The organism is Serratia ficaria (assembly GCF_900187015.1).
Taxonomy (GTDB): Bacteria; Pseudomonadota; Gammaproteobacteria; order Enterobacterales; family Enterobacteriaceae; genus Serratia; species Serratia ficaria.
In genome coordinates this window covers 3688152-3744466 of record NZ_LT906479.1, presented here as the reverse complement: position 1 = coordinate 3744466, position 56315 = coordinate 3688152, and the positions used below count along the sequence as shown (strand labels likewise).

55 protein-coding genes and 1 tRNA gene (2 of these 56 cut by a window edge) are annotated in these 56315 nt (G+C 61.0%); 41 read left to right on the top strand and 15 right to left on the bottom strand.

Annotated elements, in window-relative coordinates:
- Positions 1 to 430 carry the 3' portion of a cytochrome b gene (locus tag CKW09_RS17660; protein WP_061795707.1) on the top strand. 95 nt of this gene lie to the left of the window's left edge, so only the last 430 of its 525 coding nucleotides appear in the window; its start codon lies off the left edge, out of view; its stop codon occupies positions 428 to 430.
- A 69-nt stretch (positions 431 to 499) separates the two neighbouring features.
- Here the strand turns inward: CKW09_RS17660 and ypdK are convergent, their stop codons facing one another.
- Positions 500 to 574, bottom strand: a complete 75-nt coding sequence (ypdK, locus tag CKW09_RS24600; protein ID WP_115939819.1) for a membrane protein YpdK — start codon at positions 572 to 574, stop codon at positions 500 to 502.
- A gap of 556 nt (positions 575 to 1130) precedes the next feature.
- Positions 1131 to 1571, bottom strand: a complete 441-nt coding sequence (locus CKW09_RS17655) for a type II toxin-antitoxin system HicB family antitoxin (protein ID WP_061795708.1) — start codon at positions 1569 to 1571, stop codon at positions 1131 to 1133.
- A gap of 569 nt (positions 1572 to 2140) precedes the next feature.
- Between CKW09_RS17655 and CKW09_RS24905 the strand changes: the two genes are divergently transcribed.
- The 5 genes from CKW09_RS24905 to pgaD are packed head-to-tail and all read left to right on the top strand — an operon-like array spanning position 2141 to position 8393.
- Positions 2141 to 3211 (top strand): hypothetical protein, encoded by a 1071-nt coding sequence (locus tag CKW09_RS24905; RefSeq protein WP_231922080.1) that lies wholly within the window; start codon positions 2141 to 2143, stop codon positions 3209 to 3211.
- A complete protein-coding gene (gene pgaA, locus CKW09_RS24900; protein ID WP_331712618.1) occupies positions 3169 to 4608 on the top strand; it encodes a poly-beta-1,6 N-acetyl-D-glucosamine export porin PgaA in 1440 nt (479 codons plus the stop codon). The genes CKW09_RS24905 and pgaA overlap by 43 nt, the downstream gene beginning before the upstream one ends.
- A 10-nt stretch (positions 4609 to 4618) precedes the next feature.
- Positions 4619 to 6625: a poly-beta-1,6-N-acetyl-D-glucosamine N-deacetylase PgaB gene (gene pgaB / locus CKW09_RS17645; protein WP_095098600.1), complete on the top strand. Its 2007-nt coding sequence runs from the start codon at positions 4619 to 4621 to the stop codon at positions 6623 to 6625.
- A complete protein-coding gene (gene pgaC / locus CKW09_RS17640; protein WP_061795711.1) occupies positions 6622 to 7956 on the top strand; it encodes a poly-beta-1,6-N-acetyl-D-glucosamine synthase in 1335 nt (444 codons plus the stop codon). The genes pgaB and pgaC overlap by 4 nt, the downstream gene beginning before the upstream one ends.
- A complete protein-coding gene (pgaD, locus tag CKW09_RS17635; protein ID WP_061795712.1) occupies positions 7953 to 8393 on the top strand; it encodes a poly-beta-1,6-N-acetyl-D-glucosamine biosynthesis protein PgaD in 441 nt (146 codons plus the stop codon). The genes pgaC and pgaD overlap by 4 nt, the downstream gene beginning before the upstream one ends.
- Here the strand turns inward: pgaD and CKW09_RS17630 are convergent.
- Complete coding sequence (locus tag CKW09_RS17630; RefSeq protein WP_309545508.1) at positions 8390 to 8848, bottom strand: hypothetical protein; 459 nt, start codon at positions 8846 to 8848, stop codon at positions 8390 to 8392. The genes pgaD and CKW09_RS17630 overlap by 4 nt on opposite strands.
- Positions 8849 to 9123: 275 nt before the next feature.
- On the opposite strand from CKW09_RS17630, the gene mltB reads away from it, so the two are divergent.
- The gene (gene mltB / locus CKW09_RS17625) at positions 9124 to 10215 is read left to right on the top strand and encodes a lytic murein transglycosylase B (RefSeq protein WP_061795713.1); all 1092 of its coding nucleotides are present in this window, start codon (positions 9124 to 9126) and stop codon (positions 10213 to 10215) included.
- Between the two features lie 57 nt (positions 10216 to 10272).
- Here mltB and CKW09_RS17620 read toward each other — a convergent pair whose 3' ends face one another.
- Positions 10273 to 11424 carry a porin gene (locus tag CKW09_RS17620; RefSeq protein ID WP_095098597.1) on the bottom strand — a complete coding sequence of 384 codons (1152 nt, stop codon included), beginning with the start codon at positions 11422 to 11424 and terminating at the stop codon, positions 10273 to 10275.
- Between the two features lie 469 nt (positions 11425 to 11893).
- On the opposite strand from CKW09_RS17620, the gene CKW09_RS17615 reads away from it, so the two are divergent.
- Positions 11894 to 12193: a hypothetical protein gene (locus tag CKW09_RS17615; RefSeq protein ID WP_061795715.1), complete on the top strand. Its 300-nt coding sequence runs from the start codon at positions 11894 to 11896 to the stop codon at positions 12191 to 12193.
- Positions 12194 to 12226: 33 nt separating this feature from the next.
- Here the strand turns inward: CKW09_RS17615 and dsdC are convergent, their stop codons facing one another.
- The 3 genes from dsdC to CKW09_RS17600 all read right to left on the bottom strand — a co-directional run bounded on the left by dsdC (position 12227) and on the right by CKW09_RS17600 (position 15222).
- Positions 12227 to 13156 carry a DNA-binding transcriptional regulator DsdC gene (dsdC, locus tag CKW09_RS17610; RefSeq protein ID WP_061795716.1) on the bottom strand — a complete coding sequence of 310 codons (930 nt, stop codon included), beginning with the start codon at positions 13154 to 13156 and terminating at the stop codon, positions 12227 to 12229.
- Positions 13157 to 13342: 186 nt separating this feature from the next.
- A complete protein-coding gene (locus tag CKW09_RS17605; protein WP_231922079.1) occupies positions 13343 to 13597 on the bottom strand; it encodes a CsbD family protein in 255 nt (84 codons plus the stop codon).
- 128 nt (positions 13598 to 13725) lie between these two features.
- Positions 13726 to 15222, bottom strand: coding sequence for a helix-turn-helix transcriptional regulator (locus tag CKW09_RS17600; protein WP_061795718.1), 1497 nt, complete (start codon positions 15220 to 15222; stop codon positions 13726 to 13728).
- 228 nt (positions 15223 to 15450) lie between these two features.
- On the opposite strand from CKW09_RS17600, the gene CKW09_RS17595 reads away from it, so the two are divergent.
- The 4 genes from CKW09_RS17595 to CKW09_RS17580 all read left to right on the top strand — a co-directional run bounded on the left by CKW09_RS17595 (position 15451) and on the right by CKW09_RS17580 (position 19301).
- Positions 15451 to 16422, top strand: a complete 972-nt coding sequence (locus tag CKW09_RS17595; protein ID WP_095098594.1) for a hypothetical protein — start codon at positions 15451 to 15453, stop codon at positions 16420 to 16422.
- A 64-nt stretch (positions 16423 to 16486) separates the two neighbouring features.
- A complete protein-coding gene (locus CKW09_RS17590; RefSeq protein WP_231922077.1) occupies positions 16487 to 16657 on the top strand; it encodes a hypothetical protein in 171 nt (56 codons plus the stop codon).
- Positions 16658 to 17011: 354 nt separating this feature from the next.
- Positions 17012 to 18535 carry a phospholipase gene (locus tag CKW09_RS17585; protein ID WP_231922075.1) on the top strand — a complete coding sequence of 508 codons (1524 nt, stop codon included), beginning with the start codon at positions 17012 to 17014 and terminating at the stop codon, positions 18533 to 18535.
- Entirely contained in the window at positions 18501 to 19301 is an 801-nt protein-coding gene (locus CKW09_RS17580; RefSeq protein WP_231922074.1) for an ankyrin repeat domain-containing protein, read from the top strand. Before CKW09_RS17585 ends, CKW09_RS17580 begins: the two co-directional genes overlap by 35 nt.
- Before the next feature lie 97 nt (positions 19302 to 19398).
- On the opposite strand, the gene CKW09_RS17575 is transcribed toward CKW09_RS17580, so the two are convergent.
- Together CKW09_RS17575 and CKW09_RS17570 are read right to left on the bottom strand one after the other, a co-directional pair.
- Positions 19399 to 19473: transfer RNA gene (locus tag CKW09_RS17575), tRNA-Arg, on the bottom strand.
- A gap of 126 nt (positions 19474 to 19599) precedes the next feature.
- On the bottom strand, positions 19600 to 20529 hold the full coding sequence (locus tag CKW09_RS17570; RefSeq protein ID WP_061795722.1) for a formate/nitrite transporter family protein: 930 nt from the start codon (positions 20527 to 20529) through the stop codon (positions 19600 to 19602).
- A 238-nt stretch (positions 20530 to 20767) separates the two neighbouring features.
- On the opposite strand from CKW09_RS17570, the gene ccmA reads away from it, so the two are divergent.
- The 12 genes from ccmA to bglB all read left to right on the top strand — a co-directional run bounded on the left by ccmA (position 20768) and on the right by bglB (position 31674).
- Complete coding sequence (ccmA, locus tag CKW09_RS17565; protein WP_061795723.1) at positions 20768 to 21400, top strand: cytochrome c biogenesis heme-transporting ATPase CcmA; 633 nt, start codon at positions 20768 to 20770, stop codon at positions 21398 to 21400.
- Entirely contained in the window at positions 21400 to 22059 is a 660-nt protein-coding gene (ccmB, locus tag CKW09_RS17560; RefSeq protein WP_095098591.1) for a heme exporter protein CcmB, read from the top strand. The genes ccmA and ccmB overlap by 1 nt, the downstream gene beginning before the upstream one ends.
- A 104-nt stretch (positions 22060 to 22163) precedes the next feature.
- Positions 22164 to 22901 (top strand): heme ABC transporter permease, encoded by a 738-nt coding sequence (locus CKW09_RS17555; protein ID WP_061795725.1) that lies wholly within the window; start codon positions 22164 to 22166, stop codon positions 22899 to 22901.
- Entirely contained in the window at positions 22898 to 23134 is a 237-nt protein-coding gene (gene ccmD / locus CKW09_RS17550; RefSeq protein ID WP_061795726.1) for a heme exporter protein CcmD, read from the top strand. The genes CKW09_RS17555 and ccmD overlap by 4 nt, the downstream gene beginning before the upstream one ends.
- The gene (ccmE, locus tag CKW09_RS17545; protein WP_061795727.1) at positions 23131 to 23625 is read left to right on the top strand and encodes a cytochrome c maturation protein CcmE; all 495 of its coding nucleotides are present in this window, start codon (positions 23131 to 23133) and stop codon (positions 23623 to 23625) included. Before ccmD ends, ccmE begins: the two co-directional genes overlap by 4 nt.
- Positions 23622 to 25592, top strand: coding sequence for a heme lyase CcmF/NrfE family subunit (locus CKW09_RS17540; protein WP_061795728.1), 1971 nt, complete (start codon positions 23622 to 23624; stop codon positions 25590 to 25592). The genes ccmE and CKW09_RS17540 overlap by 4 nt, the downstream gene beginning before the upstream one ends.
- Complete coding sequence (locus CKW09_RS17535) at positions 25589 to 26140, top strand: DsbE family thiol:disulfide interchange protein (RefSeq protein WP_061795729.1); 552 nt, start codon at positions 25589 to 25591, stop codon at positions 26138 to 26140. The genes CKW09_RS17540 and CKW09_RS17535 overlap by 4 nt, the downstream gene beginning before the upstream one ends.
- The gene (locus tag CKW09_RS17530; RefSeq protein WP_061795730.1) at positions 26137 to 26601 is read left to right on the top strand and encodes a cytochrome c-type biogenesis protein; all 465 of its coding nucleotides are present in this window, start codon (positions 26137 to 26139) and stop codon (positions 26599 to 26601) included. Before CKW09_RS17535 ends, CKW09_RS17530 begins: the two co-directional genes overlap by 4 nt.
- A complete protein-coding gene (gene ccmI, locus CKW09_RS17525) occupies positions 26601 to 27812 on the top strand; it encodes a c-type cytochrome biogenesis protein CcmI (protein WP_061795731.1) in 1212 nt (403 codons plus the stop codon). Before CKW09_RS17530 ends, ccmI begins: the two co-directional genes overlap by 1 nt.
- A 33-nt stretch (positions 27813 to 27845) precedes the next feature.
- Complete coding sequence (mlaA, locus tag CKW09_RS17520) at positions 27846 to 28607, top strand: phospholipid-binding lipoprotein MlaA (RefSeq protein ID WP_061795732.1); 762 nt, start codon at positions 27846 to 27848, stop codon at positions 28605 to 28607.
- Positions 28608 to 28933: 326 nt separating this feature from the next.
- Positions 28934 to 30496 carry an MFS transporter gene (locus tag CKW09_RS17515; RefSeq protein WP_095098588.1) on the top strand — a complete coding sequence of 521 codons (1563 nt, stop codon included), beginning with the start codon at positions 28934 to 28936 and terminating at the stop codon, positions 30494 to 30496.
- A 38-nt stretch (positions 30497 to 30534) separates the two neighbouring features.
- Complete coding sequence (gene bglB / locus CKW09_RS17510) at positions 30535 to 31674, top strand: beta-galactosidase BglB (RefSeq protein ID WP_061795734.1); 1140 nt, start codon at positions 30535 to 30537, stop codon at positions 31672 to 31674.
- A gap of 55 nt (positions 31675 to 31729) precedes the next feature.
- Here the strand turns inward: bglB and fadL are convergent, their stop codons facing one another.
- Positions 31730 to 33007: a long-chain fatty acid transporter FadL gene (fadL, locus tag CKW09_RS17505; protein WP_095098585.1), complete on the bottom strand. Its 1278-nt coding sequence runs from the start codon at positions 33005 to 33007 to the stop codon at positions 31730 to 31732.
- Positions 33008 to 33413: 406 nt separating this feature from the next.
- Here fadL and CKW09_RS17500 point away from each other — a divergent pair, with 406 nt between their 5' ends.
- The 4 genes from CKW09_RS17500 (at position 33414) to sixA (ending at position 38254) form a co-directional block, all read left to right on the top strand.
- The gene (locus CKW09_RS17500; RefSeq protein ID WP_073970247.1) at positions 33414 to 33710 is read left to right on the top strand and encodes a YfcZ/YiiS family protein; all 297 of its coding nucleotides are present in this window, start codon (positions 33414 to 33416) and stop codon (positions 33708 to 33710) included.
- A gap of 181 nt (positions 33711 to 33891) precedes the next feature.
- Positions 33892 to 35202 carry an acetyl-CoA C-acyltransferase FadI gene (gene fadI / locus CKW09_RS17495; RefSeq protein WP_061795736.1) on the top strand — a complete coding sequence of 437 codons (1311 nt, stop codon included), beginning with the start codon at positions 33892 to 33894 and terminating at the stop codon, positions 35200 to 35202.
- Complete coding sequence (gene fadJ / locus CKW09_RS17490) at positions 35202 to 37367, top strand: fatty acid oxidation complex subunit alpha FadJ (RefSeq protein ID WP_061795737.1); 2166 nt, start codon at positions 35202 to 35204, stop codon at positions 37365 to 37367. The genes fadI and fadJ overlap by 1 nt, the downstream gene beginning before the upstream one ends.
- Positions 37368 to 37771: 404 nt before the next feature.
- Positions 37772 to 38254 (top strand): phosphohistidine phosphatase SixA, encoded by a 483-nt coding sequence (gene sixA, locus CKW09_RS17480; RefSeq protein ID WP_061795738.1) that lies wholly within the window; start codon positions 37772 to 37774, stop codon positions 38252 to 38254.
- 64 nt (positions 38255 to 38318) lie between these two features.
- Here sixA and smrB read toward each other — a convergent pair whose 3' ends face one another.
- Entirely contained in the window at positions 38319 to 38849 is a 531-nt protein-coding gene (smrB, locus tag CKW09_RS17475; protein ID WP_061795739.1) for an endonuclease SmrB, read from the bottom strand.
- Between the two features lie 170 nt (positions 38850 to 39019).
- Here smrB and prmB point away from each other — a divergent pair, with 170 nt between their 5' ends.
- From prmB to CKW09_RS17445, 6 genes are all read left to right on the top strand, one after another.
- On the top strand, positions 39020 to 39952 hold the full coding sequence (gene prmB, locus CKW09_RS17470) for a 50S ribosomal protein L3 N(5)-glutamine methyltransferase (protein ID WP_061795964.1): 933 nt from the start codon (positions 39020 to 39022) through the stop codon (positions 39950 to 39952).
- 63 nt (positions 39953 to 40015) lie between these two features.
- A complete protein-coding gene (gene aroC / locus CKW09_RS17465) occupies positions 40016 to 41101 on the top strand; it encodes a chorismate synthase (protein ID WP_061795740.1) in 1086 nt (361 codons plus the stop codon).
- 5 nt (positions 41102 to 41106) lie between these two features.
- A complete protein-coding gene (gene mepA, locus CKW09_RS17460; RefSeq protein ID WP_061795741.1) occupies positions 41107 to 41934 on the top strand; it encodes a penicillin-insensitive murein endopeptidase in 828 nt (275 codons plus the stop codon).
- A 3-nt stretch (positions 41935 to 41937) separates the two neighbouring features.
- Positions 41938 to 42738: a sulfite exporter TauE/SafE family protein gene (locus CKW09_RS17455; RefSeq protein ID WP_061795742.1), complete on the top strand. Its 801-nt coding sequence runs from the start codon at positions 41938 to 41940 to the stop codon at positions 42736 to 42738.
- Between the two features lie 67 nt (positions 42739 to 42805).
- Positions 42806 to 43363, top strand: coding sequence for an elongation factor P hydroxylase (locus CKW09_RS17450; protein ID WP_061795743.1), 558 nt, complete (start codon positions 42806 to 42808; stop codon positions 43361 to 43363).
- Between the two features lie 32 nt (positions 43364 to 43395).
- On the top strand, positions 43396 to 43677 hold the full coding sequence (locus CKW09_RS17445; protein ID WP_095098581.1) for a YfcL family protein: 282 nt from the start codon (positions 43396 to 43398) through the stop codon (positions 43675 to 43677).
- 41 nt (positions 43678 to 43718) lie between these two features.
- On the opposite strand, the gene mnmC is transcribed toward CKW09_RS17445, so the two are convergent.
- Positions 43719 to 45740, bottom strand: coding sequence for a bifunctional tRNA (5-methylaminomethyl-2-thiouridine)(34)-methyltransferase MnmD/FAD-dependent 5-carboxymethylaminomethyl-2-thiouridine(34) oxidoreductase MnmC (mnmC, locus tag CKW09_RS17440; protein ID WP_061795745.1), 2022 nt, complete (start codon positions 45738 to 45740; stop codon positions 43719 to 43721).
- Between the two features lie 170 nt (positions 45741 to 45910).
- Here mnmC and fabB point away from each other — a divergent pair, with 170 nt between their 5' ends.
- Both fabB and CKW09_RS17430 read left to right on the top strand, forming a co-directional pair.
- Positions 45911 to 47125 (top strand): beta-ketoacyl-ACP synthase I, encoded by a 1215-nt coding sequence (gene fabB / locus CKW09_RS17435; protein WP_061795746.1) that lies wholly within the window; start codon positions 45911 to 45913, stop codon positions 47123 to 47125.
- 198 nt (positions 47126 to 47323) lie between these two features.
- Complete coding sequence (locus CKW09_RS17430; RefSeq protein ID WP_004936201.1) at positions 47324 to 47545, top strand: putative periplasmic lipoprotein; 222 nt, start codon at positions 47324 to 47326, stop codon at positions 47543 to 47545.
- 65 nt (positions 47546 to 47610) lie between these two features.
- Here CKW09_RS17430 and apbE read toward each other — a convergent pair whose 3' ends face one another.
- A complete protein-coding gene (gene apbE / locus CKW09_RS17425) occupies positions 47611 to 48639 on the bottom strand; it encodes an FAD:protein FMN transferase ApbE (protein ID WP_061795747.1) in 1029 nt (342 codons plus the stop codon).
- A gap of 154 nt (positions 48640 to 48793) precedes the next feature.
- Between apbE and CKW09_RS17420 the strand changes: the two genes are divergently transcribed.
- On the top strand, positions 48794 to 49906 hold the full coding sequence (locus CKW09_RS17420) for an SLC13 family permease (RefSeq protein ID WP_061795748.1): 1113 nt from the start codon (positions 48794 to 48796) through the stop codon (positions 49904 to 49906).
- 15 nt (positions 49907 to 49921) lie between these two features.
- Here the strand turns inward: CKW09_RS17420 and pepT are convergent, their stop codons facing one another.
- Positions 49922 to 51154 (bottom strand): peptidase T, encoded by a 1233-nt coding sequence (pepT, locus tag CKW09_RS17415; RefSeq protein WP_061795749.1) that lies wholly within the window; start codon positions 51152 to 51154, stop codon positions 49922 to 49924.
- 216 nt (positions 51155 to 51370) lie between these two features.
- On the opposite strand from pepT, the gene CKW09_RS17410 reads away from it, so the two are divergent.
- Positions 51371 to 52267 (top strand): endonuclease/exonuclease/phosphatase family protein, encoded by an 897-nt coding sequence (locus tag CKW09_RS17410; protein ID WP_095098578.1) that lies wholly within the window; start codon positions 51371 to 51373, stop codon positions 52265 to 52267.
- A 70-nt stretch (positions 52268 to 52337) separates the two neighbouring features.
- Positions 52338 to 52793, top strand: coding sequence for a rhodanese-like domain-containing protein (locus tag CKW09_RS17405; protein ID WP_095098576.1), 456 nt, complete (start codon positions 52338 to 52340; stop codon positions 52791 to 52793).
- 4 nt (positions 52794 to 52797) lie between these two features.
- Here the strand turns inward: CKW09_RS17405 and flk are convergent, their stop codons facing one another.
- Positions 52798 to 53826, bottom strand: coding sequence for a flagella biosynthesis regulator Flk (gene flk, locus CKW09_RS17400; protein ID WP_095098574.1), 1029 nt, complete (start codon positions 53824 to 53826; stop codon positions 52798 to 52800).
- Positions 53827 to 54034: 208 nt separating this feature from the next.
- On the opposite strand from flk, the gene CKW09_RS17395 reads away from it, so the two are divergent.
- Together CKW09_RS17395 and CKW09_RS17390 are read left to right on the top strand one after the other, a co-directional pair.
- Positions 54035 to 54397: a hypothetical protein gene (locus tag CKW09_RS17395; RefSeq protein WP_061795754.1), complete on the top strand. Its 363-nt coding sequence runs from the start codon at positions 54035 to 54037 to the stop codon at positions 54395 to 54397.
- A gap of 49 nt (positions 54398 to 54446) precedes the next feature.
- Positions 54447 to 56315, top strand: partial view of a protein-disulfide reductase DsbD family protein gene (locus CKW09_RS17390; protein ID WP_061795755.1) — the 5' portion only. The gene runs 168 nt beyond the window's last position; only the first 1869 of its 2037 coding nucleotides appear in the window; the start codon lies at positions 54447 to 54449; its stop codon lies beyond the right edge, outside the window.

The following is a 56315-nucleotide window of genomic DNA, read 5'->3' as shown; positions in this document are numbered from 1 at the left end:
ATTTCCGGACGATGCGGTGCCGGCGGTGAAAAACCTGCACTTCAATTTCGGCGTTGCGGTCTTTGTGCTGATGCTCATTCGGCTGGGGCTGCGCCACGTCAAGGCTGCGCCGCCCGTCACGCCGGGTTTGGAAGAGTGGCAGGAGCTCGGCGCCAGGGTTTTTCACTGGCTGCTGTACGTGCTGTTCCTGACGCTGCCGGCGCTGGGGGCGCTGACGCTGGCCTATGGCGGGAAACATTGGGTATTGCTGGGCTGGCCGGTGCCGCAATGGGTGACGCCGGACCCGGTGATGCGCCGGCTGATCAAAACCGCGCACGAAACCCTGGCCAACGTCGGCTACTTTCTCATTGGCGGGCATGCGCTGGCGGCGCTGTATCATCACTTTTTGCGCAAGGACGACACCCTGCGGCGCATGATGCCGGGTAAATAGCCCCGGCGGCCAGAAACAACAAGGGGACGCGTTTGCGTCCCCTTGTCTGTGTTCCCGGTCAGGCTGAGGTCAGGCAACCATCAGCATGAAGGTGCCAATCCACGCAACCAGCATGAATGAAACGCCCATCAAAAAATATTTCACTGAACAACTCCCGTGTGGAGTCCTCGCCAGCAATGATCCCGATTGTTGTGCTGAGTATTTTATGGGCAACCTGGGTTAGCCGGCGGGTTCTTCAAGCAGAAAGAACAACGTCCTCGACCACAAGTTGTCCGCTTGTCGCGCTTCACAGTCCGTGAGGTAAAATCTGAACCGCGACAGGATCGGCGCTAATGTACTCTCAATGCCAGAGTGATTTCAATACTGTGTTTTTGATCACATTTTTTGGCGTTTTTTTAATCACCTGTCGCTGTTTTTAAACGATTTTTATTTACCCCGGCGCACGGCGCGCCGCCGGGGCAGCCCGCGGCGGCGGGCTTTATCGTTATGTTTGCTGTGATGTTGTGAAACGGGATCAGGCGACGGCGTTGAGGCCGGTCAGCAGGATGGCCCAGAAGACGAGGCAAGACAGCAGAATAACGGTCCAGATATTACGGCGACTCCACTTCATTTTTAGCCTTCATGGTTGCTTTTGGTGATTGGGTAATCCACACATCGGCGAAAAATGAAGAAAATTTAGCCCCCGCAGAGAATATTTTTCCTACCGCTGAGGAATTTCCGCCACTGCGGCCCGCACCTCGTAGCCCAACAGGTACAGCGCCTGCTCCAGCGCTTCGACCTTCGAGGCGTAGCCGACGTCCAGCAAGCGATCCATTTGGGCGCCGTTAAAGCCCAGCCTGCGCGCCAAATCCGCTTTGGCGACGGTTTTGGCCAGCATAATGTTATGCAGCTCGCGCTTTAGCGCCACCAACACCGGCAGGTGGATCGCCAGCTCTTCCGCCTGCAGCGGAGAGGGGGCGGGGATCGCCAGCCCTTCGTCCATGGCGGCGGCGATGGCGTTCAGCAGGCTTTCCTGCGCCTCCAGCTCGACGTCTTCGCGCTTATAGCAGGCCGCCCGCTGTTCAGGAAAATCGCGAAAGCCAATCTGCCAGGCGTCGCTGTCGTGGTCAAAGGCGTAGTGAGCGGGGTAATGGCAAGGCATGGTGATTCCTGAGGGGGGGTGAATGATGCGGTATTGTGACCGCTTGGCCTGCAGATAGCCAGCGCGGGCATATCGATTTTATTTTCAAAACGGAGGATTATAGATTCGCCCCATTTTTTTATCGTTGGCAATATTCTTAATCCCCGGCATGGAAATGACCGGTTGTTATTCTGTTTGTTGCGTTTTTTTATTTCCTCTGTGGGAATGATAATCAAAATCAAATATCACTCGATATTTTCATACGATTTCACTTTGCCGATATCGTTCGGAATATTATCAATAAAAAGTAATCAACTCATTGATATTGTTTATTTTGTTGTTTTAAATTTCACTTTTTAACTCATGTGAAATTCAGGGTTTCAGCAGATATCACTTTAATTCGGGTGTTATTGATCATGTTTATAAATAGTCTGTTTAAGAGATAGCGTTTTCTTTTGCTTGAGAATATTACTTAAGAATATTCATTACGCCATGGCTATTAACCGACGGATCGCACCGATTTGTCGGGCGCCCGCTTGCATCCTCGTTATTACGGCAGGGAAGCAGTATCAGGATTAAAGGAATACTTCGTGTCTAAAGTTAACCCCCGCTTGCGCCGACCGGGTGAGCGCCGCCCCATTAAACATGCCGCGTCCGCGTCATTGTTATTCGTTGGTTTGAGCCTGCCGCTCGGCGCCGTGGCGGATGAACACTACGACGCATTGATTCGTCAGGCGCGGGCGGGAAATACCGGACCGGTATTGGCGTATCTGGCGCAGCGGCGCGCCGCTGCCGGCCTGAACCCGCAGCAGCGGGCCGACTTCATTCAGGTGGCCGGCTGGGCCGGGCGCGATGACGAGGTGATCGGCCTGTGGCAGGCGGGGGGCGCCGGGCTGCCGCCGGATGCCGTCAGTCTGGCGGCGGTCGCCCGCGCTTATCGCAACCAGAAGCAGTGGCAGCCTTCGCTGCGCCTGTGGCGTGCGGCGTTGCGGCAGGCCCCGGCCGACGGCGGGCTGCGGCGCGGCTATGCGATGACGCTGGCCGACGCCGGCCAGGATGCGCAGGCGCAGACGGAAGTGGCCAAGCTGGCGTCCAGCCTCGATCCGGCCGCCTGGCACTTGACGCGCGCCTACGTGGACCAAGCGGGGGGCCGTACCTGGGCGGCGTTGGAGCATGCCAGCCGCGCCCGGTCGCTGGCGCCGTCGGACGCCGGCATCCGCGCATACTACGTTACCCTGCTGGCCGCCAACCGGGTGGCCGAGCCCGCCCTGCGTGAGGGCGTCAGGCTGTCGTTGCCGCCCGAGCAACTGCGGCGGCTGCAGGCGGACGAGGCCGCCGAGCTGGTGCGCCTGTCGTTTACCGACGCCCGCGGCGAACGGCAGCGCTTCGTCGTCGCCGACCGCGCGCTGGCGCGCTACGACCTGCTGCTGGCGCAGTGGCGCCCGCTGCCGGAAGCGCAGGCCAATTATCAGCAGGCGCGCATCGATCGGCTGGGCGCGCTGTTGGCGCGTTATCGCATGGCGGAGGTGGTCAGCGGCTATGAAGCCTTGCTGGCGGAAGGGCGGGCGGTGCCTGATTACGCGCAGCGCAGCGCTGGGCCGCGTCCGCCTATCTTTACCTGCAGCGGCCGGACAAGGCGCAGGCCATTTTCAGCCGCGTGAACGAGGCGGCCCCGCAGGCCGTTACCGCCGATGACGCCACCGACCTGTTCTACGCGCAGGCGGAAGATGAACGCATCGACAGCGCCGCGGCGCTGGCGCAGCGCGTCAGCCGGCAGTATCCCTACGCGACCCGTTTGTACCAACTGCCGACCCTGGCCTACAACGACGACTGGCTGGCCGGGCAGACGCTGCTGGCGCAGTCGCGGGTGTATCAGCGCGATCTGGCCGACGCCGAGCGGCAGCTGACCCATCTGGCGCGCACCGCGCCGGGCAATCAGGGGCTGCGCATTTCGCTGGCCGGCGTCTATCTGGCGCGCGGCTGGCCGCGCCGTGCGGAAGAGGAATTGAAACAGGCGGAGGGGCTGGAGCCGCGCAGTCTGCCGCTGGAGATCCAGCAGGGCTACGCGGCCCAGGAGCTGCAGGAGTGGCGGCAGCTGGATATGCTGGCCGACGACGCGATGCGGCGCGCACCGGAAAGCGCCGCTGCGCAGCAGCTTGAGCGCCAGCGCCGCATTCATCACCTGTCCGAGCTGCGCATCAGCGGCAATCAGGGCATCGATTCCGACGGCCCGATCAGCGGCAGCCATGACTTCGGCATGCACGCCGCGCTCTATTCGCCGCCGATTGACGAGAACTGGCGGCTGTTCACCGGCTGGGGTTTCAGCACCGGCCAGTTCGAAGAAGGCAAGGGCATCAACCGCGATCTCGGCGCCGGGGCCGAGTGGCGCTCACGCGGCAACTGGGCGGAGATGGAGGTCGCCAACCGCAATTTCGGCCACGGCAATCAGCTCGGCCTGCGGCTTTCCTCCTGGCATGACTTCAACGACCAGTGGCGCATCGGCGGCTCCGCCGCGCGGCTGTCGGCCGACACTCCGCTGCGGGCGATGGCGAACGGCATCAGCGCCAACGGCGGCAACCTGTGGCTGCGCTGGCAGCAGAATGAAAGCCGCGAGCTGCGCGCCAGCGTGGCGCCTTCGCGCTTCAGCGACGGCAACAACCGCCTGGAATATGGGGTGGAGGGGCGCCAGCGCCTGCTGTCCGGCGCCCGCTATCGGCTGGATATGAACCTGACGCTGGCCGGCAGCCGCAACAGCCGGGAAAACACTCCCTACTACAACCCGCAGCGCGATTTCACGCTGCTGCCTTCGCTGACGCTGGATCACAGCCTGTACCGCCATTATCAGACCGAGTGGAGCCAGCAGATCCAGGCCGGCGCAGGCGGCTATTGGCAGCAGGGCTATGCGCGCAAGCCGATCACCCAGCTGGGGTACGGTCAGCGCGTCAGCTGGGGCGGGGTGCTGGACGCCGGCGCCATGCTGCAGTTTGAGAAGCATCCCTACGACGGCAAACGCGAACGAAACATCAGTGTGACTTTTGATCTGAATTATCGTTTTTAAAGGAATAACCATGCTTTTTCGATCCTCGCTTTTAATGCTGGCAGCGCTGCTGACCAACGCCTGCAGCCAGGCGGATGTGCCGCGCTTCACGCCGCCGGCGGAGCGCCCCGTCGCCGCCGCCGACCGGCCCTGGCCGGCCAATGGCTACGCGGTGCTGGCCTATCACGACGTGGAAGACGGCGCGGCGGACCAGCGTTATATGGCGGTGCGCACCAGCGCGTTGAACGAACAGTTCGCCTGGCTGAAGCAGAACGGCTACCGGCCGGTGTCGGTCGATCAGATCCTGCGCGCGCAAAACGGCGGCCCGGCGCTGCCGGACAAGGCGGTGCTGTTAACTTTCGACGACGGCTACAGCAGCTTTTATCACCGGGTTTTCCCCTTGCTGAAGGCCTACAACTGGCCGGCGGTGCTGGCGCCGGTGGGCGTCTGGCTGGATGCCCCGGCCGACAAGCCGGTCGACTTCGGCGGCCTGATGACGCCGCGCGATCGTTTCCTCACCTGGCAACAGGTGCGCGAAGTGTCGGCGTCCGGGCTGGTGGAAATCGGCGCGCATACCTACGCTTCGCATTACGGCGGCATCGCCAATCCGCAGGGCAACACCGAACCGGCGGTGGCCAACCGCCTCTATGACGGCAAAGCCGGGCGGTACGAAAGCGAGGCGGAGTACCGCCGGCGCATCGGCAAGGACGTCGAACTGATTACCCGGCGCATCACCGCCGCCACCGGCAAGGCACCGCGGGTGTGGGTATGGCCTTACGGCGCGGCCGGCGGCGTGGCGCTGGATATCGTCCGCCAGCGCGGTTATCGCCTGGCGCTGACGCTGGAAAACGGCCTGGGCGACGTCAACCGCCCCGATAACGTGCCGCGTCTGCTGATTGCCGGCAACCCGTCGCTGGCCAGCTTCGCCCAGCAGGTGACTCAGATCCAGAATCGGCAGATCATGCGGGTAGCGCATGTCGATCTGGATTACCTCTACGATCCGGATCCGCAGCAGCAGGCCAAAAATCTCGATAAGCTGATCCAGCGCATTTACGATCTGCGCATCAACACCGTGTTCCTGCAGGCGTTCGCCGATCCGAAGGGCGACGGCAACGTGCGCGAGCTTTACTTTCCCAACCGCTGGCTGCCGATGAAGGCCGATCTGTTCAACCGCGTGTCCTGGCAGCTGTCTTCACGCGCCGGCGTATCGGTGTATGCCTGGATGCCGGTGCTGGCGTTTGAACTGGGGCCGGAGGTGCCGCGGGTACAGCGCATCGATCCGCAAAGCGGCGCGCTGTCCGTCGACGGCAAACAGTATCGCCGGCTGTCGCCGTTCAACCCGGTGGCGCGCCAGCGCATTGCGCAGATCTACGAGGATCTGGCCGCGCACGCCACTTTCAAAGGGATCCTGTTCCACGATGACGCGCTGCTGTCCGACTTCGAGGACGCCGGCCCCGACGCGCTGGCCGCTTATCGCGCCGCCGGCTTCGCCGATTCGGTGCAGGCGATACGCCAGGATCCGCAGATGCTGGCCCGCTGGACGCGCTTCAAAAGCCGGGCGCTGATCGACTTTACCCAAACGCTGGCCGAACGGGTGCGGGCAATCCGCGGCCCGCAGGTGCAAACGGCGCGCAACATTTATGCGATGCCGATCCTCGATCCCGCCAGCGAAGCCTGGTTTGCCCAGAATCTGACGGACTTCCTGCAGGCCTACGATTGGGTCGCACCGATGGCGATGCCGCTGATGGAGAACGTGCCGCAGGACGAGAGCGCGCGCTGGCTGGATCGGTTGGTCGGCGGCGTAGCGGCTTACCCCGGCGCGCTCGACAAAACGGTGTTTGAACTGCAGGCCGTCGACTGGCGCCGTGGCCGCCAGAACAGCCTGGACGACGGCCGACAGCTGGCCGAATGGATGCGTCGCCTGCAGCGCAATGGCGCGCAGAGCTTCGGTTATTACCCTGACAATTTCCTCGACGATCGGCCGAAGCTGGATGCCGTACGCCCGGTGTTGTCCTCAGCCTGGTTCCCGCTGCCATGACCGATCGTTTAATTGCCTTATTCATCCTGTGCGTGGTGTTGAGCGTGCCTTTCGGCATCGTGCTGCTGTTTACCGGCGAGATGCTGCTTAACTTCGTGTTTTTCTGGCCGCTGTTTATGTCCGGCATCTGGATCACCGGCGGCATTTATTTCTGGCTGCATCGCGAGCGGCACTGGCGCTGGAACGCCGATATGCCGCCGCCGGCGCTGCCGGGCAACCCGTCGGTCAGCATTCTGATCCCCTGCTTCAACGAGGGGCTGAATGCGCGCGAGACCATCTCGGCGGCGTTGGCCCAGCGCTACCAGAATATTGAAGTGATCGCCATCAACGACGGCTCGAGCGATGACACCGCCGAGGTGCTGGACCAGCTGACGCTGGAGTTCCCCCGCCTGCGGGTGATCCATCTGGCGCAGAACCAGGGCAAGGCGATAGCCCTGCAGGCCGGGGCGGCGGCGGCGCGCAGCGAATATCTGGTGTGCATCGACGGCGACGCGCTGCTGGATCGGGATGCGGCGGCTTATCTGGTGGCGCCGCTGCTGGCTAACCCGCACGTCGGCGCGGTGACCGGCAACCCGCGCATTCGCACGCGTTCTACGCTGATCGGGCGCATTCAGGTCGGCGAGTTTTCTTCGATTATCGGTTTGATCAAGCGTACGCAGCGCGTTTACGGCCGGCTGTTCACCATCTCCGGGGTGGTGGCGTCGTTTCGCAAGCAGGCGCTTACCGACGTTGGCTACTGGAGCCAGGACATGATCACCGAGGACATCGACATCAGCTGGAAGCTGCAGCTGAAGCACTGGGCCATCTTCTTCGAGCCGCGGGCGCTGTGCTGGATCCTGATGCCGGAAACCCTGCGCGGTCTGTGGAAACAGCGCCTGCGCTGGGCGCAGGGCGGTGCGGAAGTGTTCCTGAAGAACCTGCGCAATCTGTGGGCCTGGGAGCATCGCCATATGTGGCTGCTGTTCGCCGAATATTGCCTGTCCACGCTGTGGGCGTTCACGTATCTGGTCAGCGTGCTGATTTTCCTGGTCGGGCTGGCGGTGCCGCTGCCGGAGGGGATCCGCATTCATTCCCTGCTGACGCCGGCGTTCACCGGCCTGGTGCTGGGGGTGGTGTGCCTGCTGCAGTTCACCGTCAGCCTGATGCTGGAGCGCCGCTACGAGAAACACTTCGGCCGCTCGCTGTTTTGGATCATCTGGTATCCGCTGGTGTATTGGCTGCTCAGCCTGCTGACCACGCTGGTGGCCTTTTCCAAAGTGATGTTGAAAGCCCGGCGCGGACGCGCGCGCTGGATCAGCCCCGACCGGGGCATAGGGAGGATGAAAGAGTGACGGATATACTGATTTATTCTGAACGCGGCCTGCTGCCGCGCCTGATTGACGGGGCGTTGACGCTGTTCGCCTGGTGCGGGTTCATTTACCTGTTCAGCCGCGGCCTGATGTCGGTGATGGAGCAGCACGGGGCGCATTCCGCGCTGTCGCTGCTGCAGGTGATTTCGCTGTACATCGTCGTGGCGCTGTTTAACGCCGTCAGCCTGATCGGCTGGGCCAAGTACAACCAATATTTCTCGCGCCGCAGAGCGGCCGGCCGCTGGCGGGCGCAGCAGCAAAATACCCGTATCGGCTACATTACGCCCGAACTGACCGGGCAGCTGAAACGCCTGCCGATCGCGGTGGTCTTCCATAACCACGGCGGCGGCATCAGCCAGGTCAGCGCCCGGGCGACCCCGCCGGAGATGGCGGACAACAAGGTAGTGTCGCTGCGTTAATCCGCGCCGCCTTTCGCCCGGCGGGCGAGGAGGCGGGGCGGCAGCAGCAGGGCGCACAGTACGCCAATCAGGCTGATGAGCGGCAGCCAGCGCGGCATCGCGCCGGGGCAGTAGTTGTTGATGACGCCGCAGAGGTACAGCGCCAGCGGCCAGCCGGGAAGCGCGACGTCGTTGAGCCGGAAGGCGGTGTGGGCGACAAATCGAACGATCAGGCCGAGCCAGCACAGCGACCAGGCCATGACGCACAACAGATACAGCAAGACCGCGTGGAATTTGGCGCTATCGCCGTGCGCATGGTTGCAGAAATGGTTTTTGTCCAGATAGGGCGACAGCAGCGACAACAGCGCGATGCCGGCGGCGAAAACGATCGTCGAGAAAACATAGTTTCTGCGCGTAATGCGGCGTGTGAACACGCTTTTGGCGATGTGCCCGAGAGAGTCCAAAATACAGTCCATTGCAGCGCGAACGGCGGAAATGCCGGCGGCGGTCCGAAAACAATCGGCATTTTAAAGCCGCAGGCTCCAGGGTCAAGGTGATAACCTTTCTCATTTAATGGCGGTTGATGTTTTCGGCTATACATCAAGTGACCTTGCGCTTCCGTGCTTCGCCTCACAATTCAGCACGTTTGATGCCTCTGAGCGTAAATTGACGCCATAATCCTGTTTGTTCGCGTTGAACAATGCATTAACATAACCCTACTCAATTTTTTGCATGGTCATATGGATATCCGATGCGTCACCTGGTTGCTCTTTTACCCCTGATCACCCTGCTTGCCGCCTGCAGCAGTACGCCTGAACCCAGCGCCACGGCCGCGCCCCAGAGCACCACGGTGAAGGGCGGCTTTTTGCTGACGCCTGCTCACAGCAACGGCGCGCCGCTGGGCGGGGATTTCGCCTATAACCCGAACGCCGCCCGTTTTATCGATAAAATGGTGCAGGAGCACGGTTTTGATCGCCAGCAGCTGCACGACGTGCTGGCGCAGGCCAGGCGGCTGGACTCGGTGTTGCGGCTGATGGATCGTCAGGCGCCGACGCCGACCACCCAGCCGCCGTCAGGGCCGAACGGATCCTGGCTGCGCTACCGCAACAAGTTCATCACGCCGGATAACGTGCAAAACGGCGTGGCGTTCTGGAACCAATATCAGGACGCGTTGCAGCGCGCCTGGCAGGTATACGGCGTGCCGCCTGAGATCGTCGTCGGCATTATCGGCGTCGAGACCCGCTGGGGCCGCGTGATGGGCAAAACCCGCATTATCGACGCCCTGGCGACCTTGGCCTTCGATTACCCGCGCCGCGCCGACTACTTCGCCGGCGAGCTGGAGACCTTCCTGCTGATGTCGCGCGCCGAAGGGGACGATCCGCTGGAGCTGCGCGGCTCCTTTGCCGGCGCCATGGGCTACGGCCAGTTCATGCCTTCTTCCTTCAAGAGCTACGCGGTTGACTTCAACGGCGACGGCCATATCAACCTGTGGGATCCGGTGGACGCCATCGGCAGCGTCGCCAACTACTTCAAGGCTCATGGCTGGGTCAAGGACGAGCCGGTGGCGGTGCAGGCCAACGGGCAGGCGCCGGGGCTGGAGCACGGCTTCAAGACCCGTTACTCGATCGCCTCTTTGGCGGCGGCCGGCCTCAGCCCGCAGAGCTCGCTGGGCGACAATCAGGAAGCGAGCCTGCTGCGTCTGGATGTCGGCACCGGTTACCAGTACTGGTACGGTCTGCCGAACTTCTACACCATTACCCGCTATAACCACAGCACCCATTATGCGATGGCGGTGTGGCAGCTGGGCGAGACGGTGGGGCGCTCGGCGCGCGGCGGGTTCTGATGCCGAACCGCGCAATGAAAAAGGCCGCTCAAGCGGCCTTTTTTACGTCTTCTATCCTCAGAAATCGTAACGCAGGCGCACCAGCGTCATATCGCCGAGGTTGTCGGTGCTGGACGTCAGCACGTGCTCCAGATCGACGCGGAAACCGTAGTCGAACTGAAAGGTCACGCCGAGGCCGTTATCGATGCGCTGATAGTCGCGGCCGCTGACGTACTCCAGGCGGTCGCCCATAAAGTACGGCATCACGGATTTCACCGCATACTGGCCCACCGGCACGGTGTAGCCGGCCAGATATTCGATGCCCCAGGCGTCGCCGGCGAAGTAGTTGTCGACGTCGGCTTTCTTGGTGGTGAGGAAGTTGTTGTACCAGCCGCCGCCGAAGGTCAGCGTCCAGTTATCCGGTTTCCAGCTGATGGCGGTACCGACGATGTTTTGATCGTAGCTCTTGGCGCCGCTGGTCGACGGATTGCGCATTTCGGCGCGGGTGTAGTTCCAGGCGGTGCCCCAGGTCAGATCCGGCGTCAGGTGATAATCCACCCCCAGCGAACCGCCGCCCTTGCGCTTGTAACGCAGGCCGTTGCCCGGCAGGTATTCGTCATCGCTGAACAGGTAGGAAGCGTAGAGGTCCGCATCGCCGAAGCTGTTTTTGTATTTCAGCATTTTGCGTGAACGGTAGGAGCCGTCGTAGTCGCCGTTGATGCCGTTGCCCGGCGCCTGCGCCAGCATGTCGTAGTCCCAGATATCGGTTTTGGCCCCGACCACGTCGTAGTAAATGCTGTTTTGCTGGCCAAAGGTCAGCTGACCCCAGGTTTTGCTTTTCAGGCCGGTGTACAGCATGCGGCGGCTGGTGTTGTTGGCGCCGTCGGCATAGTGGTGGTCCCAGTCGAACAGCGCGGGAATGTTCACCCCCAGCTCGTAGTAGCCGATCCAGCTGATGCCGTCGAACAGGTAGTAGTCCGCCGCGAAGCGGAAGCGGGTGCCGCCGTCAAAGCCGTTGCGTTTGTAAGAGCCTTTGTCGCCGTCGCCGGTCATGTTATTGAACTGCGGCCGAATGCTGCCGCCGACGGTAAAGTTAAGCCGGCTGAGCGGGTCGCCGGCCTGCGGATCCTGCTTCAGCAGGGTGATCTCCGCCTGGGCGGCGAACGAAGCGCTGCCGACCACCAGTCCCACTGCCACTGCCTGAGTTAATGCGCGCAATTTAATCGGCATGTGTTATCCCTGTTATCGGTTGCCACTGTCATCGGCGCCGCCATGCCGATCTTCCGCGCAAAAAGCCGAGTTTTTGTGCGGTTCAGTGGTTTTTTTGATGTTTTTAAAGCGGAAGGCATGTGTAACACAATCGGCGACACAAAAAGTTACTTTTCTTGCTAATTATTAGTTTTGTTTTTAATCGCCCGCGGCGGGCGCGGGCAGCATCGGGCGCTGACTCTGCGGCGCTATGACTGCGGCAACGGGGCGGCAAGACTCGGATGAATTCATCTAACGCCAAGCATTATATTTTTCACTTGTCAGGGGATCTCGTATGCCGTGTAATTTCATCACCCCGCAGGGAGTTTTATTCCCAAAGGTTAATGCAGTGGTTTAATAATGCCTGGAGGTAAGTTGGTTGTCGGATTTTTCTCATTTCCGCTATTTTTTATTTTATTTCAACAAGAGGGTTGCAGCAAAAATATAAACTATGGATGTTGATATTCACACCTACCAAATAATCTGCGAAAGCCAATTCACCCTCGGCCTGCAAATATCCAAATATGCCTGGGGCCATCCGTTGATAACGCTCAGTGATAACGGCGAGTTTACCGTGGTAAAGAGCACTAAGCGCATGCGCTTGGCCAATCAAATGCCGGTTGAGGTCATCAGCTTTGCTAATAACTATGCTGTGGTCTGGGATAATAACCGCAAGCATATTTATTATTCAAAGGCCGGACGGTTATACAGCTGCGCGCTTGAGTTTTCTTATACCCCCAAGGCAGGGTAATCCTGTCGGGAGAGGGTTACGCGCCTGCGGCCTTCAGGCCAGGGGCGCTATCTTCATCATCCACTCTTTGAAGGCGACGATCTTTGGCCACTGACGTTCGGAAATGGTCGACATAAAGTAACAGTGTTCGCAGGGCAGGATCATGTTATTAAAAGGAATAATCAGCTCGCCGCGGGTTATCCAGTCCTGCACCAGATTGAGCCGCCCCATGGCGACGCCGAGATGGCGGGTTGCCGCCAGCACCGCCAGATCCGAACGGTCGAACTCCATGCTTTTGCTGTCGGTGTCCAAGCCTAAAGCAAAATGCTGCGACCAGGTCTGCCACTCGTCTTCGCCGGAGTTGTATCTGTCGTGCAGCAGGGTGCAGCGCGCCAGGTTTTCCGGCGCGTCGTACAGCTGATGCGCCTTGGCGTATTGCGGGGTGCAGATCGGCACCATCGACTCTTGCATAAAGGCTTCGTCCAAATGCCTGCCGGACGGCAATTTGCCGAAATACATCGCCAAATCAACGCCACGGTTAGCCAGGTTGATGATTTCCTGCCCGGTGAGAATGCTTAAATGAATGGTCGGATGCTGGGCGATAAAATCGCCGAGACGCGGCAGCAGCAAACACTGCACGAGCGAAGGATGCGAGTAAATGGTCAGGGTGCCCGTCAACTCGCGGTTTTTAATATCCAGGATTTCCTGATTCAGGGTATCGAAGGAGCTGCTGAGCGCCCATTGCATTCGCTCGCCTTCCGGCGTGAGCGTAATACGCCGGTGGAAACGCTGGAATAACAGGAAGCCCAGCTGTTTTTCAAGCAGGTTAATTCTATGGCTCACCGCGCTGGGGGTGATAGAAAGCTCTTCCGCCGCCAGGGAAAAAGATAAATGGCGGGCGACGCATTCAAAAGTATGCAGCCGAGAAAACTGATAGCTGGTTAACGGGCTGGCGCGCTGAAAGAGTTTTTTATTGGGGAGCATTGTTTTTATCCATGCGAATAATTTATGGATATTAACATTCCGCCAACAGGAAATAAAAGGCGAATTCGGTTATTTTAATTTATTAAATATAACCGGGGCGAAAAAATTCCGGCTGATTCGGCATTATGGCGGGTGAAATACCGCCCGACGAATTCGCCGGGGCGGTGAAGATGTCGGTAGGGCGCGTTAACGGCGGCGCAGCAGCAGGCCCGCCAGCAAACCGACGCCGGCAATGATGGCTACCGTGGCGATCGGGTTTTTCTTGACCGTATCGTTGATGCAGGTCAGAGCATCGCCGTATTTTTCTTGCAGCGCGCCTGCGACGTAGCGGCCGGCGCCTTCGGCCTGCAGCCGCGGGTCCCCGGTTGCATCGCCAGCCAGTTCCTGCGCCCTGCCGACAACCTTATCCATAACGCCCTGGGCTTTTTCGCTGTTCATCATTTTCTCCTGATGGTCGTTCCGTTTGGCTTCCGCTAGGCGCGGAGGCCCGTATGAGTCCCTCAATGTTAAGGGCGTTATCCGTCGGCCATAAGGTCAGTTTGCATCGGCGCAGCTAGTGCATTTGCAGGCTATTTGCCGTTATTTCGCTGACGCTCACCGGAAAACAGGCCGCGTTCTCTGGCCCAAACGATGGCTTCGCTGCGGCTGTGTACGTCGAGCTTGGAATACACCGTCGCCACATGGTTACGCACGGTATTGAGGGCCAAATTCAGGCGGAGGGCGATCTTCTTGTCCGGCAACCCCTCGCAGATTAACCCCAGCACATCGCGTTCGCGGGCGGTGAGATCGACAAAGGCGACGCCAGACGGGGTGGACTTGTTGAGGCTTTTTACGTTGGCCAGCTTTTCGATCAGGGTTTGGCTGAACCAAGAGGCATCCTGCATCACCTCTTCGATGGCGCTCACCAGCTCCAGCTCCGAGCGTTTGCGTTCGGTAATGTCCATCAGCACCAGCAGGTAGCAGGGGGCGTTGTGAATGCTTACGGCATCGGCCGATACCACGCAGTCGATCACCTCGCCGCCTTTTTTACGCACCTTAAGATCCTGGCTTTCAACGTTGCCGGTCTTTCCCAGCGCGGCAAACAAGCGCCGGCAATCCTCTTGCCCGTCGATGACATCGATCTCCTCGACCGGCTTGCCGATCAGCTCCTCTGCGGCGTATTCGGTGGTTTTTATGAAGGCTTCGTTGACGTCCAGCACCTGCTGATCGCCCGCGGTGCACAGCAACGTGGGCACCGGGCTCAAACGAAAGGCTTTGGCGAACCGTTCCTCGCTTTCACGCAATGCCGACTCGGCTTGGCGCCGGGGCTCCAGATCGGTGAAGGTAAACAGCATGCAGTCGTCTTCATTGAGATCCAGCGGTTGGCCGGCCACCACCACCAGCTTGCTTCCCCCGCCGGGCAGCTTCAGCTCGGCCTCCATCTGCGGGATGGTTGCGCCTTCTCCCAGGCGCTGCACCGCCAGCGCCTTATGCTCGGCCTGCTCCAGCACGTCCACCTCGTAAACCGAGCGGCCCAGGACCTGTTCGCGGCGGTAGCCGGTCATGTCGAGAAACCCCTGATTGACTTTGACGTAGCGCAGGTCACTCAGGCGGCAGATCACCGCCGGCGCCGGATTGGCGTTGAAGGTTTTTTCAAAACGTTGTTCGGCGCTGGCCCACTCGGTGGCGTCGCTCAAGATCAGCGCCAGCAGCTCGGGCTGCCCTTGTTGATCGGCGATAATCAGGCTCCGCAGGCGGTGCACCCAAAGGGTGTCGGATCCTGCGACGGGCCTGACTTCGACCACCAGGTCATCGAACGCCTCGCCGCCGGCGAGCCGGTTAAGCGGATACTGTTCCCGCTCCAGCGAATGATTGTTGCGATAGCGCAGGGCAAAACGCGCCGCGTACTCCCCGGCATTGGCCCCCAACTCCGCCTGATGACTCAGGCCATGCATGCTCAGCGCGGCCTCGTTGGCCCACAGGATGGTCCGGTCGGTATCCGTCAGGATCACGCCGTCGGACAAGCCAGAGATGATCTGCTGCAGGTGGCTGCGGTTGGTTTCGCTGGCAAGAACGGACTGGCTCATGTTTTCTCCGAAGCAGGAAAGGGATCGCGCCGCGCTGCGGCAGGCGAAAGTGAGAGGACGCGCCAGGCAGCATAGTGCGTAATTGATGCATTCGCAGGGTGTGAATGCACCAGTCGTTATGGCGCAAATGAGCCGGGACGGTCAGCGGCGCGCCCGGCAGACTGATCTCGTCAGTGTGGCGGCCTGCCGCATCTGCAACCCTCTTCCAAGGAAATATAAGGAATAACAATGACCACTGTCTATGAATCCAATCGCTTTGCGTTTCACGTTTCATGGGGCTCGATATTGGCCGGGAGCGCCATGGCGCTGGCGACCTATCTGATATTTAGCCTGCTGGGCACGGCTATCGGCGCCGCGGCCGTGGATCCGCTGCAGAAGGGCAACCCCCTGAGCGGTTTCGGCACCGGAGCCGGGGTTTGGCTGATATTTTCGACGCTGCTGTCTCTGGCCGCAGGCGCGTTCGTCGCCGGCGGAACCGCGCCGAGCCGCGGCGGGTTGCACGGCCTGCTGAGCTGGGCGGTCACCACATTGCTGGCCACTTGGCTGGTGATTTCGTTGGCGGGCAGCGTGGTCGGGTTGGCGGGCAGCGCCGTCGGCAAAGGGTTATCCATGGCGGGAGACGGCCTGGCGGCAGCGGCGCCGACGGTAGGCGACGGCGTCAGGCGGCAGCTGGATAAACAAGGCATCAGCCTGGACTGGGGCAACCTGGAAAATCAGTTGGAGAGCGCGCTTCAGCAATCCGGCAAGGCGGAGCTGGATCCGTCCAAACTGGATCAAAAAGCCGATCGGGCCACCGCCGACGGCCGGCAATCGGCGGCCAATGCCGCCACCGACCCGGCCCAGGCGGCTGCGCAGCTCAAGCGGTGGTTCGAACGCGTTAAACAGGCCGGCGAGCCGGCGTTGAGCGCGGCGGATAAGGACGCACTGGCGAACATCGTTGCTGCGCGCACCGGCAAGAGCCGCGCGGAAGCCAGCCGGACCGTCGACAACTACGCCCAGGCCTACCAGCAGGCGGTGCAGAAGGTTGAAAAGCTCAAGGCGCAGGCCGAACAGAAAGCGCGCGAGGCGGCGGATGAGACCGCTAAGCAACTTTCCCGCGCCGCCTGGGGCTCGCTGCTGATGCTGCTGTTGGGCGCCGCGCTGAGCTTCGCCGTGGGCCGGGTTGCCGTGTCAACGCGCCGCGCCGTTGCGGTAAGCTGAGATGAGAAAAAATCTGTCATGCATTTCGTTGAATTATCGGAAGGTAGTGGGGGCTTCTGCGCCCGTGCTCGTGATTGATTTCTGCAACGAAAAGAACGAACGCTATACGTTGCGCTACAACCTGCCGCCGGATACCCCGGAGCGCACCGAGCGGCGCGTGTCCTTGTTGCTGTATCTGCTGCGCAAGCAACGGCCCGGCGATATTGACGAGGCACCGCCGCCGATAGGCGCCTAGCCGGCAACGATGAAAAAGCCCAGGCTATGTCAGGTGGGCTTTTTGCTTTTCGGCGTAGTGAGCGGGATTCACGGCTTAAATTGAGTCATCACTGAAAAAATAAACGAATATTGTTTTATATTTTTAAAATAAATCCTGGCAGGCAACGGCTGGGTCAGGGAACGCAAAGAGAAGATATAATTTAAAATCTATTAACACCTACAGCGAAAGAATGTTCTCATGTCCCCATCAATGACGTGTTATTCATATAAGTAAGAGGGTTTTAAATGCAGGGTATTTATTATCCTTGTTGAGTCAATCCAGGGATGACGTTGTGCTCCGGATATGTGAAACTATGGCAGAAGAAGTATGCCCATGGATGCGGGTGTCAATGTGAAGGGAGGCAAGGCAATGCGGTTGATTTATTTTACATCTGAAGATCTGGAGCCTGAGCTATTTGCTCGGATACTCAAGCCTACGGATGCTCGTTATGAGCTGGAGCGGCACTATCTGTTTGGTGGCTCATCTTTGTTATCCATATCGGAAAGACATAACATCACTCGCAATGTGCAAACTGGGATTGGTGTCTCTAGCTATCAGGAAAACACGAATATGAAGCGAGGGGTCTTCGATGAGATCAACCGGGGTAGTCTCCTTGCCATTGAACGCGGCTGGGGAAGCTGGAGCCCTGCCAAATATCTATTCTTTATTAACGGTGATGGGTTGTTACAGCTTTATTCTGGTAACCACCTGCCAGCGCAATACCCCGTAAAGCGTATCATCGAGCGTTATGAGGATATGGTCAGGAAGTATGCCGTCAGGGCCAGGCCCACGGCGATGCCGCCAAGGCAGAACACGACCGGCAAACCTTCTCTCCCTCAAGCGATCGCGACAACGGTTGCATCGGCAGCAGCGGTAGTAAGAGAAGCCCTCCGCCCCATGACCAAGCAACAACGCTGGCAGGCGAGAAAATATCTGATCGGTCGAGGCGAACGCAGCCGATACCCGGATGCCCGGATAGCCGCACAGCGCTTGGCTCAAAACAATGTGGCCGTAGAAAAGGCTAAACTGGCTCAGAATATCTACCGCACCACGAATCCATTGTCTGCGACACCTGGTGTACCGGAAGGGTGGATGGATATGAGTAATGATAAGGATTATCTGAACTCCTTAGGTATAAAACCTGACATGTTATACGACGGTGAAACCCACCCTGATTTTTTAGCGAGGGTTTACGTCCCTAATAAAACAGTATTTGGTAATGATATGAACCCGACTATTGTTTTTAGAGGTTCAAGGATGCCAGAACTGCCTAATGGTAAGCTGAATGCGGCAAAGAAAATAATTATTGATAATAAGCTTCCGAAGATAAACAACTTAGAGGACTGGGCTAATAACTTTAATCAAGGAAGAGGCGCCGATTCTGATTACTATAAAAAATCTGTGGCTTTAGGCAAAGAGCTAAGAAAAGGCTCAGAGAAAGTGGATATATCAGGCCATTCTCTAGGAGGAGGCCTAGCCTCCGCGGCATCGATTGCGAGTGGAAAACCGGGATGGACATTTAATGCAGCCGGTTTGAATTCCGGTACAGTGGAAAAATATGGCGGCTCCCTCGTCGGTAGTGAGGATATTATCAGTGCTTATCGGGTCGATGGCGAGGTTTTAACGAAGCTACAAGAAATCAATCTCAAGCAAGATTTTATTGATGTGAACGGCAATCTTGCATTACTTGCTGTAAAAGAGAAAATATCGTCAGGTTTGCCAGATGCTGCTGGAATAAAACATACTCTCGAAGGCGGAGTAGGCAGCATGAACGACAGACACAGTATACAGCAAGCGATAGACTGTATCGAACAAGAAAAAGATGATGATATCGCAACTATCAGCCATAGGATATAAAAAAACGATGAAAGCAATAACGAAACTGATAGCCGGACTAATCATAACTGCTGGTTTAGTGCTAATAATGGGATGCAAGGAGAAAAAAATGGGCCTACCACCGGAGGGGTATTTTAAAGGTCAACAACTGACCTTGGCGCAAGCGATTAGCAAAGGGAATATTGATGACGTTAAACGTCTTGCAAAAGCAGCAGACCTGAACAGTCCGGGTCAACATGACATGACATTGCTGTTTTTTTCCTTGGCAACATCAACCGATGGCGATGCGACGCCAGAGCGGCTTCAGATCGCGACTGAACTAGTGAAGGCAGGGGCAGATCCTCTCCAGGCGCGTCCGAATGGAGGCGCAAGCCCAGCAGAATGGATGGCAAAATTAGACAGTGGGGTTTGGTTAAAAGCATTGCTTGAGGGCGGATTATCACCTGATGCTGAAGATAAAGTATGGGGTGAGCCTATTATTTTTCAAACATCAAAGGCTAATAACTCAGAAACATTAAAAGTCTTGGTCGATAACGGAGTGAATTTAGAGTTAAAAGACTCATTGGGACAAACTGTTTTAATGGAAGCGTTTATCTATTCTTCATTTCCGCAAGTCAAATTCCTGATAGAAAAAGGAGCGAATCCAAACCCTAAAGATGCCAAAGGAAACTCGCTGGCTGAAATAGTAAACCGAGAGATACATGATAGCAAAAAGGGTAGTGAATATAATAAAGAGTGCTTAGAGATAAAGAAAATGATGATAGCCCATGGTGTCGTGTGGCCATAGGTATGAGCAATGACGTTAACCAGGCGGAAGTGAACGGGCTAACTCATAACGTCTCGGGTGGGGAGTGGGTTTTGATAGCTATGAATAGACGGCAAAATGGTGTCCCCGACTGGAATCGAACCAGTAACTAGCCCTTAGGAGGGGCTTGTTATATCCGTTTAACTACGGGGACCCTACGGGCCGGCAACCGAAGCTGCCGGAGCAGTATACCTTTTTTTACCCGCAGAATAAGCGCTTAGCGGTTCGTTTGCTCATTCCCTCGCCAATCTGCGGCGAAATTCGTCCGCGGCGGCGGCCGTCAGGGCTTTTTCTGCTCGCCGAGCGGTTTTTCCTTCCGCAGCCGAGCCTGCTTATTTTTGGCGCTCAAATCGTTGCGGATCTGCGCATGGCTGATCAGCGCAAAGATGAAGGTGCCGCCAATGATGTTGCCCGCCAGCGTCGGGATGGCGAACGGGTAGAAAAAGTCCCGCCACGGGATCACGCCGTTGAACACCAGATAAAGGATCTCGACCGATCCGACCACGATATGCGTCAGATCGCAGATCGCCACCAGATAGGTCATCAGCACGATCACCCAGATTTTAGCCGCGCCGGCGGAAGGGAACATCCACACCATGGTGGCAATGATCCAGCCGGCCAGAATGCCGTTGGCGAACATCTCTGACGGCGAGTTCCGCATCACCTCCTGCCCCAGGCTGACGAAGGCGCTGCGGGTATCGTCGTCGAAAATCGGCATATGGATAAAGGCCAGCGAAGCCAGCCCGGTGCCGATCAGGTTGCCGCTCAGCACCACGCCCCACAGGCGGAACAGGATCAGGACGTTGCGCGGCGTCGGTTTGTGCATGATCGGCAGCACCGCGGTAACGGTGTTTTCGGTAAACAGCTGCTGGCGCGCCATGATCACGATGATAAAGCCGAAGGTGTAGCCGATGTTCTCGATAAAAAAGCGGCTGGGGTCGTCCGGCAGCCGGGCGTGAAAAATGCCTTTGGCCATCAGCGAAGCGCCCATCGACAGCCCGGCGGCCACCGCCGACCACAGCAGCGCCTGCCAGTCGCGCTCCAGCTCTTTTTCGCCCTCCATGCGGATCAGCTCGTGCACCGCCGCCGCGCGCGAGGGCAGGTTCTCCTCCTTGACTTCAATCTCGCTTTTGCCTTGTTCCTGCTCTTTGCTTTCAACCTGCATCTTCTCTTCGCCTGAATCATTCGGGCGTGTTTCTGCGTCGCTCATGATGTCTTTCCTTCATCAAAGGGGGCGGCCATGCATTAAGCGTAGATGCCCAGGCGACGGGTGGCGAAAATGCGGCGAAATGCAGAAAAAAGTAACAAGAGTTAAACTTCGGCGGTTTTTTCCGCGCATTCTTGATCCTGCGCGCCATATTGCCCCTCCGGAGCACGGGCGGCGGGCTGCGTGCGGCGCGAGGCTTATGCTATGATTCGCTATCCCAAAGAAAAATATGAGTTCCCTGATGCTGGAAGCCAGAGGTCTGAGTTGCGTGCGCGATGAGCGCACCCTGTTTAGCGAGCTAAGCTTTTCGGTGCATCCGGGCGAGATCATTCAGGTGGAAGGCCCGAACGGCGCGGGCAAGACCAGCCTGTTGCGCATTTTGGCCGGCCTGGCGCGGCCGGATGCCGGCGAGGTGCTGTGGCGCGGGCGCAATACGCTGCGCGACCGCGCAGCCTATCACCAGGAACTGTTGTTCCTCGGCCATCAGCCGGGGATCAAAACCCTGTTGACTCCCTTCGAAAATCTGCAGTTTTATCAGGCGGTACGCAGCGCGCCCGAGAGCCGAGCCATCTGGCGGGCGCTGGAGCAGGTGGGGCTGGTGGGCTATGAGGATTTGCCGGTGGCGCAGCTGTCGGCCGGGCAGCAGCGGCGCGTGGCGCTGGCGAGGCTGTGGCTCAGCGACAGCCCGCTGTGGATCCTGGATGAACCGCTGACGGCGATCGATAAACAGGGCGTGGCTGAATTAATTAGCCTTTTTGAGCAACATGCGCGCCAGGGCGGCATGGTATTGTTGACCACGCATCAGGATTTGACCGGCGTGAGCCAAACGGTGGGTAAAATCCGCCTGGCGGACCAGCACGCGGAGAACGCTTAATGTTTTTGACCATACTGCGCCGCGAGCTGAAGATGGCCTTTCGCAAAGGGGCGGAGATTGTAAACCCGCTGTGGTTTTTCCTGATTGTGATCACGCTGTTCCCGCTGGGCGTCGGCCCCGAGCCGCAGCTGCTGGCGCGCATTGCGCCGGGAATTATTTGGGTGGCGGCGCTGTTGGCTTCGCTGCTGTCGCTGGAGCGGCTGTTCCGCGATGACTATCTCGACGGCTCGCTGGAGCAGCTGTTATTGCTGCCGACGCCGCTGCCGATGACGGTATTGGGCAAAGTGTGTGCTCACTGGGTAGTGACGGGGCTGCCGCTGCTGATCCTGTCGCCGCTGGTGGCGCTGCTGCTGTCGCTGGATATGCATACCTGGCTGGCGGTGGCCGGCACGCTGTTGCTGGGCACGCCGACGCTGAGCCTGATCGGCGCCATCGGCGTGGCGCTGACCGTCGGGCTGCGCAAGGGCGGGGTGCTGCTCAGCCTGCTGGTGCTGCCGCTGTATATTCCGGTGCTGATTTTCGCCACCGGCGCCATCGACGCCGCATCCATGGGCATGCCGATCGACGGCTACCTGGCGATTTTGGGGGCGATGTTGGCCGGCAGCGTGACGCTGGCGCCTTTCGCCACCGCGGCGGCGCTGAGGGTGAGCGTGCACTAGCTAACTGATTGAATTGACCTGCGGGGTTATAACGCCGGCAATTTCGTCGCTCCGGCAACAGGGGGGCGGCTGACGAATAAAATTTACCGTGAGCAATGACAACAATGTGGAAATGGTTACATCAACTGGCTCGGCCTGAACGGCTGTATCACGTCTGCGGCCGCTTTATCCCCTGGCTGGGCCTGGCGGGCGCCGCCTGCCTGCTGCTCGGCTGGGCGTGGGGCTTTGGCTTTGCGCCGAAGGATTACCAGCAGGGCGACAGCTTCCGCATCATCTATATTCACGTGCCGGCGGCCATGTGGTCGATGGGCATCTACGCCTCGATGGCGGTGGCGGCGTTTATCGGCCTGGTGTGGCAGATGAAAATGTCCGATACGGTGGTGGCGGCGATGGCGCCGATCGGCGCCGTGTTCACCTTTATCGCGCTGGTCACCGGCTCGGCCTGGGGCAAGCCGATGTGGGGCACCTGGTGGGTGTGGGACGCGCGCCTGACCTCCGAACTGGTGCTGCTGTTCCTGTATATGGGCATCATCGCGCTGTACAACGCCTTTGAGGACCGCCGCCTGGCGGGGCGCGCCGCCGGCATTCTGGTGCTGGTGGGGGTGGTGAACATTCCGATCATTCATTTCTCGGTCGAATGGTGGAATACCCTCCATCAGGGGTCGACCAACATGCAACAGAGCATTGCCCCCAGCATGCGCACCCCGCTGCGTTGGGCCATCCTCGGCTATCTGCTGTTCTTCGTCACGCTCACCCTGATGCGCCTGCGCAATTTGATCCTGATCCAGGAGCGTCAGCGCCCGTGGGTCGCCGGCCTGGTCGATAAGGAGCGCCAATCATGAATGCCGCCTTTACCTCCTGGCAGGCGTTTTTCGCCATGGGCGGCTACGCCTTCTACGTTTGGCTGGCGGTGGCCGTTACGCTGATCTCGCTGCTGGGGCTGGTGGCGCACACCCTGTGGCAGCGCAGGCAGCTGTTGAATGAGATCGGCCGCCGTCAGGCGCGCGAACGGCGCATCCGCCATGCGCAGCAGTCAAAACAAAAATCCGCCGCATCGCGGGAGAAAGCATTGTGAATCCACGTCGTAAAAGCCGCCTGTATCTGGCGATTGTTGTGCTGATTGGCGTCGCGTTGACCGCCACGCTGATGCTGTATGCGCTGCGCTCCAACATCGATCTGTTTTATACCCCGGGCGAAATCCTGCAGGGCAAGGGCGAAGATCGCGAAAAGCCCGAGGTGGGCCAACGCCTGCGCATCGGCGGCATGGTGATGCCCGGTTCGGTGAAGCGTGATCCGAACACGCTGCAGGTCAGCTTCAAGATCTATGATGCGCGCGGCGCCATCGGCGTTACCTACACCGGCATTCTGCCGGACCTGTTCCGTGAAGGGCAGGGCGTGGTGGCGCAGGGGGTGTTGGGCGAAGGCAACGTGGTCAATGCGCGCGAAGTGCTGGCCAAGCACGATGAAAAATACACCCCGCCGGAAGTGGCCGATGCGATGAAAGAAAATCATAAGGGACCGGCGGAGGCTTATGCCGCGCCGCAGGACGGGGGCAGCAAATCATGATGCCGGAAATGGGCAGTTTTCTGCTGTGCCTGGCGCTGGCGATCGCGCTGCTGCTGAGCATTTATCCGCAGTGGGGCGCGGCGCGTCAGGATCGGCGCATGATGGCGGTGGCCCGGCCGCTGACCTACGGCATGTTCGCCGCCATCGCGCTGGCGTTCATCTGCCTGGTGCACGCCTTCGTGGTCAATGATTTTACCCTGGCCTACGTGGCCGCCAACTCCAATACCCGGCTGCCGGTCTATTACCGCATCGCCGCCACCTGGGGAGCGCATGAAGGCTCGCTGCTGCTGTGGGTGCTGTTGCTGAGCTGCTGGTCGCTGGCGGTGGCGCTGTGCAGCCGCAGCATGCCGCAGGATGCGGTGGCGCGCGTGCTCTCGGTGATGGGCATGATCACCGCGGGTTTCCTGCTGTTTATCATCATGACTTCCAACCCCTTCACCCGTACCCTGCCGAACTTCCCGATCGACGGCAGCGATCTCAACCCGCTGCTGCAGGACATCGGCCTGATTTTCCACCCGCCGCTGCTGTATATGGGGTACGTCGGTTTCTCGGTGGCCTTCGCCTTCGCCATCGCCTCGCTGATGGCCGGCCGGCTCGACACCGCCTGGGCGCGCTGGTCGCGTCCCTGGACCACCGCGGCCTGGGTGTTCCTCACCCTGGGCATCGTGCTGGGGTCGGCCTGGGCTTATTACGAACTGGGCTGGGGCGGCTGGTGGTTCTGGGATCCGGTGGAAAACGCCTCCTTTATGCCCTGGCTGGCCGGCACGGCGTTGATCCACTCGCTGGCGGTCACTGAAAAACGCGGCACCTTCAAGGCCTGGACGGTGCTGCTGGCGATCACCGCCTTCTCGCTGTGCCTGCTGGGGACTTTCCTGGTGCGGTCCGGCGTGCTGGTGTCGGTGCACTCTTTCGCCTCGGATCCGGCGCGCGGCATGTTTATCCTCGCTTATCTGGTGATGGTGATCGGCGGCTCGCTGCTGCTGTACGCCATCAAGGGCGGCCAGGTGCGCAGCCGGGTGCAGCACGAAACCTTCTCGCGCGAGACCTTCCTGCTGGGCAACAACGTGCTGTTGATTGCCGCCATGCTGGTGGTGCTGCTGGGCACGCTGCTGCCGCTGGTGCATAAACAGCTGGGGCTGGGCAGCATCTCAATCGGCGAGCCGTTCTTCAATACCATGTTCACCTGGCTGATGGCGCCGCTGGCGCTGCTGTTGGGTATCGGCCCGCTGGTGCGCTGGCGCCGCGATGAGCCGACCAAGCTGTGGCGCCGACTCGGCGCGGCGCTGGTTGTCACCCTGGCGCTGTCGATTTTGCTGCCGTGGCTGCTGCAGGACAGCATCGTCGGCATGACGGTGGTGGGCCTGATCATGGCGGTGTGGGTGATCCTGCTGACGCTGATGGAGCTGCACGAGCGCGCCACGCATCGCCACGGTTTCTGGCGCGGCCTGGCGCACCTGTCCCGCAGCCATTGGGGCATGGTGCTCGGTCATCTCGGCGTGGCGGTGACGGTGATCGGCATCGCCTTCAGCCAAAACTACAGCGTCGAGCGCGACGTGCGCATGAAGGCCGGCGACAGCGTGGATATCCACAATTACCGCTTCGTGTTCCGTGACGTGCACGACATCCGCGGCCCGAACTACAGCGGCGGCGTCGGCATTATCGACGTCACGCGCAACGGCAAGCCGGAAGCGACGCTGCACGCCGAGAAACGCTACTACAGCGTGGCGCGCAGCATGATGACCGAAGCGGCGATCGACGGCGGCTTCAGCCGCGATCTGTATGCGGCGCTGGGCGAAGAGCTGGACGACGGCTCTTGGGCGGTGCGGCTGTACTACAAACCTTTCGTGCGCTGGATCTGGTTCGGCGGCGTATTTATGGCAATCGGCGGCATCCTGTGCATTCTCGATCCGCGCTATCGCATGAGCAAAAAACTCAAGCGTGAAGGCAAGCTGGAGGCACAATCATGAAGCGTAAGCTGCTGTTTATTCCCTTAATCTTGTTCCTGCTGCTGGTGGCGGCCTTTATGGTGCAGCTGACGCGCAACGCCGGCGGCGAGGATCCGACCCAGCTGGAATCGGCGTTGATCGGCAAACCGGTGCCGACCTTCAAGCTGGAATCGCTGGATCAGCCGGGCAAAACCTACGATCAGGCGGTGCTGCGCAACGGCAAGCCGATGCTGCTCAACGTCTGGGCGACCTGGTGCCCGACCTGCCGCGCCGAACATCAATATCTCAATACCCTGGCGGCGCGCGGCATCCGCGTGGTGGGGCTCAATTACAAGGATGACCGCAGCAAGGCGGTGACCTGGCTGAACTCGCTGGGCAATCCTTATGCGCTCAGCCTGTACGACGGCGACGGCATGCTGGGGCTGGATCTCGGGGTGTACGGCGCGCCGGAAACCTTTCTGATCGACGGGCAGGGGGTGATCCGCTATCGCCACGCCGGCGATATGAACGAGCGCGTCTGGCAGCAGGAAGTGCTGCCGCTGTACAGGAAGTACGGGGGTGAGGCATGAGGCTGGTCGCCCTGATGTTCGCCGCGCTGCTGAGCTGGAGCGCCGCGGCGGCGATCGACACCTATAAGTTCAATTCGGTGGAGCAGGAGCAGCAGTATCGCGAGCTGACCGAACAGCTGCGCTGCCCGAAATGCCAGAACAACAGCATTGCCGATTCCAACGCCATCATCGCCGCCGACATGCGCACCAAGGTGTACGAGCTGATGATGCAGGGGCAAAGCAAGCCGCAGATCATCGATTACATGGTGGCGCGCTACGGCAACTTCGTCACCTATGAACCGCCGGTAACGCCGGCGACGCTGATTTTGTGGCTTGGCCCGCTGCTGTTCGTGCTGATCGGCGGCGCGGTGGTGATATTGCGCACCCGAAGCCGCGGCGCCGCGGCGGACGATGAATTCTCCGTACAGGAACAACAGCGCCTGGCTGCGCTGCTGAAAGAGACCGACAGGAAGAAACCCTAATGGCTTTTTGGCTGACTATTATTGCGCTGCTGGTTGGCGCCGCCGCGCTGCTGGTGGTTCCGGCGATGCGCCACGGCAAGCAAAACGCCGCCGCCAGCCGCGACGCGCTGAACAAGGCGTTTTATCAGGATCGCCTCAGCGAGCTGGAGCAGGATGAACAGCAGGGGGTGATCGCCGAGCGTCCTGAATTGGTGAAGGAGCTGCAGCAAAACCTGCTGAACGATATTCCCGGCCAGCAGGAAGCGCAGGCGAAACCGATCAATCGCTGGGCGCTGGTGCCGGGCGTGTTGCTGCTGCTGGTGGTGACCCTGGGTTTTTATCTGAAAACCGGCGGGCTGGCGCAGGTGATGGAATGGCGCCAGGTGCAGGCGCAAATGCCGGCGCTGCGTGAACGCGTCGCCAACGAACGCGCCAGGCCGCTCGGCATGGAAGAGATCGCGCGTCTTGGGCTGGGCCTGCGCACCGCGCTGCAGCAGGACAGCCGCAACGTCAACGACTGGATGATGCTGGGCCGCGTCGGCATGGCGCTCAACAACGCCACCACCGCCACCCAGGCGTTTGCCCATGCATATCAACTGGATCCGAATAATCTGGAAGTGCGGTTGGGTTATGCCGAGGTCTTGACGCGATCCAACGATCCGGAGGATAACAAGCAGGCTGCGCAAATGTTGCGCCGGATGATCGCCGAAGATCACGGCAACCCGCGCGTGCTGAGCCTGTTGGCGTTCAACGCCTTCGAACGGGGCGATTTTAAACAGGCCATCGGCGCCTGGCAGGTGATGCTGAAATTGCTGCCGGCCGGGGATCCGCGCGCCGAGGTGATCCAACGCAGCATCGCGCAAGCAAAAGCACAGGCTGGCGAAGAAACTGTTAAACTGGGTGTTAATGTGACGTTAGCGCCGGAGGCGTCTAACGCCTTGCCGCAGCAGGGCACGCTGGTCATTTCGGTGACCGATGGCGTCAGCCCGGTGCCGGTAGCGGTGAAACAACTGCCGCTCAGCCGTTTTCCGCTGTCTTTTTCTCTGGATGACAGCAATGCCATGATGCCTGAGCGCCTGCTTTCGGCTCAGCATCGGGTGAAGGTGCGGGTGCGAATTTCTCGCGACGGTATGGCCACGCCACGGGCGGGCGACTGGTTTGGCGAGAGCGCGCTGCAGAACTTCAGCGGCAAAGAGCAGGTTAGCGTTCAAATAAACAAGCAGGTTCCCTGAAAAAAGACCGAACGTGTTTTTATGGAGAAAAATATGAACTTTCGCCTGACTGGGCTGGCTTTCGCAACGGTATTATTGGTGGGCTGTGCCAGCGCGCCAGACAATGAACCACAAGGGCGATCCGATCCTCTGGAAGGGTTTAACCGGACGATGTTCGACTTCAACTACAACGTCCTGGATCCCTACGTCTTGCGCCCGGTGGCGGTGGCCTGGCGCGACTATGTGCCGATGCCGGCGCGTAACGGCCTGAGCAACTTCACCTCCAACCTGGAAGAGCCGGCCAGCATGGTCAACGCCTTCCTGAAGGGCGATCCGTACCGCGGGATGATCCACTTCAACCGCTTCTTCCTGAACACCCTGTTGGGGATGGGCGGCCTGATCGACGTGGCCGGCATGGCCAACCCGAAGCTGGCGCGTGAAGAACCGAACCGTTTCGGCAGCACCCTGGGGCATTATGACGTCGGCTACGGCCCGTACGTGATGCTGCCGGGCTACGGCAGCTTCACCCTGCGCGACGAGGGCGGCGACTGGGCGGATACGCTGTATCCGATGCTCAGCTACCTGACCTTCTGGATGTCGGCGGGCAAGTGGGTGGTCGAGGGCATTGAAACCCGCGCCCAGCTGCTGGATTCCGACGGCCTGCTGCGCAATTCTTCCGATCCTTACATCATGGTGCGCGAAGCCTACTTCCAGCGTCATGACTTCATCGCCAACGGCGGTTCGCTGAAGCCGGAAGAGAACCCGAACGCCAAGGCGATCCAGGGCGATCTCGACGAGATCGACTCGGCGCAATAAGCCCCGCCATACCGCGCGCGATAAAAATGCCGGTCGGGTAAACCGACCGGCATTTTTTATTTTCCGAACTCCCGTCCTCCTTCAGCACCTCTGTCAAATTCGTGATCCCGACTGCGATTCTTTAACATCGGTTGGCCTTTTCTTTAAATTTAAAACATTGTTTTATTAAATTGGATGGTTGATCGGCGCATTCTTCATTTTGGCGCCAGTCTTCGCCGCCGGGTGGCAAAGAAACCAAGGTTTTTTGACCGCCGCAAACCTACTTTTACCGAAAGCTTTCTGCAATGCACCGGACTACGACACCCGACGCCATCAGGAGGGGAGCAATGAAAACGCGTAAAATAGGTTTACTCAACTACCTTGCCTATGGCTCGGGGGATTTTCTCGGCGCGGGCACCACGGCGCTGACCGCCGCCTGGTTGCTGTACTTCTACACCACCTTTTGCGGCCTGAGCCCGATCGAGGCGACCTCCATTTTTGCGCTGGCCAGGCTATTGGATGCGCTGATCAGCCCGCTGATGGGCTACCTGACCGACAACTTCGGCGCCACCCGCCTCGGCAGGCTGTTTGGCCGCCGCAAATTTTTCATTCTGCTCGGCATTCCGATGGTGTTCAGCTATAGCCTGATGTGGGTGGGCGACATGGGTTACGGCTACTATCTGCTGACTTACCTGCTGTTCGACGTGGTCTACACCATGGTGCTGGTGCCGTATGAAACCCTGGTGCCGGAGATGACCGACGACTTCAAACAGAAAACCAAGTTTTCCGGCGCGCGCATTTCCATGGCGCAGCTTTCCGCGATCCTGGCGGCTTTTTTGCCGGGCGCTTTGCTGGGGTATTTCGGCAAGGACAATGCGGTGTCCTTTTTCTATGCCAGCCTGGTGTTCTCGGTGCTGTGCGCGCTGGTGCTGACGCTGGTGCATCGCTTCACCTGGGAGCGCGCGCCGGGGCCGGAGAGCCAGGTCGAACGCCGGCGGCTGACGCTGGGCCAAAGCCTCAGCCGTCTGTGCGTCGAACTGTCTTCCACCCTGCGGGTGCGGATTTTTCGCCAGCACCTGGGCATGTATCTCGGCGGTTACATCGCCCAGGACGTCTTCAACGCGGTGTTCACCTACTACGTGGTGTTCGTGCTGATGCAGAGCGCCGCGGTGGCTTCCACGCTGATGGGCTGGATGGCCGTGATGCAGTTCGTGGCGGTGATCGGCATGATCCCGCTGTGCATTCGCTTTGGGCCGGCGCCGTCGTACCGGCTGGTGGTGACGCTGTTCGGGCTGAGCGCGCTTTCCTACGGCGGGCTGTATTACGCCGGGCTGAATGACGCGTTCTCGCTGTTGCTGTTGATCTCCGCACTGGCCGGGCTGGGGCGCGGCGGCATCAACTATGTGCCGTGGAATATCTATACCTACATCGCCGATGTGGATGAGGCGATCACCGGCCAACGGCGCGAAGGGATCTTCGCCGGCATCATGACCCTGACGCGCAAGGCCTCGCAGGCTGGCGCGGTGATTCTGGTCGGCCTGACGATGCAATTTTCCGGCTTTGTTTCCGGCCGCGGCGAACAGCCGCCGGCGGTGAGCCATACCATTTTGCTGATCCTGTGCCTGGGCACGGTGGCGGTGTTGTGCGTAGGGTTCTTTATTTCGCTGCGCTTTAAATTGAACCTCGCCACCCACGGCGTTTTGCGGGCGGAAACCGCCAAGATGCGCGCGGCGCGCGGCATCGTGCCGGAAAAAATCTTGCCGCAGGCGCGGGCGACCGTCGAGCTGCTGACGGGAATGCCCTACGAGTGCCTGTGGGGCAATAACAACATTGGCTACGCCAATCGCCATAAGCCCGCCGCGCCGCCGCTGCCGCGGGAAATCGACGGCAGAAAGCAGATGATCCTCTGAACCTCAGACCTGAAGCGCGAACAATCAAGGAGTCTCCGATGGTGGTATACCCCGTTAAGCACAGCCCGCTGCTGCGCCAACCCGAACGTTTCATCTCCCGCGAACAGCTGCAGCGGCGCATCGCCGATCTGGTGGATAACCTGGTCAACATCACCGATGACAGCGGCGAGTTTCTCTTGCGGCTGGACGACGGCAGGGTGATCGACACCAAGGGCTGGGCCGGCTGGGAATGGACGCATGGCATCGGCCTGTACGGCATTTATCAGCAGTACCGGCAGACCGGCGACGCCGGGCTGCGGGCGATCGTCGATGACTGGTTCAGCGCGCGCCTGGCGGAGGGCACGCCGACCAAAAACGTCAACACCGTCTGTCCGTTTCTGACGCTGGCCTATCGCTATGAGGAAACCGGGGACCCGCGCTGGTTGCCCTATCTGGAGAGCTGGGCCGAATGGGTGATGCACGACATGCCGCGCACCCAGGACGGCGGCATCCAGCACGTGACGCTGGCGGAAGAGAATCACCAGCAGCTGTGGGACGACACGCTGATGATGAGCGTGCTGCCGCTGGCGAAAATCGGCCGCCTGCTGAACCGTCCCGCGTATCTGGAAGAGGCCAAATACCAGTTTCTGGTGCATGCGCAGCATTTGCAGGATCGGGAGAGCGGGCTGTGGTTCCACGGCTGGACCTTCGAGGAGCGGCACAATTTCGCCAGGGCGCGCTGGGCGCGCGGCAACAGTTGGCTGACCATGGTGATCCCCGAACTGCTCGAGCTGCTGGATCTGCCCGAGCGCGACGCCACGCGGCGCTTCATGCAGCAGTTGCTGGCAAACCAGGCGGCGGCGTTGGCGCGCTGCCAGGATGACAGCGGGTTATGGCACACCTTGCTGGACGATCCGCATTCTTATCTGGAGGCTTCGGCGACGGCCGGATTCGCCTATGGCATTCTCAAGGCGGTGCGCAAGCGTTACCTCGGCGGCGAGTATGCGGCGATGGCGGAGCGGGCGGTACGGGGGGTGATTGAACGCATTACGCCGCAGGGGGAGTTGACCGACGTGTCTTTCGGCACCGCCATGGGGCGCGAGCTGGCGTATTATCGCCAGATCCCGCTGACCTCGATGCCTTACGGCCAGGCGATGGCGATCCTGTGTCTGGTAGAGTATTCGCGCATTTACTTATGACACCGTCAATAAAAAAGCGCCCCTGGGGGCGCTTTGGCTTGCCGTTCGATACCGCTCAGAAGCGGTAGTTGAAGTTGGCGCCGTACAGCCAGGCCTTGCCTTCGGACTCGAAGGTGTACGGGCCTTCCTTGACGGTGACTTTCTGGCCGTGCATGTAAGAAATGCCCACGTCAACCGATGCGTCCTTGTTGAACGCGTAGGTGGTACCGGCGCTCAGCCACAGGCGGTCCTGATCCGGAATGGAGATGGAGCGGTTTTGAGCCGGCACCGGGCTGTCGTCGAAGGCGATACCGGTGCGGAAGGTCCAGTTATCGTCATAGAAGTAGGTGGTGCCCAGCGCGATGCGGTAAGCGTCCTTGAAGCCTTCGTGCTTCTCAAACAGCGTCTGGCCGTTGCTGCCGGTGGCCTTCAGCTCCTGGAACTGGCTCCAGCTGGTGTAGGCCAGGCTGTAGTGGATAGCCCACTGCGGCGCCACCTTGTTGTAACCGGACAGTTCCCACATTTCCGGCAGGTTCAGGGTCAGAGAACCCGGAATAGTGCTGCCGTTGGTGCCCCATGGCAGGCCCGTTTTTCCTTGCAGCGGGTTCAAAGCTGAGGGAATGCTGCTCTTATAATCGCCGTCGAAGTCGATTTTCACTTCGGAACGGTAGGTGAAGCCGTAGCGGTTGTTTTCATCCACTTCGTACAGGATGCCGGCGTTCCAGCCGTAGCCCCATTCGTCACCTTTCAGATGCGAGATCTGGGTATCGGCCGGCATGCCGAGCGCTGCGCCGCTTTCACCGGCATAGCGTTCAAGTTTGGCTTTAGCGTAAACCGCGTCAAAGCCCAGACCGAAGCTGAAGTGCTGGTTCAGGCGGTAGGCGCCGCTCAGGTTCAGGTTCACGGTGGTCAGATCGGTTTTACCGCCGTAAGCGCCTGCGGTATAACCGTCGTTGAATTCAGTGGCCAGGCCATAGTTGCTGGTGACCGAGCCGCCAACCGCGAACTGGTCGTTAATCGGATGCACATAATGCAGGTTCGGCACCCAGGCCACCGGGGCGATGTTCTTGGAATTCAGGCTGGCGCCGGAGGGGGATTTGCCGGTGATGTCCACGTCCGGATCGATAAATACCGCGCCGATCGAGAATTCGGGGCGGGTGTACATCATCAATAGGGCCGGGTTGCGGCTGGCGGATGCCGCGGTGTCTGCGATGGCGCCTTCGCCAGAATACGAACGTCCTAAGCCAGCTGATGAAAACTCATTCAGCTGGAATCCTGCGGCAGACACGTTTGAAGAAATAATTGCCACTGCAGCTGCGAGAGCTGATTTAGTAAATAGGTTTTTCTGGCTCATGACCAAAACCTCATTATGTGTTTATTATTTAAACTATTGTTACACGTGGTAACAAGGAGCGCGGGATTGTAGGGTCCGTTATCATTCAGACAAATCAGACCAGTGGCTGAATTATAGGTCCGACCTGTGAATATGTTGCAACTTTGTTTTTGAAATATTTCCAATCTGATATCAAAAAAGAGATCTGCTTAACAAAAAGCCAACGGTAAATAACAAAATTCTTACCATTGCTTAGCAGACGCCGATTTTTATTTGTGATTTCCATCACTTAAAACACCTATAAAAAGTAAGTGCTAGTGATTGATTGCGCGGCGGAGTAAAATACCCGCAGAATTTTGTGGCTTTATGCCGGTCAGTCAATGGCAGTTCGGGCCCGTTTGCCAGTGGCCCCTGAGGAGAACCAACCATGTCAGATGCAATTAATAAATGCAGCGCCCAGGAAACCGCAGCTTGCTGCTGCGTGGATGTCGGCACCGTGATGGACAACACCGATTGCACCGCGTCCTACAGCCAGGTGTTTGGCAATCAACAGGATGCGCAGGCCATGCTGGCCGCGCTGACGGCCAAGGCGCGCGCGGTGGAATCCGACCCTTGCGACATCAGCAGCAGCATTAAACCGGTTGACGGCGGCGTACGGCTGGCGGCCGATTTTACCTTCGCCTGCCAGGCGGAAACGCTGATTTTCCAGCTCGGTTTGCGTTAACCCTACCTTGCACTGCGGCGCGCTATTCATCGCGCCGCGTTTCCCGCCGATAGAAAGTTGCTCCTGCTCTCAGTTTTGACCTCTGGCGGTTTGCCAAATGTAACCATTTAGTTAACAATGACCCCATCAGGTCAGACCTCTTTCTGCCCGTTGCGCGACGTTATTTTCTTCAGGAGCGTTTATGAGTAAGGCACTGCCGTTGGTGACCCGTCACGGTGACCGTATCGCGATTGTAAATGGACTGCGTACCCCCTTTGCCAAACAGGCGACCGCCTATCACGGCATTCCGGCGGTGGATCTGGGAAAAATGGCGGTAAGCGAACTGTTGGCCCGCAGCGGCATTGACCCGGCGCTGATCGAGCAACTGGTGTTCGGCCAGGTGGTGCAAATGCCGGAGGCGCCGAACATCGCGCGTGAAATCGTGCTCGGCACCGGCATGAGCGTGCATACCGACGCCTACAGCGTATCGCGCGCCTGCGCCACCAGTTTCCAGGCCATCGCCAACGTGGCGGAAAGCATCATGGCCGGCAGCGTCGGCATCGGCATCGCCGGCGGCGCCGATTCGTCCTCGGTGCTGCCGATCGGCGTCAGCAAAGCGCTGGCGCGCACCCTGGTGGATGTCAATAAGGCGCGCACCCTGTCGCAACGCCTCAAATTGTTCGGCCGATTGAAATTCCGCGATCTGATGCCGGTGCCGCCGGCGGTGGCGGAATACTCCACCGGCCTGCGCATGGGCGACACCGCCGAGCAAATGGCGAAAAGCCACGGCATCACCCGGGAAGAACAGGACGCGCTGGCGCACCGTTCCCATCAGCTGGCGGCCAAGGCCTGGGAGCAGGGCTGGCTGCGGGACGAGGTCATGACCGCCTACGTGCCGCCGTACCGGGCGCAAATCGCCGAAGACAACAATGTCCGCAAAGATTCCAGCCTGGCCTCCTACGCCAGGCTGAAACCGGCGTTCGATCGCAAACACGGCAGCGTGACCGCGGCCAACAGCACGCCGTTGACCGACGGCGCGGCGGCGGTGCTGATGATGAGCGAGTCGCGCGCCAAAGAGCTGGGCCTGCAGCCGCTGGGTTATCTGCGCAGCTTCGCCTTCGCCGCCATCGACGTGTGGGAAGACATGCTGCTCGGCCCGTCCTACGCCACGCCGCTGGCGCTGGATCGCGCCGGCATCGGCCTGGCCGATCTGACGTTGATCGACATGCACGAGGCCTTCGCCGCGCAGACCCTGGCCAACCTGAAAATGTTCGCCAGCGATGAGTTCGCCCGGCAAAAACTGGGGCGCAGCCAGGCGATCGGCGCGGTGGACATGGATAAATTCAACGTATTGGGCGGCTCGATCGCTTACGGCCACCCGTTTGCCGCCACCGGCGCGCGCATGATCACCCAGACGCTGCACGAGCTGAAACGCCGCGGCGGCGGGCTGGGCCTGGCTACCGCCTGCGCAGCCGGAGGGTTAGGGGCCGCAATGATCGTGGAGGTGGAATAATGAGCTTCGAAAACGCATTGCACGAACAGCGGGCCAAACCTTCGGCTTTTCAGTTGACGCTGCGCCCGGACAATATCGGCGTGATCACCATCGACGTGCCGGGCGAAAAGGTCAATACGCTGAAGGCCGAGTTCGTCGAACAGGTGAATGACGTGCTGCTCAAGGCGCAGCAACATCCGGCGTTGGAAGGGCTGGTGATTATCTCCGGCAAGCCGGATTCGTTTATCGCCGGCGCCGACATTACCATGATTGCCGCCTGCGCCAGCGCCAAAGAGGCCGAAACGCTGGCGAAGAAGGGGCAAAGCACCCTGGCGCAGATCGCCGCTTTCCCGGTGCCGGTAGTGGCGGCGATCCACGGCGCCTGCCTGGGGGGCGGGCTGGAGCTGGCGTTGGCCTGCCACAGCCGGGTGTGTTCGCTGGATGATAAAACCGCGCTCGGGCTGCCGGAAGTGCAGCTGGGGCTCTTGCCGGGCTCCGGCGGCACCCAGCGTTTACCGCGCCTGATTGGCGCCGGCAAGGCGCTGGACATGATCCTGACCGGCCGGCACATCCGCGCGCGGCAGGCGTTGCGCATGGGGTTGGTGGACGACGCCGTGCCGCAGTCGATTTTATTGCAGACCGCCATCGAGCGGGTGAAATTGGGCTGGCAAAGCGCGCGCGCGCTGCCGTGGCAGGAGCGTTTGCTCAATGGGCCGCTGGGCAGGAGCTTGCTGTTCAGCATCGTCCGTAAAAAAACCTTGGCGAAAACCCACGGCAATTATCCGGCGGCGGAGCGCATCATTCAGGTGGTGCGCACCGGGCTGGATCAGGGCAGCGCCAGCGGTTACGAAGCCGAGGCGCGCGCCTTCGGCGAGCTGGCGATGACGCCGCAGTCGGCGGCTTTGCGCAGCCTGTTCTTCGCCTCCACCGCGCTGAAGAAAGAGCGGGGCGGCAATGCGCAGCCGCACGCGCTGCATCGCGTCGGCATTCTGGGCGGCGGCCTGATGGGCGGCGGCATCGCCTGCGTGACCGCCACGCGCGGCGGCTTGCCGGTGCGGATTAAAGACGTCAACGAAAGCGGCATCAACCACGCGCTCAAGTACAGCTGGGAGGCGCTCGGCAAGCGGGTGCGCACTAAGCGCATGCGCCCGGCGGAGCGGCAAAAGCAGATGATGCTGATCTCCGGCTCCAGCGACTACACCGGCTTCGAGCAGGCGGACATCGTGGTAGAGGCGGTGTTTGAAGATCTGGCGCTGAAGCAGCAGATGGTTGCTGAAATCGAACGGCACGCCGCGCCGCATACCGTCTTCGCCTCCAACACCTCGTCGCTGCCGATCGGCCAAATCGCCGCCCAGGCGCAGCGGCCGCAGCAGGTGATCGGCCTGCACTATTTCAGCCCGGTCGATAAAATGCCGCTGGTGGAGGTGATCCCGCATGCCGGCACCAGCGAAGAAACCATCGCCACCACCGTGGCGTTGGCGCACAAACAGGGCAAGACGGCGATTGTGGTGGCCGACCGCGCCGGTTTTTACGTCAATCGCATTCTGGCGCCCTATATTAATGAAGCGGCGCGCTGCCTGCTGGAAGGTGAGCCGATCGAGTCGCTGGACAAGGCGTTGGTGGACTTCGGTTTCCCGGTGGGGCCGATCACCCTGCTGGACGAGGTCGGCATCGACGTCGGCACCAAGATAATCCCGGTGCTGGTGGCGGCGTTGGGCGAGCGCTTCGCCGCGCCCGCCGCCTTCGACGCGGTGCTGAAAGACGGGCGCAAGGGGCGCAAGAACGGCCGCGGTTTCTATTTGTACCCGAGCGAAGGCCAGCAACGCCAGCGGCGCAAACGCGCCGACACGTCGTTATACCTCCTGCTGGGCATCACGCCGAAATCGCACCTGCAGCCGGCGACCATCGCCCAACGCTGCGTGATGATGATGCTGAACGAGGCGGCGCGCTGCCTGGACGAAGGCGTGATCCGCAGCGCGCGCGATGGCGACATCGGGGCGGTGTTCGGCATCGGTTTCCCGCCGTTCCTCGGCGGCCCGTTCCGTTATATGGATGAACTCGGGGCCGAGAAAGTGGTGAAAACGCTGGAATACCTGCAGCAGCAATACGGCGAGCACTTTGCGCCCTGCGACAGGCTGCAGCGCATGGCGCGCCAGGGCGAGCGTTTTTACCCGCAGGGGCGCTGACGCAGGGCGGCCCGATTTGCACTATAGTTGCAGCAGGGCCGCATTGTGATCGCCATCACTCCTTGCAAAGCCTGCAATCCCGGCCCCTGTACAGGGAGATAGGGGAGGGGTAAGTTAGGCCGATGGCGGCAAAAGACTGACCGCCATCAATAAATTTCATGGTCAAACGGTTAAAATTTAACCCGTTGAATTGCTTGTTATGTGAGCAGTTGATTCACATCCGGACGCGGTTGATGTAAAAAACAGCGTTTTCTTTACGTGAACTTTCAGGCAAAATGCCCGGCCGCCATAGAGAGACGGCGCGTTATCGTTTCAAGGCTTCGGCTTTGGGGTTGTAAAACTCGGCGGTACAGCACGCTCGGCGTTTCTGTATAGCGTTATTTTGTCAACAACAGCGGTGCAATATGCAAGTTTTGATTATGCGTCACGGAGAGGCGGCACTCGATGCGGCCAGCGATGCGGTAAGGCCTCTTACCCTCTGCGGTCGTGATGAGTCTCGTCAGATGGCGGCCTGGTTGAACACCAAGTCTGTGGATATCGAACGCGTGCTGGTCAGCCCCTATCTGCGGGCCGAACAGACGCTGGCGACGGTGCGTGAAGCCCTGACGCTGCCGGAGGGCGAAGAAGTGCTGCCCGAGCTGACGCCCGGCGGGGACGCCGGACGCGTAGGCAGCTACCTGCAAGCGCTGGCGCTGCAGGGGGTTAGCTCGGTGCTGATCGTCTCTCACTTGCCGCTGGTGGGTTATCTGGTGGCCGAACTGTGCCCGGGCGAATGCCCGCCGATGTTCGCCACTTCCGCCATCGCCAATGTCGATCTGGCGGCCGACGGCAGCTACGGCAAGTTCGAATGGCAGGTGAGTCCGTCGCAGGTGATGGCCAAGGTCTGAACTGCCGCTGACGGTACCGATAAAAAGGGCGATGTCTGACATCGCCCTTGGTCGTTTTTGCGGGTTACTCCGCCAGCTCGACCAGCAGCAGGATGGCCGCGTTGCCGCCCCATTCCTTCGGCGCCTGGTGAAACGCCAGTACGTCGGGGTGCTGCGCCAGCCACAGCGGCGTTTGCTGCTTGAGAATGTGTTTGCCGTGGCCGTGCATCACGCAGGCGCAGTGCACGTGTTCACGCTTGCAGGCGGCGATCAGCGCCCCGAGCTCCTGCTTGGCCTGCATTTGGGTCAGGCCGTGCAAATCGAGAAACAGATCCGGCGAATAGTCGCCGCGGCGCAGTTTTTTCAGCTCGAACGGGCTGTAACCCGGGCGCACATAGCGCGTCGGGCCTTCCTCTTCCAGCTGCGGCTGATACTCATCAGAGAAATAATAGCTCGCGTCGACCTGCTCCTGCAGCAGACGCTGCGGCGCCACCTGTTTTATCTTCGGCTTGGGCGGGCGGTGGACGATGGTGTCCTGTCGCAGTTTTTTCGCGCCCGCAACCGACTCTCTGAAGAGCTGCAGTTCATCTTTGCTCAGAGGGTGCTTGTTCTTCATTCTTCATTCACCGGAAATCATGTATCGCGCTAGTTTACCTTGTGAACGAGCGCTGTCGACGCAAAACTCGGGCCAGAATGAAAAGCGCAAGGGGTTAGCGTGATTTGTCGCGGGCTTCATGGCAAACTATGCGGCTAAATCATGAATCACAGTGCCTGCCGGAGGGCAAATTGGACAAAATTTTCGTCGACGAAGCAGTGAACGAGCTGCACACCATTCAGGATATGCTGCGCTGGGCGGTGAGCCGCTTCAACGCCGCCAATATCTACTATGGTCACGGAACCGATAATCCGTGGGACGAAGCGGTGCAATTGGTGCTGCCAAGCCTGTTCCTGCCGTTGGATATTCCAGAGGACATGCACACCGCACGTTTGACCTCCAGCGAACGCCACCGCATCGTTGAGCGCGTGATCCGCCGCGTCAACGAGCGTATCCCGGTCGCCTACCTGACCAACAAGGCCTGGTTCTGCGGCATGGAGTTCTACGTGGACGAACGCGTGTTGGTGCCGCGCTCGCCGATTGGCGAGCTGATCAACGATCGCTTCAGCGCGCTGATCCCGCACCCGCCGCGCCATATTCTCGACATGTGCACCGGCAGCGGCTGCATCGCCATCGCCTGCGGCTACGCCTTCCCGGAGGCGGAAGTGGACGCGGTGGATATCTCCAGCGAAGTGCTGGCGGTAACCGAGCGCAACATTCAGGCGCACGGCGTCGAACACCAGGTGATCCCGATCCGCTCCGACCTGTTCCGCGACGTTCCCGCGATCCAGTACGATCTGATCGTCACCAACCCGCCGTATGTGGACGCGGAAGACATGTCCGATCTGCCGCAGGAGTTCCGCTTTGAACCGGAGCTGGGCCTGGCGGCGGGCAGCGACGGCCTGAAGCTGGTGCGCCGCATCCTGGCCTGCGCGCCGGATTACCTCAGCGACGACGGCGTGCTGATTTGTGAAGTGGGCAACAGCATGGTACATCTGATGGAACAATATCCGGATGTTCCGTTCACCTGGCTGGAGTTCGACAACGGCGGCGACGGCGTATTCATGCTGACCAAACAGCAACTGATTGATTGCAAGGCGCACTTCAGCATCTACCGCAGCTAAGCATAATGACGGGCCCGCCACGCCGGGCCCCATAACGATAATGACTAACGGTAAGGAGCCGTGATGGCAGGAAACAGTATTGGGCAGATTTTCCGCGTCACCACTTTTGGTGAATCTCACGGGGTAGCCCTGGGTTGTATCGTCGACGGCGTACCGCCCGGCATCCCGCTCACCGAAGCCGATTTGCAGCACGATCTGGACCGCCGCCGTCCAGGCACCTCTCGTTACACCACCCAGCGTCGCGAACCGGATCAGGTGCGCATTCTCTCCGGCGTCTTCGAGGGCGTGACCACCGGCACCAGCATCGGGCTGATGATCGAAAATACCGACCAGCGCTCGCAGGATTACAGCGCCATCAAGGACGTGTTCCGTCCGGGGCACGCCGACTACACCTACGAGCAGAAATACGGCCTGCGCGACTACCGCGGCGGCGGCCGCTCTTCGGCGCGCGAAACCGCGATGCGCGTGGCGGCCGGGGCGATCGCCAAGAAGTATCTGCAGCAGAAGTTCGGCGTGCAGGTGCGCGGTTATCTGGCGCAGATCGGCGACGTGACCTGCGAATTGAAAGACTGGGATCAGGTCGAACAAAACCCGTTCTTCTGCCCGGATCCGGACAAGCTGGCGGCACTGGACGAACTGATGCGCGCGCTGAAGAAAGAGGGCGATTCGATCGGCGCCAAGGTCAGCGTGATTGCCGAAAACGTGCCGGTCGGCCTGGGCGAACCGGTATTTGACCGCCTGGACGCCGATCTGGCGCATGCGCTGATGAGCATCAACGCGGTCAAAGGCGTAGAAATCGGCGACGGCTTTGGCGTGGTGACCAAGCGCGGCAGCGAAAACCGCGATGAAATCACCCCGGAAGGCTTCCAGAGCAACCATGCGGGCGGCATCCTCGGCGGCATCAGCAGCGGCCAGCCGGTGATCGCGCATCTGGCGCTCAAGCCGACCTCCAGCATTATGGTGCCGGGCCGCACCATCAATCGTCAGGGCGAGGCGGTGGAGATGGTGACCCGCGGTCGTCACGACCCTTGCGTGGGGATCCGCGCGGTGCCGATCGCCGAAGCGATGATGGCGATTGTGCTGATGGATCACCTGCTGCGCCAGCGGGCGCAAAACGGTGATGTGGCTTCCGACGTTCCGCGCTGGTAATAACCATGAAAAACTGGATGTTGGGCCTGGTTGCCCTGATGGCGTCAGGCTCCGCCATGGCGTTGACGCCGTGGCAGAAGATAGACCACCCGGTGGGCGGGGCGTCGCAGGCGGTGGGCGGCTTCGCCAACGGCTGCATTATCGGCGCCCAGCCGCTGCCGCTGAATTCGCCGGATTATCAGGTGATGCGCACCGATCAGCGCCGCTATTTCGGCCACCCGGACCTGCTGGCGTTCATTCAGCGCCTCAGCAGCAAGGCGAACCAGAAAGCGCTGGGCACCGTGCTGATCGGCGACATGGCGATGCCGGCCGGCGGGCGCTTCAGCAGCGGCCACGCCAGCCATCAGTCAGGGCTGGATGTCGACATCTGGCTGCAGCTGCCGCGCCAGCGCTGGAGCGCGCAGCAGCTGCTGAAACCGCAGCCGATCGATCTGGTGTCTAGCGACGGCAAGCAGGTGGTGGCGCGCCAGTGGCAGCCGCAGATCGGATCCTTAATCAAACTGGCGGCGCAGGACGTTGAGGTGACGCGCATCTTCGTCAACCCGGCGATCAAGCAGCGTCTGTGCCTGGACGCCGGCGCCGACCGCGACTGGCTGCACAAGGTGCGCCCATGGTTCGGCCACCGCGCGCACATGCACGTGCGCCTGCGTTGCCCGGCCGGCAGCCTGGAGTGCAAAGAGCAGGATCCGCCGCCGCCGGGCGACGGTTGCGGCGCGGAGCTGGCGAGCTGGTTCGTGCCGCATCAACCGAGCGCCAAACCGGGTAAGCCGGTGCCGCCGCCGTTACCGCCTACCTGTCAGGCATTGCTGGATAATCACTTCGCAGCGGAATAATAAATGGACTGGTTAGTCGTTGGCCCCGAGATGCTCGGGGTTTTGTTTGCCGTGGCGCTGCTGGCGGGGTTCATCGACTCCATCGCCGGCGGCGGCGGGTTGCTGACGGTGCCGGCGCTGCTGGCGGTTGGGGTTCCCCCGGCGCAGGCGCTGGCGACCAACAAGCTGCAATCGGTAGGCGGTTCTTTCTCCGCCAGCCTGTACTTTATTCGCCGCGGCGCGGTAAACCTCAAAGAACAGAAGCTGACCATTCTGCTGACGCTGATTGGCTCGATCATCGGGGCGATCCTGGTGCAGCACATGCGCGCCGATCTGCTGCGGCAGATGCTGCCGCTGCTGGTGATTGGCATCGGCCTGTATTTCCTGCTGATGCCGCGGCTGGGTGAGGAAGATCGCCAGCGTCGCCTGAGCGCCTTGCCCTTCGGTCTGGTGGCCGGCGGCTGCGTTGGCTTCTACGACGGTTTCTTCGGCCCCGGCGCCGGTTCTTTCTATGCGTTGGCCTACGTGACGCTGTGCGGTTTTAACCTCGCCAAGTCCACCGCGCACGCCAAGGTGCTGAACTTCACCTCCAACGTCGGCGGGCTGGCGCTGTTCATCATCGGCGGCAAGGTGGTGTGGAGCCTCGGCCTGGTGATGCTGGTGGGGCAGGTGTTGGGCGCGCGCCTGGGGGCGCACATGGTGTTGACCCGCGGCCAAAAGCTGATACGCCCGATGATCGTGATCGTTTCGCTGGTGATGAGCTGCAAGCTGCTGTACGACAATCACGGCGCCGAAATTCAGCAGTGGCTGGCGCTGCATATTTAGCATGCCAGGCGAGCATTAAAGTGGAATAATCACCGCTTTATTTTTGTGGTTATAGAGTTTTTTATTTATGTCAGACACGCAGACAACCCATCAATACGAACAGCTGATCGCTATTTTCAATCGGTGCTTCAGCGATGATTACAACACCCGGCTGGTCAGGGGCGACGATGAGCCGATCTACCTGCCGGCCGATGACGAGCTGCCGTACCACCGCATCGTTTTCGCCCACGGCTTTTACGCCAGCGGCCTGCATGAGATCTCGCACTGGTGCATCGCCGGCGAGGCGCGCCGCAAACGGGTGGACTTCGGTTACTGGTATTGCCCGGACGGGCGCGACGCGCAGACCCAGAGCGAGTTCGAAGCGGTGGAGGTCAAGCCGCAGGCGCTGGAGTGGATGTTCTGCGTGGCGGCCGGTTTTCCGTTCAACGTCAGCTGCGACAACCTGAACGGCGACTGCGAGCCGGATCGCGTCGCGTTCCAGCGCAAGGTGCGCGCCCGGGTGCTGCAGCTGCTGGAGCAGGGAATACCCACAAGGCCCGCGCGCTTTATTCAGGCGCTGCAATCGTTCTACAATACGCCACCGTTGGCGGCCGAGCATTTTCCCTACCCGGAAGATCTCAACTGACGCCACTGCTTGTTATTTTATGAGGAAATTTGATGATCGCAGAATTCGAAGCGCGCATTCTGGCGCTGATTGATGACATGGTAGAGCACGCCAGCGATGATGAACTGTTTGCCGGTGGCTACCTGCGCGGTCATCTGACGCTGGCGGTCGCCGAGGCGGAAGAGCAGGGCGAGCACACCGCCGAAGCGCTGAAGACGCGGGTTGAAAGCAGCCTGAACAAGGCGATTACCGCCGGTGAGCTGTCGCCGCCGGACCAGGCGCTGGTGCGCGGCATGTGGGAAAACCTGTACCAGACGGCGCTGCCGACCGCCTGACGCTCTTTTCGGGGCGCGTTTCTCGCGCCCCGTTATCTCGCTTAAACCGCACGCCCCTTCAACAGCTTGCGCACCCACATTCGGTTGGGATTCAACGCCGCCAGCATCTTCGCATCGCCCGGCAGGGGTTCGCCGAACAGCTGCGCCGCCAGAATTTCCGCCGCCAGCGGCGCCGAACATAGCCCGCGCGATCCCAACCCGCCGATAACGAACAGGCCCGGGTACGCCGGCGCTTCGGCAACGGCTTCGCCGCGCTGATTTTGCCGCTGCAGGTTTTGGTACTGCGCCAGCGTGGCCTGATAGTCCGGCAGCGCGCCGACCATCGGCAGGTGGTCGCGGGTGGCGCTGCGCACGCCGCAGCGCGCCTGCCGGGCGCTGACGTCCACCTGCTGCGGCCACTCCTGCTCCGGCAGGCAGCGCAGCAGGCGCGCGCGGTTATCCTGCTGTTCTTCTTCACGGTAGTCGGTGTCGGTATCGCCGCGCTGATAGCTGGCGCCGATGCAGTGCTGGCCGTTGTCGGCGTTCACCGGCGTCAGATAACCGTCGTAGCACAGCACCTGTTTCAGTGGGCTCAGGGCCGGCGTAGTGGGGATGTGCGAAACCTGGCCGCGCACCGCATACAGCGGCAGAGCCTCCGTCGGCGCCAGGTCGGCCAGGCGATGGCCGTTGGCCAGGATCACCGTCGCATGCCGCGCGCTTTCGCCGTTGGCGAAGTCGACCCGCCAGCCGGCGTCTTGGCGGCTCAGCGCCCGCGCGTCGAATTCATACCGGCAGGTCATGCCCAGCTTGCGCGCCAGCTCGATGGCGCTGCGGGTCAGTTCGGCCGGGCACAGCCAGCCGCCCAGCGGGTAGGTAATGCCGCCGAAGCCGCTGTCGACGCCGCACAGTTCGCTGAGCGCCGGGCGGTCGACCGCCATCGCCAGCGCCGCCGGCCGTTCCACCTTCAATATATTGGCAATCTTGGCGGCGCTTTTGTCGTCATAGGCCAGCTGGCTGACGCCGCACCATTGATGGGCGAAGCTCACGCCCTGGCGCAGCAAAGCGTCGTACTGGCGACGCGCGAAGGGAAAGGCGGCGCTGAAGAAGCTCTCCAGCGCATCGCCGCTGCCGTTAAGCAGCGGGTAAAGCGCCCCCTGGCGGTTGCCGGAGGCGCCGGCGGCCGGCTGCGCATCCGCACAGTACAGCGTGACGCGGGCGCCGCGTCGCAGCAGGGCCAGCGCGGCGAGGGCGCTGGCGACGCCGCCGCCGATGATGGCGATATCGGCGGTATTTTCCGCCGCCGGCCGATGGAACCAGGGGGCGGGATGCGGCGCGGCGGGCGCATCGGCCGGCAGTTCACCGGCGAGCATCTCGCGCTTCTGGCCGAAGCCTTTGCAGCGGTTTACCTGAAATCCCGCCTGCTGCAGCCCGCGCCGTACAAAGCCGGCGGCGGTGAAGGTGGCGAAGCTGCCTTGCGGGCGGGCGAAGCGCGCCATGGCGGCAAACAGCCGTTCGGTCCACATATCGGGATTTTTGGAAGGCGCAAAGCCGTCGAGGAACCAGGCGTCGATCTGGTTATCCATACTGGCGTCGAAATGCGGCAGCAGTTCGTTGACGTCGCCGAACCACAGATCTAGGGTAATGCGGCCTTCGGCCAGCAGCAGGCGGTGGCAACCCGGCAGCGGCAGCGGCCACTGGGCGCGCAGCTCCTCGGCGTAGGGCGCCAGCTCCGGCCAGCGCGCATGCGCCGCCGCCAGATCGGCCTGCTGCAGCGGGAATTTTTCGAAGCTGATAAAGTGCAGGCGCTGCAGCCGGGCCGCCGGCTGCGCCTGGCGAAAGGCGGCAAAGGCCTGCCACAGGGTTAAAAAGTTGAGCCCGGTGCCGAAGCCGGTCTCCGCCACCACGAACAGCGGGCGAGGGTGAGCGGCAAAGCGCTGCGGCAGCCGATTGCCGCCGAGAAACACGTAACGGGTTTCTTCCAGCCCATCCTGATTGGAAAAATAGACGTCATCAAACTGTTTCGAAACAGGTGTACCCTGTTCATTCCAGGTTAGCGTTGCGGTTTGGATGGGGGCATGGCTCACGGTCGGTAGCTCGTAACTCAAGGGATGACGCGAATTCTAACGGCGCTGGCGCCGTGGCGCAAACTGGATAAGAATAAAGCTGAAAAACGCTGATCGGACTTGTTCGGCGTACATCTGTACGCTAAAGTGCGAGGCAAAATCCCGTAGGTAAATAGTGGAAGAGGTATTGAATGAAACGTGCAGTGATTACTGGCCTGGGAATCGTCTCCAGCATTGGTAATAACCAGCAGGAGGTCCTGGCGAGCCTGCAGGAAGGTCGTTCTGGGATCACTTTCTCCCAGGAGCTGAAAGATTCCGGCATGCGTAGTCACGTATGGGGCGATGTTAAACTGGACACTACCGGTCTGATCGACCGTAAAGTGATGCGCTTCATGAGCGACGCGTCCGTTTATGCCTATCTTTCCATGGAAGAAGCTATCAAGGATTCCGGCCTGGCCGCGGATCAGGTGTCCAACGATCGTACCGGCCTGGTGGTCGGTTCCGGCGGCGGTTCGCCACGCAACCAGGTTGCCGGCTCCGACGGCATGCGCGCCAAAGGCCTGCGCGGCGTTGGCCCGTACATGGTGACCAAGGCCATGGCCTCCGGCGTTTCCGCCTGCCTGGCGACCCCGTTCAAAATCCGCGGCGTCAACTACTCCATCAGCTCCGCCTGCGCCACCTCCGCACACTGCATCGGCCACGCGGTCGAGCTGATCCAACTGGGCAAGCAGGACGTGGTGTTCGCCGGCGGCGGCGAAGAGCTGTGCTGGGAAATGGCCTGCGAGTTCGATGCGATGGGCGCGCTGTCCACCAGCTACAACGACACGCCGGAAAAAGCCTCCCGTACCTATGACTCCGCGCGTGACGGTTTCGTCATCGCCGGCGGCGGCGGCATGGTGGTGGTTGAAGAACTGGAACACGCTCTGGCGCGCGGCGCGCATATCTATGCGGAAATCATCGGTTACGGCGCGACTTCCGACGGCGCCGACATGGTGGCTCCATCGGGTGAAGGCGCGGTGCGCTGCATGAAGATGGCGCTGCAGGGCGTCGACACCCCAATCGACTACATGAACGTGCACGGCACCTCCACGCCGGTTGGCGACGTGAAGGAATTGGGCGCCATTCGTGAAGTCTTTGGCGACAACACCCCGGCCATCTCGTCCACCAAGGCGATGACCGGTCACTCTCTGGGCGCCGCCGGCGTGCAGGAAGCGATCTACAGCCTGCTGATGGTCGAGCACGGTTTTATCGCGCCAAGCATCAACATCGATAACCTCGACGAACAGGCCGCGGGCATGAACATCGTGACACAGCCGACTAAACGCGAGCTGAACACCGTGATGTCCAACAGCTTCGGCTTCGGCGGCACCAACGCCACCCTGGTGATGCGCAAGCTGCAGAAGTAATCCGTTTTATCGGTTGGACAAGCCCGCTCCCGAGCGGGCTTTTTATTGCCCGCCGTTCCGCCGCTCGGAGTTTTCCCAAATAACATCCTTTGACACATCATTACCTCGTCATTACAGGGTTTGCGCATACAATAGCCAGGTAGCGAAACCGTCGCGCGGCGTAGCGTTTCAACGTAATCGTACATAGAGGCAAGAAGTATGAAAAAGTTAATTGCGGTTGGGTTACTGTCGGCCGTGCTGGCCGGATGCGCCACCGATTCTCCCTGCGTCCCGGTCTATGACGATCAGGGGCGTTTGGTGCACACCAACACCTGCATGAAGGGCACCACGCAGGATAACTGGGAAACCGCAGGCGCCATCGCCGGCGGCGCGGCGGCGGTTGCCGGCCTGACGCTCGGCATCATTGCGTTGACCAAGTAATCTTTCGTCATCCGTAACGGATGACATGAGAAAAAGCCCGGCATCGCTGCCGGGCTTTTTTTATATCACTGCAGTAAAAACGCCTTGAACTGCGGCGTCATTACCGCGCTGAACCCCTCGTCGGTTTTGCTGATCAGATACACCGCCAACCCTTTCTCTTCCGCCAGCTTGAGCGCCTTTTCGCTGCCCAGCACCATCAGCCCGGTGTCCCAGCCGTCCGCCTCCAGCGCGGTGGGGGCGATCACCGTGGCGGACACCAGCCGGTGATCAATCGGCCGGCCGGTGGTCGGATCGATCACGTGCGAATAGCGATGGCCGTCCTGCTCGAAATAGTTGCGGTAGCTGCCGGCGGTGCTGATGCCATAGCCTTGCAGATCGACCAGCGCCTGCACCGCATTCTCGCGGTCGGTCGGCTTCTGGATCGCCACGCGCCAGGGTTTGCCCTGGCCGTTAACGCCGCGGGAAGAGACGGCGCCCCCGACCGACACCAGATAGTTGGTAATGCCGTTGCGCGCCATCAGCCGCACCAGTTCATCGGCGCCATAGCCTTCGCCCAGCGTCGAAAGGTCGACGTACATGTTCGGCAGGTCTTTCTGCAGCCATTCGCCCCGGCTGTCGCTCAACAGTTTCAGATGCTGCAGACCGACGTTCTGTTTCGCCGCGTCGATCTGCCGCGCATCCGGCGCTTTGACCACCCGTTTGTCCGGGCCAAAGCCCCACAGGTTCACCAGCGGGCCGACGGTAATGTCCATGGCGCCGCCGGTATCGCGGCCGATGCGCTGAGCCATCAGGATGATGTCCGCCATGCCGCGCGGGATAGGCTGCGGATCGGCGCTGCGGGACTGGTTAAAGCGCGACAGCACCGAATCGGCGCGATAGGTGGAGATGTCGTCGTTGGCCCGTTCGAGCACCGCATCGATCTGCCGCCGCAGCTGCTGCGGGCTGATGGCGATGTCTCCGCTGACCTTAACGCTGTAAAAGGTGCCCATGGTTTTGCCGTCGATATCGATCTGGCGGGATTGCGGGTCATTGCAGGCGGCAAGCAGGCTGAACAATGCGCTCAGCAGCAGCCCTTTGGCGAAAGCCTTAGCCATAAAATATCCTTTGAAGCCGTCAAAGGCGCTACAAATAAAGTAAAGCGCGGCAAATTGAAAGCGGATAACGCTAAAATAGCATTTTGCTGGCGTTAAAGCCGCGCCTGAGCTAACGTCAGGCTCTTCATTTCCGCTTAGGTTGCAAGCTGCCAACATGAGTTCAACCGCCGTCGCCCGGCTTATCCGGCCCTTTCTCCGCGATCGTTTTTTGCATGTTTTACTGTTGGCGGGCGCGGCGATGTTCGCCTTGCATCCGCAGACGTTGCCTGAGCTGGCCGGGTTCATCGACGGCCGCACCCTCATTACCCTGTTGGGGCTGATGCTGCTGACCAAGGGCGTCGAGGTCAGCGGCTATTTCGATTTTATCGGCCGTAAAATTATCACCGGTTTGCGCAGCGAACGGCGGTTGGCGCTGTTTTTGGTGTTTTCCGCCGCGCTGCTGTCGTCGTTTCTCACCAACGATGTGGCGCTGTTTATCGTGATCCCGCTGACCATCACGCTGAAAAAGCTGTCGGCGCTGCCGGTTGGCCGCTTGATCGTCTTTCAGGCGCTGGCGGTGAATGCCGGCTCGCTGCTGACGCCGATCGGCAACCCGCAGAACATCTTGCTGTGGAGCCGCTCGTCGCTGTCTTTTCTCGGCTTTATCGGCCAGATGGCGCCGTTCGGCGCCGCGATGATGCTCAGCCTGTTGGCGTTGGCCTGGCTGTGCTTCCCGGCGCGCGCGATGGCGAAAGCGCCGCATACCGAGGGATATCCCTATCGGCGGCCGTTGCTGCTGAGCTGCGTGGCGCTGTATGCGATTTTCCTGCTGTGCCTCGATTTCAATCTGGCGCTCTATGGGCTGCTGGCGGTGTTCGCCGGCTTTCTGCTGCTGGCGCGGCGAGTGCTGCTGCAGATTGACTGGAGCCTGATCTTCGTATTTATCGCCATGTTCATCGACGTCGGCCTGTTTACCCGGTTGCCGGCGGTTCAGCCCGGCTTCGCCGCCATTTCCACGCTGGGCGACGGCGGGATTTACGCGCTGGGCATCGGGCTATCGCAGCTCATCAGCAACGTGCCGGCCACCATTCTGCTGCTTAACACCCTGCCTTCCAACGCGCTGCTGGCCTACGCGGTCAACGCCGGCGGTTTTGGGCTGGCGATAGGATCGATGGCCAACCTGATCGCGTTGCGCATGTCGGGCGAGCGCAAGATCTGGCTGACCTTCCATTATTACTCGCTGCCGCTGCTGGCCTGGAGCGCCCTGGCCGGTTGGCTGTTGCTGTAAAAGGCCGGCCTGCGCCTAGCCGCGCGCCGCCAGCAGGCAGATGCTGCGCGTGACCTGATACGATTTTACGAAGGCGCTGACGGGCAGAAACTCGAAGCGCGAGTGGAAGTTGTGCGCGCCGGTAAAGTAGTTGGGCGTCACCAATCCGCGGCTGGACAGGGCCGCGCCGTCGGTGCCGCCGCGCATCGGGATCACCTTGGGCGGAATGCCGTGGGCGGCGAGCGCGCCGAAAATCAGCTCGATGGCGCGGCGGTCCTCGCCGAGCGAATTGCTGATGTTGCCGTAAATATCGGTGACGCTGCAGCTGACCTTGGCGCGCGGATAGTGGGCCGCCACCTGGCGCACCACCTCTTCGAGGCGCGCTTTGCGCGCGTTGAACGCCGCCAGGTCGAAATCCCTGATCGACACCTTCAGCGTGGCCTGGTTGGCGTTGGCGGTCAGTTCGTTGAACCAGAAATAGCCCTCGCGGCCTTCGGTATGCTCCGGCGTGTCTTGCGCGTCGAACTGGTTGATGATGTCGGTGGCGACGCGTATCGGGTTAATCAGCACGTTTTTCGCCGACATCGGGTGGGCGGTCACGCCCTCGATGCGGATCTCCGCCGCCGCCGCATTGAAGTTTTCATACACCACTTCGCCCAGCTCGCAGCAGTCGATGGTGTAAGCGAAGTCGACGTCAAAACGTTTCAAGTCCAGCGCCTTGGCGCCGCGCAGGCCGATTTCTTCGTCCGGCACGAACGCCACCAGAATATCGCCGTGGCGATCGGCGGCGCTCAGGTTGGCCAGCAGGGTCATCACCACGGTGACCGCGGCCTTGTTGTCGGCGCCGAGCACGCTGGTGCCGTCGCTGAAAATAATGTCTTCATCCCGGTAGGCGAGGATCTCCGGATGCTCTGCGGTGCGCAGCCAGATGTCCCGTTCGGCATTGAGACAGAGATCCTGGCCGCTAAAGCGCAGGCGCTGCGGATGAATGTCCGGCGCCAGGCCGACGTCGACGGTGTCGATATGGGTGATAAACCCGATGCGCGGGGCGCCGGGCTGGGTGCCGGGCTTGCGGGCGGTGACGGTGGCGTGCTCATCGATCTGCACGTTTTCCAGCCCGAGCTGGCGCAGCTCGTCCGCCAGCAGCTGCGCCATCTCGTGTTGGCCGGGCGTGCTGGGCAGGGTGGCGGCGGATGCGTCGCTCTGGCTGGTTACCGCCAGATAACGGAAGAAACGTTCGGTAAGCTGTTCGGCAATCGGGCTGGTCATCAGGGTTCCTCGACGTGGGCAATCCATCGGTTTTAAAACTAAATCAGCCGATTGTCCAATCGTACAATGCGTTAACCGCCGGAATGCGAGGCGTCGCGCAGAATCAAAAAATAGCGGCGCAACGAGGAAAACGTCGCGGGTTTCTGCGGCAGAATCGTGGTTAGCAGGGGGCCGGGGAGCGCCCGCCATACCCCATCCAAACGTCAAGGAGAGTCCATGAATACCGGTCATGCTTTACTTATCACTTTGTTATCTTTGGGAATGTCACACAGCGCCTGGTCGTCCACCGACGGCGGCCATGCCAACGGCAACGCCAACAGCCGCGAGGTGGCCAGCGCCCTCGGCGGGTTGAAGAACAAAACCTATGCGCTGGAGCAGGCGCCGAAGATCCGCGTCGCCAGCTTTAATATCGCCGCCGGCAAAGTCGGCGACATGAGCGCCATCGCCAGGGCGATCCGCGCGATGAACGTTGACGTGGTGGCGCTGCAGGAGGTGGACAAGCTGACCGGCCGCAGCGGCAAGGTCGATCAGGCGGCGGAGCTGGCGAAGCTGACCGGCATGCAGGTGGTGTTCGGTCGGGCGATCGACTTTGACGGCGGCGAGTACGGCCTGGCGTTTCTGTCGAAATATCCGTTGCATGACAGCGCCGTTTATCCGCTGCCGTCCGGCCAGCGCGAGCAGCGCATCGCCTTCAGCGTGCAGGTCGACGTACCGGAGTTTCCGGCGCCTATCACCCTGATCAACACCCACCTGGACACCAGGGAAGATCCGGCGATGCGCCTGGATCAGGTGCGCGAGCTGAACGATCGCACCATCGAAATGCGCGGCATCAAGCTGTTGTTCGGCGACATGAACGACGTGCCGGGCAGCGTGACCTGGACGGAGCTGAGCCGTTACTGGAACGACATCATGCCCGGCGCGCAGGATGGGCGCAGCTGGCCGGCGGAAAACGCCGAAATCAAGGTGGATTACATCTTCAGCGGCAATGCGCAGCGCTGGCATCTGGACAGCCTGACGGTGCCGAACGCCAGCGGCGACTGGAACGGCGTTCACTGGCCGGCGCTCAGCGACCATCTGCCGCTGGTGGCCGAGCTGCGGTTGACCGAGCAGTGATGTAGCCTGGGCGCGCGGCTCACTAAACGGCGCGAGCCTATCCTTTTCTTAATCAGTGGGAGTAAGCACTATGGCAGTAGATTCGTTGGTTTTGGCCTTTCCCCCGGCGGCGCCGGGCGAGAGCCTGGATTATCTGGCGGCCAAGCTGAGCCGTTACGCCGACGCCTGGGACGTGGCGGAGGATCTGCGCAACGGCGTTGAGGATATTGTGGTTATCGATACCCGATCGGCAGCGCTGTACGCCGCCGGCCATATTCCCGGCGCCCTGAGCTTCCCGCATCGGCTGATGGAGGAAGCCACGGCTGCGCGGCTGGACCGGCAGCGGGTGTACGTCACTTACTGCGACGGCATCGGCTGCAACGGCTCTACCAAAGGGGCCTATAAGCTGGCCACGCTGGGGTTCAGGGTCAAGGAACTGATCGGCGGGCTGGACTTTTGGCGGCGCGACGGCCATCCGGTGGCCACCGGCGAGCTGCCGGGTTCGCTGCGGGATCAGGCGGCCGCAGAAGATTGCGGCTGCGCCTGACGGCTTAAAATACCAACGTCAGCAGCACCGCCAGCACCAGAAGCAGCAGAATAACCGCCCACACCGGCTTGCTCAGCGCCTGTTGCAGCGGCTGGGGCAGGGCGGCGATCAGCGGGTTGATCAACGGCTGCGGCTCGGCATGGGGGCCGGCGAGTGGCTGAGCCTGGCCGGCCTTGTCCAGGCGGCGGGCAAACAGCTGATGAATGGCGTCGTTAATCTGCGGATGCGTCAGGGGGACGCCGGCGCCGCAGTTGAAACGCGCCTGGCAGTAGTCGCTCAGCTGCTGTTGTTCCTGGCGGTCCGCCGGCTGTTTGAGGGAAGCCAGCAGGTTGCTCAGGGTTGGGGCGGTCTGCGTGCTGAGCGCCACCTTGACCTGCAGAAACTGGTTCAGCAGCTGGAAATGCCGCGCCGGCAGCGGATCGTTGGTTTTCACTCCCGCCAGATCAAACAGCGTTTGCCAAATCTTGGCCGGCGATTCCCCGGTGGCGGCGCTGAGTTTGGTGACCTGCTGTTGCAGGCTCTGATGCTCGGCGGGCAGCAGCGGGCGATCGCTGGTGGCGGTTTGCTGCGGCTGCGGGATGGTCAGGCCGCCGGTTTGCAGCAGATTGAGCACCTGTTGCAGCTGCGGATGGCTCAGCTGGCTCAGCACCGTATGGCCGAACCGTTGGCGGATGAAGTCGCTGACCGCCTGGCGATTATTGCCCTGAGGCAGCAGCTCGGTGAGCTGTTGCAGCAGTTGGCGGCTGGCATGGTTTTGCTGCGCCGCCGTCAGGCGATTCCGCAGCAGCTGTTCCGCCGGCTGAAAATGGCGCGCCTGCAGCTCGCTGCTGTTGTCCGCGCCGAGATCGTGGCGCAGGCTGGCCCAAATCTCCGCCGATTTGGCCGGGCTGAGCGCCATGATTTTCACGATCAGCTTTTCCAGCGTGGTGCGCTGCGCCGGGGAAAGGGGTTGATCGTCGGTGGTTGTGGTTTTAGCCGGGTTCGGAGGGCGATCGCTGGCGATCGGAGCGCCCGGTCCACTCAAAGGTTGCATTGTCACCAGTCCTTCGCTGTGTATCCCCCGCTGACGTGAGACTGGGGGTGAATAATCATCGTACCCGGCGAAAAGCGCAGGCTTGGCCAATATGATACCTGTAAATCGCCGCCATCAATACCGTCCGGCAGACATTTCTTTACAGGCAAAACGTTGCTAAACGCGCAGGCGCCGCTAAGATAAGCCCAGACCCGGATTTGAGGATGGCATGGTTAAACGGCAGCGGATTGCAAAATGGTTTTTATGCCTGGCTTGCCTGGTGGTGCTGACCTGCATGACCCAGCGCATGGCGAGCCTGCACGCGCTGCAGCAAACGCTGGGTGTGCCGGCCATCGCCGCTCAGCCCGTCGGCGGCGACCACGCCGCAGCGCAGCCCACGCCTTGTGAACTGAGCGCCAAATCCCTGTTGGCATCGCCGCCGGTGATGTTTGAAACCGCCCTGTTCGGCCTGGGGCTGCTGCTGGCGCTGTTGGCGCCGACCGTGGCCGCGCGCCTGCGCATACCTCCGCCCAGGGTCATCTCGCCCACCACCCTCAGGGTGCATCTCCGATTATGCGTCTTCCGTGAATGAGTTAATCGCCTGTCCTTTGCGGTGAATTAATCATTTATGGAGAACAAACATGTTGAATATCATCAGGTCGGCTTTTGCCTGCCTGTTTATGCTGTGGCTGCCCGCATTGCAGGCGGCGGACAGCGGCTGGCTGCAGGAACCGGCCAACGACCACGCCAAGGTGCGGCTGCGCGCCGACACCTCGCAGCCCGGCGAGACCCGCCTGCTGCTGGCGGTGGAACTGCAAAAAGGCTGGAAGACCTACTGGCGCTCCCCCGGCGAGGGCGGCATCGCGCCGGCCATCGCCTGGCAGGGCAACCCGCCGGCGGCGGTATGGCATTGGCCGACGCCGCAGCGCTTCGAGGTTGCCGGCATTACCACTCAGGGTTATCACGATAGCGTCAGCTTGCCGATAGTGCTGCCGGGGCGGTTGTCCGGCTCGCTGGCGGGCACCCTGACGCTGTCCACCTGCAGCAACGTCTGCATTCTGACCGATTATCCGTTCAGTCTGGATCTCGCCGCGCCGAACGATCCGCAGTTTAACCACGACTTTGCGCAGGCGATGGGGCAGGTGCCGATTGCCTCGGGCCTGGCGGAAGGCGTCAAGGCCGGCTACCGGCACGGTGAACTGCAGATCGTCGCCGAACGCGCCGCCGGCTGGCGGCAGCCCGCGTTGTTCTTCGATACGCTGAACGATGCCGATCTCGGCAAACCCAGGGTTGAAGCCGACGGCGAACGCCTGCTGGCGCGGGTGCCGGTCAGCGACGGCTGGGGCGACGCGGCGCCGGACCTGCGCGGCAAAACGCTGACGCTGGTGCTCAGCGACGGCGGCATGGCGCAGCAGGTGACGCTGCCGATCGGCGAGCCGCTGGCGCCGCCCGGCGCCGGGACGTTCCCGCTGTGGCAGGCGGTGTTGATGGCGCTGGCCGGCGGGCTGATCCTGAACCTGATGCCGTGCGTGCTGCCGGTGTTGGGCATCAAGCTCGGCTCCGTCCTGCAGGTGGAGCGGCGGGATCGGCGCAGCGTGCGGCTGCAGTTCCTGGCCTCGTCGCTCGGCATCCTGGCCTCCTTTATGGCGTTGGCGCTGCTGATGACGCTGCTGCGGCTCGGCAATCATGCGCTCGGCTGGGGCATTCAGTTCCAGAATCCGTGGTTTATCGGCTTTATGGTGGTGGTCACGCTGTTGTTCAGCGCCAACCTGTTCGGCCTGTTCCATCTGCGGCTCTCTTCTTCGTTGAATACCAGCCTGGCGACGCATGACGGCCATGGCCTGAGCGGCCATTTCTGGCAGGGCGCCTTCGCCACGCTGCTGGCGACCCCATGTTCCGCGCCGTTCCTCGGCACCGCGGTGGCCTTTGCGCTGGCGGCGCCGTTGCCGGTGCTGTGGGGCATGTTCGTCGCGCTGGGCATCGGCATGAGCCTGCCGTGGTTGCTGATCGCCGCCTGGCCGGCGCTGGCGCTGCGTTTGCCGCGCCCCGGCCGCTGGATGAACGGCCTGAAGCTGGCGATGGGGTTGTTGATGCTCGCCTCGTCGCTGTGGCTGTTGAGCCTGATGACCAATCATATCGGCGTGCGGCCGACGCTGTGGTTGGGCGGGCTGGCGTTGCTCGGCCTGCTGTTGGCGGCATGGCGGCGGCATGGCGCGCGCCTGGCCGGCAAGCTGGCGGCGGGGCTGCTGGTCGTGGCGGGAATAGGGTTGCTGGCCGGAGCGCTGACCGCCGGCCAGTGGCGGCAGCCGTTGCAGGACAAGGTGCATTGGCAACCGCTGAGCGAGCGGGCCATCGAGCAGGCGTTAGCCCGGCATCAACGGGTGTTTGTCGATGTGACCGCCGACTGGTGCGTCACCTGTAAAGCCAACAAGTTTAACGTGCTGCTGCGCGATGACGTGCAGCGGGCGCTGAGCGCCGACGACGTGGTGGCCCTGCGCGGCGACTGGAGC

Bases quoted from the DNA above. Each gene is read 5' to 3' on its own strand.
- CKW09_RS17630 (WP_309545508.1), bottom strand. From the start codon at position 8,848: ATGGACTGTATTTTGGACTCTCTCGGGCACATCGCCAAAAGCGTGTTC.
- CKW09_RS17515 (WP_095098588.1), top strand. From the start codon at position 28,934: ATGAAAACGCGTAAAATAGGTTTACTCAACTACCTTGCCTATGGCTCG.
- CKW09_RS17580 (WP_231922074.1), top strand. From the start codon at position 18,501: ATGATGATATCGCAACTATCAGCCATAGGATATAAAAAAACGATGAAA.
- bglB (WP_061795734.1), top strand. From the start codon at position 30,535: ATGGTGGTATACCCCGTTAAGCACAGCCCGCTGCTGCGCCAACCCGAA.
- ccmD (WP_061795726.1), top strand. From the start codon at position 22,898: ATGAATGCCGCCTTTACCTCCTGGCAGGCGTTTTTCGCCATGGGCGGC.
- fadJ (WP_061795737.1), top strand. From the start codon at position 35,202: ATGAGCTTCGAAAACGCATTGCACGAACAGCGGGCCAAACCTTCGGCT.
- dsdC (WP_061795716.1), bottom strand. From the start codon at position 13,156: ATGCTCCCCAATAAAAAACTCTTTCAGCGCGCCAGCCCGTTAACCAGC.
- fadL (WP_095098585.1), bottom strand. From the start codon at position 33,007: ATGAGCCAGAAAAACCTATTTACTAAATCAGCTCTCGCAGCTGCAGTG.
- CKW09_RS17540 (WP_061795728.1), top strand. From the start codon at position 23,622: ATGATGCCGGAAATGGGCAGTTTTCTGCTGTGCCTGGCGCTGGCGATC.
- pgaB (WP_095098600.1), top strand. From the start codon at position 4,619: ATGCTTTTTCGATCCTCGCTTTTAATGCTGGCAGCGCTGCTGACCAAC.
- pepT (WP_061795749.1), bottom strand. From the start codon at position 51,154: ATGACCAGCCCGATTGCCGAACAGCTTACCGAACGTTTCTTCCGTTAT.
- CKW09_RS17455 (WP_061795742.1), top strand. From the start codon at position 41,938: ATGGACTGGTTAGTCGTTGGCCCCGAGATGCTCGGGGTTTTGTTTGCC.
- CKW09_RS17500 (WP_073970247.1), top strand. From the start codon at position 33,414: ATGTCAGATGCAATTAATAAATGCAGCGCCCAGGAAACCGCAGCTTGC.
- CKW09_RS17405 (WP_095098576.1), top strand. From the start codon at position 52,338: ATGGCAGTAGATTCGTTGGTTTTGGCCTTTCCCCCGGCGGCGCCGGGC.
- CKW09_RS17530 (WP_061795730.1), top strand. From the start codon at position 26,137: ATGAGGCTGGTCGCCCTGATGTTCGCCGCGCTGCTGAGCTGGAGCGCC.
- apbE (WP_061795747.1), bottom strand. From the start codon at position 48,639: ATGGCTAAGGCTTTCGCCAAAGGGCTGCTGCTGAGCGCATTGTTCAGC.
- CKW09_RS17570 (WP_061795722.1), bottom strand. From the start codon at position 20,529: ATGAGCGACGCAGAAACACGCCCGAATGATTCAGGCGAAGAGAAGATG.
- CKW09_RS17535 (WP_061795729.1), top strand. From the start codon at position 25,589: ATGAAGCGTAAGCTGCTGTTTATTCCCTTAATCTTGTTCCTGCTGCTG.
- CKW09_RS17445 (WP_095098581.1), top strand. From the start codon at position 43,396: ATGATCGCAGAATTCGAAGCGCGCATTCTGGCGCTGATTGATGACATG.
- CKW09_RS17395 (WP_061795754.1), top strand. From the start codon at position 54,035: ATGGTTAAACGGCAGCGGATTGCAAAATGGTTTTTATGCCTGGCTTGC.
- sixA (WP_061795738.1), top strand. From the start codon at position 37,772: ATGCAAGTTTTGATTATGCGTCACGGAGAGGCGGCACTCGATGCGGCC.
- smrB (WP_061795739.1), bottom strand. From the start codon at position 38,849: ATGAAGAACAAGCACCCTCTGAGCAAAGATGAACTGCAGCTCTTCAGA.
- CKW09_RS17595 (WP_095098594.1), top strand. From the start codon at position 15,451: ATGACCACTGTCTATGAATCCAATCGCTTTGCGTTTCACGTTTCATGG.
- CKW09_RS17655 (WP_061795708.1), bottom strand. From the start codon at position 1,571: ATGCCTTGCCATTACCCCGCTCACTACGCCTTTGACCACGACAGCGAC.
- fadI (WP_061795736.1), top strand. From the start codon at position 33,892: ATGAGTAAGGCACTGCCGTTGGTGACCCGTCACGGTGACCGTATCGCG.
- CKW09_RS17620 (WP_095098597.1), bottom strand. From the start codon at position 11,424: ATGCCGATTAAATTGCGCGCATTAACTCAGGCAGTGGCAGTGGGACTG.
- fabB (WP_061795746.1), top strand. From the start codon at position 45,911: ATGAAACGTGCAGTGATTACTGGCCTGGGAATCGTCTCCAGCATTGGT.
- ccmA (WP_061795723.1), top strand. From the start codon at position 20,768: ATGCTGGAAGCCAGAGGTCTGAGTTGCGTGCGCGATGAGCGCACCCTG.
- CKW09_RS17450 (WP_061795743.1), top strand. From the start codon at position 42,806: ATGTCAGACACGCAGACAACCCATCAATACGAACAGCTGATCGCTATT.
- flk (WP_095098574.1), bottom strand. From the start codon at position 53,826: ATGCAACCTTTGAGTGGACCGGGCGCTCCGATCGCCAGCGATCGCCCT.
- mepA (WP_061795741.1), top strand. From the start codon at position 41,107: ATGAAAAACTGGATGTTGGGCCTGGTTGCCCTGATGGCGTCAGGCTCC.
- CKW09_RS17420 (WP_061795748.1), top strand. From the start codon at position 48,794: ATGAGTTCAACCGCCGTCGCCCGGCTTATCCGGCCCTTTCTCCGCGAT.
- CKW09_RS17605 (WP_231922079.1), bottom strand. From the start codon at position 13,597: ATGATGAACAGCGAAAAAGCCCAGGGCGTTATGGATAAGGTTGTCGGC.
- ccmB (WP_095098591.1), top strand. From the start codon at position 21,400: ATGTTTTTGACCATACTGCGCCGCGAGCTGAAGATGGCCTTTCGCAAA.
- CKW09_RS17585 (WP_231922075.1), top strand. From the start codon at position 17,012: ATGGATGCGGGTGTCAATGTGAAGGGAGGCAAGGCAATGCGGTTGATT.
- CKW09_RS17615 (WP_061795715.1), top strand. From the start codon at position 11,894: ATGGATGTTGATATTCACACCTACCAAATAATCTGCGAAAGCCAATTC.
- mlaA (WP_061795732.1), top strand. From the start codon at position 27,846: ATGAACTTTCGCCTGACTGGGCTGGCTTTCGCAACGGTATTATTGGTG.
- mltB (WP_061795713.1), top strand. From the start codon at position 9,124: ATGCGTCACCTGGTTGCTCTTTTACCCCTGATCACCCTGCTTGCCGCC.
- CKW09_RS17555 (WP_061795725.1), top strand. From the start codon at position 22,164: ATGTGGAAATGGTTACATCAACTGGCTCGGCCTGAACGGCTGTATCAC.
- CKW09_RS17410 (WP_095098578.1), top strand. From the start codon at position 51,371: ATGAATACCGGTCATGCTTTACTTATCACTTTGTTATCTTTGGGAATG.
- pgaC (WP_061795711.1), top strand. From the start codon at position 6,622: ATGACCGATCGTTTAATTGCCTTATTCATCCTGTGCGTGGTGTTGAGC.
- ccmI (WP_061795731.1), top strand. From the start codon at position 26,601: ATGGCTTTTTGGCTGACTATTATTGCGCTGCTGGTTGGCGCCGCCGCG.
- CKW09_RS17430 (WP_004936201.1), top strand. From the start codon at position 47,324: ATGAAAAAGTTAATTGCGGTTGGGTTACTGTCGGCCGTGCTGGCCGGA.
- aroC (WP_061795740.1), top strand. From the start codon at position 40,016: ATGGCAGGAAACAGTATTGGGCAGATTTTCCGCGTCACCACTTTTGGT.
- CKW09_RS17600 (WP_061795718.1), bottom strand. From the start codon at position 15,222: ATGAGCCAGTCCGTTCTTGCCAGCGAAACCAACCGCAGCCACCTGCAG.